A 55216-nucleotide genomic window follows, 5' to 3' on the forward strand; every position below is an offset into this window, starting at 1 on the left:
AGGGAACTCGACTTCAATAATCCTTGACCCCTACGCCGCCGCCTGCCCGGCAAACTCCCGGAACCAGCCCAGCCCGGCCTCCGTCGAAACCCTCGGCTTGTACTCCGCCCCGATCCAGCCGGCATAGCCGATACTGTCGATGTGGCTGTACAGAAAAGGAAAATTGATCTCGCCAGTCCCCGGCTCATGACGGCCGGGATTGTCCGCAAGCTGGATATGCGCGATGCGGCCGAGGTTGGCCTCGATGGTGCGGGCGAGATCGCCCTCCATGATCTGCATATGATAGATGTCGTATTGCAGGAACAGGTTCTTTGAGCCGACGCGGTCGATGAGCGCCAGGGCCTGGTCCGAATAGTTCAGGAAGAAGCCGGGAATGTCGCGCGTGTTGATCGGTTCGATCAATAGCCTGATGCCGGCCTGCTCCAGCTTCTCCGCGGCGAAAGCCAGGTTCTCGGTGAAGACATCTTCCAGCACTGAACGCTCGACGCCTCGCGGCGCGATGCCGGCGAGGCAGTTGACCTGTTCGCAACCCAGCGCATGCGCATAGGTGATCGCCTTGGCGACTCCTTGCCGGAACTCCGGAATACGATCCGGCAACACGGCGATGCCGCGCTCGCCCTTGCCCCAGTCGCCGGCCGGCAGGTTGAACAGCACCTGCGTCAGGCCGTTTTTCTTCAGCCTCGCCGCAACGACATCGGGCGCATGGTCATAAGGCCCGATATATTCGACACCCCTAAAACCGGCGCGGGCGGCGGCATCGACGCGATCGAGGAAATCATGCTCGGGAAAGAGCATCGAAAGGTTGGCCGAAAACCGTGGCATGGCAGCAGGTCCTTATGATCTAATCGAGCATCACGATCGCCGTCGGCGCGTCTTCATCGCTCTCGGCAAGCTCCTCGAATTCAGTAATCTTGTCGATCTCGGTGCCCATCGAAATGTTGGTGACGCGCTCGAGGATGAATTCAAGCACGACGGGAACCTGGTGCTCCTCCATCAGGCGCTGCGCCTGTTTGAAGGCGCCGGCAAACTCCTCTGGCCTGCGCACCCGGACCGCCTTGCAGCCCATGGCCTCGGCGACGGCGACATGGTCGACGCCATAGCCAGCCTCGGGATCGTCTTTCCGGTTGACGTTCTCGAAGGCGAGGCTGACCTCGAAATCCATCGAAAAGCCGCGCTGCGCCTGGCGGATGAGGCCGAGATAGGCATTGTTCACGACGACGTGGATATAGGGCAATTTGTGCTGCGCGCCGGCCGCCAGCTCCTCGATCATGAACTGGAAATCATAGTCGCCGGACAGCGCCACGATGTTGCGGTGCGGGTCGGCGGCTCGAACGCCAAGTGCTGCCGGCAGCGTCCAGCCGAGCGGGCCGGCCTGGCCGCAATTGATCCAGTTGCGCGGCTTGTAGACATGCAGGAATTGCGCGCCGGCGATCTGCGAAAGGCCGATCGTGGTGACATAGGTGGTGTCGCGGCCGAACGCCTTGTTCATCTCCTCATAGACGCGCTGCGGCTTCAGCGGCACCTGGTCGAAATGCGTCTTGCGCTTCATCGTCTTCTTGCGGCCCTGGCATTCCTTGGCCCAGCCCGACCAGTCGCGCAGTTTCCGCGCCGTCTTCCATTCGGTGGCGACGTCGAGCAGCATTTTCAGCGCCGCACCGGCATCCGAGACGACGCCGAGATCCGGCGCGAAGACGCGGCCTATTTGAGTAGGCTCGATGTCGACATGGATGAATTTCTTGCCCCTGGTGTAGACGTCGACGGAGCCGGTGTGGCGGTTGGCCCAGCGGTTGCCGATGCCAAACACGAAATCGGCCTCGAGCATGGTTGCGTTGCCGTAGCGATGCGATGTCTGCAGCCCGCACATGCCGGCCATTAGCCGGTGGTCGTCGGGGATCGCGCCCCAGCCCATCAGCGTCGGGATCACCGGCACCCCGGTGACTTCGGCGAACTCGATCAGCAGATCCGAGGCATCCGCATTAATGATGCCGCCGCCGGCAACGATGACAGGCTTTTCCGCCGCGTTGAGCATTTTCAGCGCTTTCTCGGCCTGGCCGCGCGACATTGCCGGCTTGAACGGCACCAGCGGCTCATAGGCGTCGATGTCGAACTCGATCTCGGCCAGTTGCACGTCGACCGGCAGATCGATGAGAACCGGCCCCGGCCGCGACGAGCGCATCAGGTGGAACGCGTTCTGCAGCGCCATCGGCACGAGATAGGGTTCCATGACGGTGACCGCCCATTTGGCGACCGGCGCGGCGATGGCGGCGATGTCGACGGCCTGGAAATCCTCCTTGTTGAGACGCGCCCGCGGCGCCTGGCCGGTGATGCAGAGGATCGGGATGGAATCGGCCGCGGCCGAATAGAGGCCGGTGATCATGTCGGTGCCGGCCGGACCCGAAGTGCCGACGCACAGGCCGATATTGCCTGATCTGGCGCGGGTATAACCTTCGGCCATGTGGGAGGCCGCCTCGACATGGCGCGCCAGGATATGGCGGATGGTACCCCTCGCCTTCAGCGCCGAATAGAACGGGTTGATCGCCGCACCCGGCACGCCAAAGGCGCAGGAGATGCCTTCCTTTTCGAGAACGAGAACCGCTGCGTCGACTGCGCGCATCCTGGCCATGTCAGCCTCCGGAATTGTTGATGGCCGAGAATGGCAGCGCGCCTATTATTTTTCAATTTTTCAAAATATTTTTTCATTTCTAGGAAACAGCGACTACATTTTGATTTAATTGTGTTTTCCGTTTTCCATAGAACTGGCGTGGCAAATTTGTGAAAAACTTTTTCATTGCGCATTTGGCGAAATCGGCAAGAATGCCACTATGAAAACCGCCGAAAAACGCCAGCGCGGACGGCCGCGCGCCTTCCACGGTCCGGCCGAGGCGGCTTCGGTGCAGTCGCTCGACCGGGCGCTGCGCATCCTGGCCATCGTCGCCGACGGCAGCGGGCTGTCGCTGAGCGAGATCGCCACCACGTCCGGCTTGCCGGCTTCCACCGCCTACCGCATGCTGTCGACGCTGGAAAACCATGGCATGGTCGAGTTCGATAGCACCGACCAGCTGTGGTCGATCGGCGTCGAGACCTATCGCATGGGCGCGGCGTTCCTGCGCCGGCGCAAGCTGGTCGACCGCGCCCGCATCGTCATGCAGGAACTGATGGAGAAGACCGGCGAGACCGCCAATCTCGGCGTCGCCGAGGACGATTGCGTCGTCTTCGTCAGCCAGGTCGAGACCCATCAGGCGATCCGCGCCTTCTTCCGGCCGGGCACGCGCAGTTCCTTCCATGCGTCGGGCATCGGCAAGGCGGTGCTGGCGCATCTCGAGCCGCAGCGCGTCGGCGCCGTCTTGCGCCGGACCGGGCTGGAGCGCTTCACCGAGAAGACGCTTTCCGACGTCTCGGCGCTGGCCCGTGATCTGGTGACGATCAAGCTGCGCGGCTGGTCGGTCGACGACGAGGAGCGGCACCCCGGCATGCGCTGCGTCGCCGCCGCCATCTTCAACGAGTTCGGCGAGCCGATTGGCGGCGTTTCGGTTTCGGGACCGACGGTGCGGGTCACGCCGGAGCGGCTGGCCGAGATCGGCCCGCTGGTGCACGATGCGGCAGCGGCGGTGACGAAGATGATCGGCGGCAGGACCCCCTGATCCAGACCTAATTCAGGGCAGCATGCCCATTCCGGCGTTGGTAATTGGCGAAAGCCGAAGCGACGTCGAATCTCCCCCTTGCGGCCCCTTGCGGGGGATATGCCAAATTTTGGCAAAAGAGAGGGCAGGACAGAGGGGGTGCGAAGGATCGCCAACCCTCGATTAAACCATTCCCAACCGAAAACAGCCTGACGGCGTGGCTGTAATTCGCTGACAGGCCGGCGGGACAGCACCCCCTCTGCCCTGCCGGGCATCTCCCCCGCAAGGGGGGAGATCGGCAGTTTCGCCGACGGCGCCTCCGGAATGTCTGAGGTGGGGTAACCCCCAGAAACGGCTCCTCTCAAAGCCGGCAGCGGTGACGATAGCCGTCATGGCCGACATAGGTGTCGGAGTACGGATCGTAGCTCTGATAGCGGTTAAGGCAGAGCCGGACGTGCCATGAGCCGCCATTTTCCTCGATGTAGACGGTGCGCGGCTGGGCGAGCGCGGTGCCGAGCAGGAAGCCACCGACGCCGGCGGCGATGCCGATGCCAAGGTGCTTGTTGTGATGGTGCTTGTGATGGGCGGCCGAAGGCTGAACGGTGCCGGCCAGCATGGCGGCGGCGACAGTGGTGGCGATGAGGCCGGAACCGATGGTGCGCTTGAACATGACGATCTCCTTGCTGCGTTGTGAAAGGCGATCCATCCGCCTCTTGACCATCTGTGGTGGCAGCAAGGAAAAAGGTTCGACGGTTTTTTGGATTTTTTGAAAGTGCAAAGCTGCGTCTGAACTGAGCTTGCAGTCAGGCGCGCAAATGCGACCGCGAGGAACGCCGGTCGACAGTTCAGCGGCGGGAGGCCTCAGCCCATGCCGGTGATATGACGCAGCCAGAAGGCGAGCGCGATGAAGCTGATGATGGTGGCGATACCGGTCCAGTCGATGTTGGCGCTCTTCACTTGCCTGATGAGCTTCACCAGGAGAAACCAGGCCACGACGACGATCAGGGCAATGACGACAAGTCTGATCATGCGACACCCTCGCCCATGCGATTGCACCTTCGAACGATATAGGAAGCCAATTGGCCGTTTTCAGGATACCCGCGCCGGCAGCTCCGGCGCGCTCAAAACAGAGTTTTGTCTTTACTGGCGCAACAAATATGCTAACCGGAGCGCCGTGCCCTTGTAGCTCAGCTGGTAGAGCAGCGGTTTTGTAAACCGAAGGTCGGCGGTTCGATTCCGTCCGGGGGCACCATTTATGCAGCATAAGACCATGAAATCCAAGGAAATCAAGGCGTTGAGCGTCCTCAGAGGTTCACCGAAAGGTCCCCTTGGAGGTTCACCCATGGACATCACGCTACCCTACGTTCACCAGCCCGCAGGCAAGACCCACTACCGCTATCGGCGCAAGGTGCCGGACTTCCTGAGGCAGGCGCTTGGCAAAACTACAATAATTCTGCCACTGGGCAGGACGCCAGCCGAGGTGCTGCGGCATTACGACAAGGCGCACAAGCAGGCCGAGGCGATGCTGAAGGCAGCGACCAAGGGGCAGGTCAAGCCCACCGAGCCCAAGACAGAGCTTGAGCGTTACCGCTGGGCCACCCGACAAGTCGCTGAATGGGGGCCGATGGATGACGCTCAGGTCGACGCCATGGCTGCTCATCTGGAGGAAACCGGACAGGCCGACCTCTACCGCGCCTTGGTGGTGCCTGACAGGAAGCCCGAGCCGACGCTTACGGATGCCGTGCGGCTGTACCTCAAAGAGAAAGTCGAGGGAACGCCCGACGAGACCAAGAAGCGGCAACGTGTCGAGCGCGTCAGGGGTCACGTCGAGAAGGCGCTGGGCCGAGACCCCGACATCCGGTCTTTGACGCGGACAGACGCCCGAGAGGTCAGAGATCACATGCAGGCCGATGGCGACATGAGCGCCGCGACGGTCCACCGCTACCTCAACGACCTCAGAGCCGTTATCACCCATGCCATCAAGGAGATGGACATTCGGGACGCGGTGAACCCGTTCAACAAGCTGGAGGTGAAGCAGGACGGGCCGGCGACACAAGCCAAGGACGCCCGCAAGCCGTTCACCGAAGGCCAACTGAAGGCAGCCCGAGCGCGGATCGTGGGACATGCTTCGGTCGACCTTCAGCGGGTGTGGCGGATGCTGGCGGGGACCGGGTGTCGACTGGCCGAGGTCACCGGGCTCATGGTGGAAGACGTCCACCTTGACGGGACGCTGCCATACCTCGACCTTCGCTTCCACCCGCACAGACGCTTGAAGAACGCCGGCAGTGTGCGCAGGGTGCCACTCGTCGGGGACGCGCTCAAGGCCGCTCAGGAAGCTCGCTCCGCTGCGCAGGAGGCCAGGGAGGCTCGCCTCGATGGCTCGCGCAAAGCCGATGGGGGTAATTTCTATCCCCTGTTCGAGACCTACGCCAAGGAAGGCGGGGCGAACGTGGCATCGGCTGCGCTCATGAAGCACGTCAGGAAGGTGATCACCGATCCCAAGGTCACGGTCCATTCGCTGCGGCATCGGATCAAGGATAAGCTGATAGCGGCTGACGTGCCGGCGAATGTCCATGACATGATCCTGGGCCATTCGAGCGGGAACGTGAGTGAAGCCTACGGGGGACCTGAGGCGCGGCTGGAGGTGGCGACGCGAGCCCTTCAGCGGGCTTTATGAGGGGCGATGCTACTTACTAGATCAGCGACACGCCCGTCAGGCTGCTGGTTTGACCTCGCCGTTGATTGAGACCTGGAAACTCGGGAAGTAGACGGACACCGGAGTGTCTACTTCTTTGTCCGCAGCCAACGCGCTTCGCACTTGATTACCTATCTCCGAGCGGTACGTCTCGATCTTTGGCACGAGGGAGTAGATGTCCGTATTGTCAATCGGAATGGTCCGCATTTGATGAATATCGAACGGTATGCGGTCACTTGAACGTATGATTTGAACAATCGGAAGCCGCGCCGCATGGCGCAGTGCCAATTCATAGAAGACGTTGGGATTGTGAAACGAAAGGTCAGCCACCACGAGGCGAGACCGAAGTAGGTATTCGATGATCTGCCGCGTGATCATACCTGGCTTCTCAATCGCGTCGGCGCGCACCACCTTCAGTCCGAATGGCTGCAGAGCAGGCTCCACGAACGTGCTGAGAAACAAGTCGGAGTGTCGGCGCTGCTCAGAACCCGCTTCGCCGATGGGGGTACAGTAGAAGCATGTTGTGTCAAACTCAGCATGTTCCTGCGTTACAAGGCTCCGCTGTTCGATAGGTGCTGCATACGGCAATTCGGACATGGTGGACGCTGGAAGCTCATCCAACATGTGATCGACGGGCACGATACGATCTGCCCCGGACAGGGTCTGCAGCAGCCCAACAAATCGCAGGTTGACCACAAAGGTGTCGACCCCTTCTTCGGCAGCGTCTGCCGCCACGCCGGTCTCTTTAAGAGCATCGATCAGCACCGCGCGGGTCGGAAGCCTCGCATTCACAAAACGCTCGTAGAGTGTGCGAAATGGCTCAATGTCCTGAATGGCCAACTTGCCCCACGCCCGTCGCTGCTCCCGCACTGGCACCTGTTCGTCGACAGCCTTCAATCCATCGGCAGTCAGTTCCAGATGCTCGGAGGCATAGCTACCCTTGGTGAGACCGTAGCGGTTCGAGTTCGTAATAAGCATCCGGCTCGGCCCACTATCGGGAGCCTTTCCGAGATCGTTGAACAAGGTAAGCCGCCGAACGGGTTGGCCACTTCCCACCCGATACAGTTCTCGTGCGAATGTGAGGGCCTCTTCAAAAGAGGATGCAGGAAATGGGCGCGGTGTACGCACCCTCTTGGGCTCCGACTTTCCCGCCTCTTCTGCCCCAGCCTTGCTAGGTGTACGTGTTCGTTTGGTCGCCGTCTTCTTGGTGACTTCGGTAGTTGGAGTAGAAACACTCCCGTCCCCGACTTCGTCGATGGTCATGTAGGATTTCCCCCAAGTTGCATAGTAGCGTAGGTGGTCGATGCTGTTGCGTCAAACTATCTCTCAGGCAATCTGCCCCCGGGCTGATACTTCGCTTAATCTGGGCCAAGAGGAGGGGGCGGAATTTTTTGTAGAAAAATGTGAGCGGGTGATCGGATAACAGGCACGCGCGACCCCCCCCGTGCCCTTCATTTCCACCACGGAGCAGGCCCGAGCAAGTGTGGTCAGATCGTATTAGGCCGCAAGGCACCCGGGCCGAGCCCTCGACCATGCCCGGGGGCGCTCAGTTCGCCGCAGGGAGCCTTACAGCAAGGTTACCCCCTCAGTTACCCCAGCAGTTCTCCACTGGTGTAGCCGAGGGGGCACAGGGACCTAGGAGACCACCTACCTACTCCGGGAGTGGTCCCCATTCAGGGTTCCAGTCGACGCCCTCCAGCTTGATGTACACCACGTCCAGGCCCATCTTGGTCGCTATCGAGCTTGCCTCATCGAGCATTCTGGTGGGCTCGCCGAACGGGTACCAAGAGTAATCTTCACCCTCTCGGACCGGACCCGTCCGCTCGACCATGGCGGTGACCTCGCCGTCATCGTCGTCGAGATAGAACGTGACGCGGATCGCCTGTTCGCTGGAGTTCGACTGCCAGAGTTTGTAGCGCATGTTTATCCCACCCTATCACTGGGGTTTCTCACTCTTTGAGTTCCCTCAGGACCCTGTGTGCCCACCAATGGAACCAGACGGCTATCGCGGCCCCAATCCCGAACGGAATGTAGACGGCAAGATCAGACTTGCCCACGACGCTGAGGCTAACCATCGGGACAATGGCCCCGGTCGCAAGGGATGCGACGGCCAGATTGTTGAGGAACACTGCGAAGAGCTTGACCTGCTCATTGTGCACAAGGTTGCTCACCGGTTTCTTCTCGGGCTTATCCATCGGAAACCACCTTACGCTGCGCCCTAACCATGAGGAAGGAGCATCTTGGCCTCCTTAGCGGCAGCCTCGAATGCCTTCCGTATCTCCTTGGGGTCCACCTCCTCGCCACCTAAGGCTTGAAGGCATAGGGCCGACGCTTGGTGCCACTTGGGTCCCTTCTTGGGCCACTTGAGGAGCTGCTCGGCGGCACCCCTGGCATTGTTGCAGGCGTAGCTGACACCGACCAGCTCGGTCTTCACGAACACCGGAGGGGAGAACCAGTAGGTTGCCATAGGGAGAACCTAGAGCGGCAAGAGGCCGTCGATAAGGGAACGATCTAGGCCCGCGCGGGTTTACAATCGCGGCGATCGCTCCTCCGTGGAATACAGCCGCCGTGGGGTCCGTCGCCCCTCCCTCTCAACGGCGGCGGGCTCCTCCCTTAGCAGAGCCAATGAACGGAGCCTTACTCGGCCCGTCTGGCGCGATCAATCGCCTCAAGCAATGAAGCTAGCGTTGGCGGCAGCTCTGGTTCGACCTCCAGCCCAAGCAGCTTGTGTACGTGATGACGATTGTCTTCAGCACTGATGAACTGCCGAATGGCCTCGGCAAGTGGGGGCTTTTGCCCGGCGTTATCACGCTTTGACATGTCTGCATGTCCCAACCCCGCCCAGGCCGCAACTCCCGGAATACGCAATGGTTCCATTAGGGGTCACGAATGTTTGGCAGCTAGTGCAGCCAGGGGTCTCGTCAGCCAATTCTATCCCTCGCCGCTCAATTGTCACGAGGGCGTTACCCCACGCGGTCTTGCGCTTGCCCTGTCTCGGTGCTTGGATGGGGGTCTGGTGACGACGCGCCAGCCACGGTCTTGCAGAGGTGACCGGCGCGCCGCCTTTATGGGGTTAGATCAGGTTTGGACCCAGATCAGGGGCTGGCTTTGGACGCCGGTCCCCGTTTCCCATTGCTCGACCTTATCGCCTGGAATGTAGCTGACAAGCGGAACAACAGTGACTATTTCGTGACCATACCAGAACGGCTGATGGTCGGAAATTGGCTCGCCAAGACCACCAGGCCGACCATCAATCTTAATCAGATTGTTGGGTCCGCTCCGCCAATGCAAAAGCCTGCAAATTTCCTGGACTTGCCGATGTCTTGATCAGCGTTGGAAATACGATGGTCTGGGAAGGCTGCTGGCTGATAGGCTTATCCGGCGCAAGCCTGCTGGGCTGTCTGATTGACGGACCATTATCCCCCTCAGTACAAGAGAGAACGCTCGATCACGTCAGATCGCTTGTCGGATGGCTGGGACATTATCCCCCTCAGGACAAGAGAGAACGCTCGACGTGCTGATGAGTGTCCCTTGTCTACCCGGTTCACCTGAGCATCATACCTAAGGTTCACCTATAAGGGTCACATAGAGGTTCACTATAAGGTTCACCTATAGGGAGGGGTTAGGGGAGGAACCTGAGGTGCTACCTGATGTGGAACAGGGACAGAGTAGTCCCTTGATCAATCCATCTCTAAGGTGCCCCTGAAGTGACACCTGATCAACTTCCTCGGAGGGCACCCTCGGTGACGTGAAGCTGCACAGGCTCCGTAGTCACCCTCTCTGACCATCTTCTAATGAACATCTATCAAAGCTGGCCCCCTGTGTGGTGGGTTGACGATGTCGAGACTTGCAAAGGTCTCCTCCGGTAGCTGAGCCAAGGGTTTCTCCTTCCCCTGTGGTTCCGCATGGGGCCAGTTTTGATAGCTGCTCATTCGCAAGAAGACGTTCTCGGCTGACAGCCTGCGAGCGCACTCCCAGATCACTCCTGACCTGATCCAGTCCTCACCTGCTGTTCTCCCAGACTTCGAGGTTGGTCAGGTCGGGAGTGACCTCCCGCAAGCCATCGGCTGAGGACAGCCTCCCTTCCCCACCAAAAGGACCATGTTATCTGAACGACCGAAACGAAAGTACACGATGCCGAGGCGCACGTTTGCCTCGAAGGAAGACGCTGCAGCGGCCCGCAAGGCTTACCTGAAGGCGTACAACAAGTCCTATCAGCGGCCCGATGAGGATGCCTATAGGGCTCAGAGCAGAGCCGCCTACTTCGACAACCCGGAGCCGGCCCGAGAGCGCGAGAACAGCCGGTATCGCACCGACCCTGACTTCAGGGCGAGGAAGCTCGAAGCGGCTCGCCAATGGCGTGAGGCCAACCCTGAGCGGGTGCTGGCGTATCGCGAAGAGGCCCGGATCAACCGCCTCAAAGGCAGGGTCGTAAAGGCCAAAGCTGCCTCGAAGGATACCTGAACGATGGCCTGAGGGGGTCGGAATGTTACTCGATAAAATGTGAGCGGGGGATCAGATAACAAGCACGCGCGCCGACCCCCCGGTGCCCCCTCGGTTCCAGCCATGATGCCGGCAAAGTGCCTGTCACAGATCACCCTGGGCGAAACGCGACACGATGCGCGCGCGGTGCAACGCTTGGTGCCTGTCGGTGCAACGCTTGGTGCCTGCATGGTGCCTGTCATGTGACCATGAGGCGGTCTGAATTGATCCTGCCATTGTAGACCGGATCATGCATGATGGTTTCATGTGGTCTGCATCCGTTGTTCTGGGCTTCATGCAGACCGGCATCATGCAGACCAGTTCATGCAGACCGATAGGACGCCTCTCGACCATGGCGCTGTCGATTGTTCAAGATTGAACAGACTGGTCTGGCGCTCGATCTCGCTTGTTACGTTATTACGTGACGTCAAGGCTGGGAATGTTGATGCGCCTCCGTTGCTATCGGTGTCAGTGTCGTTCAAGCGCCCGCAGTGACGCAAGCGGTGCCGCCTTCAGTGCCCGTTCAGGGCCCATGCAGTGACGCATGAGGTGACCGAGAGGTGACCTATCGGCTTCACCATGGATTTTCTTTTGCCGTAAATTCAATGCCTTAGCTTGGAAATGACGCCATCTGTGCATTTTTTCAATTCAGTCCTCTTGCGTACCAGTCCGATATCGTACACATTACAGCCATCGACGCGGTGACGAGCCGCTGGGAACCGGATGGAACCGGGTCGGGGCAAGGCCAACGTCCTTGTCGATACGCAACGGGACACACGGCATCCGTTAGGCAGACGGCGCGGGAGCGCAACAAGCCGCATCAACAATGGAAGCCTTGGCGAATGGTCTGCGAGGCTCTGTCAGACAGTCGACCGATTAAGCGACTGCCTTGCCGAACCCCACAAAATCACCACCACGCAGGAACGACCACCATGTTCTCAGGAACTCTCATCCGCTCTGGTAACAACGCGAAGACCGTCAAGGGCGATGACGTCTACGAAACCGCCATCATGTACCTTGCGCCTCATACGCTGGCCGCGAAGATACTGGTCGACAGCAAGGCTAATCTTCTGGGCAATGTCTGCCCGCTCGCCGACTTGGCAGCCTGCAGCGAACCGTGCCTGAACACCGCCGGTCGTGGCCGCTTCACCAACGTCCAGATTGCCCGGGCTCAGAAGACCCATCGCTACTGGTCAGACCGCGCCGCATTCATGGCCGATCTGGTCGACGATCTCGAACGCTTTGTCCGCTACTGCAGCAAGGCCGGTCGCAAGCCAGCCTGCCGCCTTAACGGCACCTCTGACATTCAATGGGAAGTGGCGCATCCATGCCACCGCGACGGGAACCGCTTCGGGTCCATCTTCGAGGCTTTCCCTGAGGTGCAATTCTACGACTACACGAAGGTTTACAAGCGGGCTTACCGCTCGCTGCCGGCTAACTACACGCTGACCTTGTCCTACTCGGCAGCCAACCCGGTTTATGCCGACGCCATCGTCAAGGCGCATGTCGAGACCGGCGCGAACGTCGCCGTGGTCTTCCGCACCAAGGAAATGCGCGACAGCCTCATCGGCCTCCGCAGCTACTTCAACGGCACTCCAAGCCGCGTCATCGACGGCGACGAAACCGACATGCGCTTCCTTGACCCTAAGGGCGTGGTCGTCGGGCTCTTCGCCAAGGGCAGCGCCAAAGACGACACCTCGGGCTTCGTGGTCGGTTAAGTCCGACCACCCATCAACAGCACATTGAAGGAACCGACACATGGCATTTCCGCAGCACATGAACCGCACCGAACAGCGCATCGTCGGTGCCATCATCCGCAAGGCCCTCAAGGTTGGCTATCTCGTCTCGGTCTATGACGGCGAGGAGTGGGCGCTGGTCAAGTCCACCAACTACGAAGCTATCACTGCTGAGGTCGCTGCCACGGACGCAACCACACTCCGCTTCCGGCTCTCCGGTGGAGATAGCGTCGGCACGGTCTTCCTCGTTCACGGCAACGACGAGGATGTAGTCTGTGACCATTCGGACAATGAGGCGATGACGTTCCTCGTCGGGGGGATCGCTTAATGGCCATGACAATCGAAGAACTCGAAGACGCCCTTATCGGTCGCGCCTTCAAGGTCGGTGACAAGGTCAAGCTGAATGCCAGCGCCCTGTCCCGCACCTATGTGGCTGAACCCGGCACAAGGGCAGTCATCACCGGGGAAGCCTTCTTCCTACCGTCCGGTCGACTGGTCCAGCCTCTGGTCTGGCAGTTCACCGGCAAGAGCCAACCCTACCACCAGAAGGACGGTGCCTACAGCGTCGTCGACTTCGAGCTGGTCTCACGAGGAGCGGTGATCAATGCCTGAAACCATCTTCACCGCTTCCATGTTCTACCGCAACGGGACCCTGGCTCCATCGCCAATGGGGCGGAGCGCCCAGGAGTACGCCATGTGCCTGTTGAACCATACCCGTAACACCGCCCGTAGCGTGCTGGTCGAAGGGGAGGAGTACATTGCTGCGCTCGACCTGCTCCACCCCAACGAAATGAAGGCGCTGGTGGACAACGTCTACCGCTTCGCTAAGCGGAACTGCAGAGCATGCCGCACAAATGTTTATGGAGAGGACCTATTGGTCATCCCAGTACGCCGAGTACACATACTGGCCACCTACATCTACCACAAGGCACATGGAGAAGACTTTCGGGCCTGCTTTGATGAACTACCAGTAGCCATCCCCGAACTCTCTTGGGGAAGATGGGTGATCTACCTATGACGGAACGAGATTTCTCCTCATGATCACCGTAACACCGCCCTCCATCAACCGAAGGAACCCCGAACCAATGATCCAGACCAACGCGAACGCTCCGACCATCCGGGCCGAGCTGCAAGAACTCATCGACCGCCTTCGAGCCTGCCAGAAGGTGCCAGACCCCATTGCTGTCGTTCTGATCGATCATGCCGAGAGCGAGGTCGAGGGCCTCAGCGACGACAACGCGGTGATCGACGACACCGACCCCGTCTTCACCACCATGGATGCTCTCATGACGGCCATCGAAGAGCGCACCGAAGCCGACCTCGACGACGACGAGGGGATCGCCTGATCTATGCCCAAGACGTAGGACGATCTCACCACAATGAAGGGAGGATTTATCGATGCAGCTACCGTCAAAGCCCCGGCTCACCGACCGGGACCGCTACACGGCAATAGTTAGGGCCATCATGGTCGTTGACGAGTTCAATAAGATCGCACCGGACATGCCCGTCCGTCAGATACGCCTGTTCCTCCAAATCGCTCGCGAACCCGACCAGCCCTTGGCCAAATACGCCCGTCTAATCGACCTCCCCGCCGGTGGCACCGCAGCCCGCCACTTCGCTGCCCTGAGGCCCGCCGAGGAGACCGAGGGGTACGGCACCCGGAAGATGCGCCACTCCGGCCTTGGGTTGATCGAGACCTACCCCGACCCTAACGACAAGCGCAACCAGTTAGCCCGCCTGACTAGAAAGGGCGAGGAGGTCCTCAACTCAATCGTCCACTTCATTGAGGAGGATCACTCGATAGGACAGCAGTACCGCGTGCGCGAGTAGCCCCACCACCACCCAAGAAGGAAATTAACCACCATGAGCTTCATCCGCGCCTATCTCCGCGCGTCAACCAAGGAGCAGGACGCCACCCGCGCCCGTCAAGACCTCGTCCGCTTTGCCGAGGAACGCGGGCTCAGGATCGCATCTTACCACATTGAAAATGAGAGCGGAGCCACGCTGCACCGCCCGGAGCTGCAGAAGCTGATCGCCGATGCCTACGAGGGCGACGTGATCCTACTCGAACAGGTCGACCGCCTGAGCCGCCTCAACTCCGACGACTGGAACAAGCTCAGGGCCGACCTCAAGGCCAAGCGTCTCCGCATCGTCGCGCTCGACTTGCCGACCTCGTGGACAATGGCCGGGGGCGATGCAGACGCCTTCACCAGCCGCATGTTCGAGGCCATCAACGACATGCTTCTGGACATGCTCGCCGCCATCGCTCGTAAGGACTACGAAGATCGCCGCAGAAGGTCCGCTCAGGGCATCGAGAGGGCCAAGCTGGCGGGGCTCTACAAGGGCCGTTCTGAGGACGCCGAGTTGCTCTTCCGGGTCGAGGAAGCTCTGCGGGCGGGCCTCTCGTGGGGCAAGACCATAAAGACTGTCGGTTGCAGCCGAGCTACGGTAGCCAAGGTCGCCCAGCGGGTCCGTACCGCCGACCCTACCGCCAACTGAACGTCAAGCAATGCCTTCCGGTGGCAACAGCAGCCGGAACTTCTGCAGGAGCCTGAGGTCGCCGCAGCGCACCTCGGCAAGCCGCTCAAGCACACTGGCCTCAGCCTTATCGAGGCCCTCCCCGATCCGAACCGCCAACGCCGATCCCGCCTGTTCCTCACACCTAAGGGACAGCGGGTCCTCAACACCATCGCCCATCTACTCGAAGGATAGAATGAACCAACACGTCGCATTTAACCCCGCGTGGACCTCCCTCGTCCCGCAGCGCCAGATCGAACTTGAAGCCGACATGGCCGGGCTGGGCGCAGAACGCTTCCGCCACAAGCTCGAACGGGACAACGGCAATGGCCGTGGCGCTGCCAACGGAGGTGGACGTTTCCTCGTCCGCAAGGCCATAGGCCCTCTCGCCGAGGGCGTCACGAAGACCGTTGACGAGGGCCTCGCAGGACGCCCAGGTCGACCAGCCGTTGCCGTCAAACTGCTCCGTGACATGGACCCTGACGCGGTCGCCTACATCGCCGCTCGAACCATCCTCAACATCCTGATTGGCGAAGCCAGGACGCCCTTATACCGCCTTGCGCTGCGGGTTGCCGATGCCGTGGAACAGGAAGCTCGGTTCGAGGCATTCGCCAAGGCCGACAGCGAGGAGTACCGCAAGGTCAAACGCTGGCTGACGACCAAGGGCTCGACGGCAGAGCATCAGAAGCTGGTCCTGACGTTCGTCATGAACAAGAACTCGATCCCGTGGGATGGCTGGGCCAAGTCCGACTGCACGCACCTCGGCATCAAGCTCGTCGAGCTGTTTCGGGAGTACACCGGCCTCATCGAGATCGGCCAGGTCAGCGAGCAATACCAAGTCTGGCTGACCGACAAGACTGCTGAGTGGCTCGACAGTTCCGCAGAGCGTGGTGCGGCCATGTCCGTCGCCTTCATGCCGACCATCGTCCCACCGAAGGACTGGTCGAGCCTGACCGAGGGCGGCTACCACACCGATGCCCTGCAGACCTCGCTGGTCAAGGCGGGTCACGGAGGCTGGAGGTCCTCGACAGAGCATCTGATGAAGGCCGACCTCACCAAGGTCTACGCCGGCATCAACGCCATCCAGCGGACACCGTGGCAGATCAACAGGGCCGTGCTGGCCGTGGTCGAGGCGCTCGTGGAGGTCAAGTCGGAAGTGGCCGGGCTGGTGATCGACGACAACCTCGTCCCACCGCCGAAGCCTGCTGGCATTGATGACGATCCAGAAGCTCTCAAGACGTGGAAGCGTGAAGCATTTGAAGTCCACACGCGCAACGCCACGAAGCACCGCAGCAAGCGCGGCATCCAGCGGACCCTGATCAACCTCGCAAGTCGCTTCAGGGACGAGCCGGCGATCTACTTCCCGCACAGCCTCGACTTCCGTGGTCGAGCTTACGCCATCCCGGCGTACCTCCAGCCGCAGGGCTCCAAGCTCTCCAAGGGCCTCCTGCGGTTCGCTGAAGGCAAGCCGCTGGGTCCTGATGGGGCTCGCTGGCTGGCCATCCACGGGGCCAACTGCTTCGGCGTCGACAAGGTGGCGTTCGAGGAGCGGGTCCGCTGGGTCGGGGAGAACCGGGAACGCATCGTGGCCACCGCCAATGATCCGCTGGGGTACTTCTGGTGGACCGAGGCCGACAGCCCATGGTGCTTCCTCGCGTTCTGCTTCGAGTGGGCGTCAATGCTCGCCAATCCGAAAGCGTTCCGGTCACACCTGCCGGTGGCTCTGGACGGCTCCTGCAACGGGCTGCAGCACTTCTCGGCCATGCTCCTCGATCCCATCGGCGGGGCTGCCGTGAACCTGTTGCCGTCACTGAAGCCCAGCGACGTCTACCGCGACGTGGCTGAGTTGACGATGAAGAAGCTCAAGGTCCTGGCCTCGCCCGGTGGAGCCGGGGAACCCGAGCAACGCTGGGCTCACGAGTGGCTGCACTTTGGGATCGACCGGAAGGTCACCAAGGGGCCGGTCATGGCCCTACCCTACGGCATTACGAAGCAGTCTGCGGCTGAACACGTCCGCGAGGCTGTCTCGGATCGCCTGAAGGCTACCGGCCAGAAGCTGAACCTCTCCAGCGATGACTGGTCGCCAGCGACGTGGTTCCTGACCAAGGTCATCTGGTCAGCGATGTCCGAGACCGTGGTTGCCGCCATGGTCGCCATGAACTGGCTTCAGGATGTCGCGCGGGTCGCCTCGAACCAAGGCGTCTCGGTGCAGTGGGAAACGCCCTCGGGCTTCATCGCCAAGCAGGACTACCGCAAGCAGAAGCAGGGCCGCGTCGAGACCAAGCTACTCGGCAAGGTTCTCAAGTTCACGGACTGGACCGACACCGACCAGCCGGACACGCGGAGGCACGGTAGCAGCATCAGCGCGAACTACGTCCATTCGATGGATGCGGCCGCAATGATCCTGACGGCGCAGCGACTGGCGAACCGAGGGGTTACCTCCTTCGCCATGATCCACGACAGCTACGGCACCCACGCCTGCGACACCTCGGTGCTCGCGAAGGTGCTGCGGGAGGTCTTCATCGAGATGTACCAGCCGGATCAACTGCGCCGGCTCCGTGGTGACTTCGTCAACCGCATGACTGGTCTGAAGAAGCAGCTCGAACCGTCACCTGAGCGCGGTGATCTGGACCTGTCGCGGGTCATCGACGCGGACTTCTTCTTCGCCTGATCACTCCACAGCATCAAAGCAATCGAGCGGGGGCCCACGGGTCCCCGTTCCTGCACACACCTTGGGATCTTCCAAGGGCGTCGGTGAATAACCGCATTTATCCACCCCATTAACAAGGAGAACGAAGGACACCACACATTGAATTTCGATAGACCGCTGTTCGATCACGAACGGCAAACAGAAGACCATCAGCAGGACACCGATGGGCTCATCCTCGGTGCCACCAGCAAAGCAGCCAGCAAGTCCACCACCAAGGAGAAGGTCGTCGACCAGACCGACTGGCGTCGATACCTGAGGCTGGACGCCAATGGTGACTTCCTGCCGCTTCCCAAGGGTTACCGTCTGGTCCCCGAGGAGACGCTGAGCAAGAGCCAGAAGGCAGCCCGCACTCACTCGATCAAGAAGGCCATAGCGAAGCGAGGGAAGCGCCAGCCGGTGAAGGTCCCGGTCTACCAGAAGGGCGAACGCCGGGCCGTCTATGCCGATCTCGTGAAGCGCACGGACGACAGCAGGATCAGCTACGGCGACCCCTACGCCCTCTTGCCACCGTATGAGACCCGGGCATGGGAGATCGAGCTTCGGAAGGCACTGGACTGGTTTGTCGACGCATTCGCTGGTGAGCCAGAGCGCCCTGACGAGAAGCTGTGGAGGGAACGGGCCGAGCGCCATAAGTCCTTCGCAGACGCCCACTTCGGCAACGACCCTGCAGACGGCTGGGACTGGACCTTCGAGGTTCCCGAGCGTGGCGACCTTGGCTTCCACGAAAGGAGCAACTGGAACTCTCCGCACATGCCCCCGAGGTACGCAAAGGCGTTCCTGGAGGCGAAGTTAGCAGCACAAGCCAAGGAGGCTCCCTTTGAACTATGACGAGATCAGGCGGCGCGACTGGGTCTGGACCTACATCGAGAAAGAGCAGGCCCTCACCTTGGTCGAGTGGCTCAAGGGCGACGATTGGTCGTCCACCTACGAGCTGGACAAGCGGCTACCGAGCGTCGGGATCACATGGTCGAGCAGCTTCTCAACGGCTGCCGCGAGGGCCTACGAAATCCACGGCTTCACAGAGCTGGAAAGCACGAACGTTGCAAGGCGCACTGCCGAGGCGTTCATGAGGCCCAGTAAGGCCAGCAGTACGCCCATCACGGCACCGGCAGACGCGCCAGCACCACAGGACGCCTACGGGTTCACGCCACGGCGCTAACACCTCGTCCAACCACAACATCACCAACCAGCGCAGAACCTCGACCAATGGTGGTCGGGGAGCGCACATCCAATGAAGGAACGAACGAAATGAGCGACTATCAAGACGGCCCGAACTACGCCTATCAGGACGACCAGACCGCACTCGGTCAGGCCATGATGAAGGCCCGGATGGCAGAGCAAGCCGCCAACCAAGCCAAGGCCGAAGCCCTCGCTGTTGAGGCGATAGAGCGCGCCAAGCAGGAAGAGATCGAACGGGCAACAGAATTGTCCGTCCAGAACAACCAGCAACTGTGGGCTCAGAGGAACGGCTTCAGCAACAACCGTAAGGTCTTATCGAAGGACGTGGGCATAGTCGCGCCACGGGAAGTCATCGAAAGCACCCCCGTGCGCTTCAACGGCTGGGAGATCAGCGGCCAGCAAGCCCGCGACATGGTCGAGTTTGGCCAATGGTCGAAGGCTGACTATGACAAGGCTCTATCCGAAGCCCTCGCCCAGCGCGGTTATCCCGGGTCTTTTCAGAAAGCTCGCTAAGCCTTGACAATCCGGCCCCTCATAACGCCGAGGGGTCGGACGCTGGCGAGCAGAACGACGAAGGCGACGAGAAGGACGACAGCAAGAAGATCGGCGATGGTCTGGATGATCTCGACCTCGACAAGCTCGGTGAACTGGACGTGGACACCCTGCAGGCCAAGACCAACGAGACCCTCGACAACTTCCGCGAAACGCATTCGGAAGCCCAGCAGCAGTTCCTAGTGGACAGATTTGTCGAAAGCGGCTCCATCGTAACAGGCGAAGCCTTCGGGGTGACCGAAGCTCAGGCCCGGGTGGTCGAGGCGGGCTTCGTCAAGACGATGGAGAGGGACGTCTTCTCGCACTACGGGCTCACACATTCGGACTGGATGGATCACGTCGATCCAGCTGACCTCCCGACCTTCCGTAGGGCCGCGATCAAGGGTGACTTCTCGATCTTCCATCAGCACGCCGCTCAGGTCGCCAAGGCCCGCAAGGACGGCTCAGCTTTCGAAGATTGATCGACTGAACCGCAAACCCCGGAGAGGGCTTAGGTCACCGTAACGGTAACCCTTTGCCCCAAGCTCACAGGCCCTCTCCGGGGCTCCTCAGAAACAGCCCTAGAACGCGCGTTAGTGTCGGCGCGGGTAATCGGTCGTCCGATCCCCTCCATCGCGCTGAAACCGCCATACCACACCGGAAAGAAGAGCAATCTAACAACATGCATACCACCACACCGCTCACGGTCGAGCTTACCGGCTCCTCCACGGCGCGCCATGGCCAATACGAAGTCAACACTGCCAAGGGCAAAACCTACAAGGACCCGGTCTGCCCGCTGGCGAGGCTCCTGATCGCTGAGGGCTTCGACCCTGACACCCTCGTCCATGTCGTTCGTGACTGGGACGGCAAGGGACCCAAGGCTGTCTTCAAGCGCGACCTCAGGCTGTCCTACTGGGCCGACCACGACTACGTCGACACGAACGATAAGTCGGCGCACCGCAGGAAGTACGTCCCATTCGTTGCTGGTATGGGGGTTTCACGCGCTTCGGCAGGGTCCGAGGCACCAGCACACCCGGCAGACCTCGAACACGCTTAAATCGCCCACACCGCATCAGCGAACTCACCAAAAAAGGAACCGACAACAGTGAACATTCTCGATCAACTCAAGCTCTTCGACTGGCTCCAAAAGCACGACCTCCTCGAAAGGGGAATGGACCTTCTGGATCAGCAAGCCGCATTCAGCATCTACACCGAGCTTGCAGACCCGGAAGACGGCGACCCGCAGGCGGCGGCTGCCTACATCAAGCGGCTGCAGCAACGGCCCAAGGCCATCGGGGCCCTTTGACCGATTGCTCGGGCAAGCCTCGCGAGGACGGTCTTTCCTGAGGGGGTAGGAAGTTCTTGCCACGCTTCTCGACGAAACACGCATTCAACAACAGGAGAACGACTGAAATGGAAATCAACTACAGCACCCTTGAGGCCGACGTGGCAGCATGGCTCAAGGGTCATCTTGAACACATCGGCGAAGTCTACGGGGAAGGCGAGGCTTACGCGGCGGCGGTTGAATTGGCGGACGATCCATGGACTGCCCTGCAGTGGTACACCGAAGACATGCGCCGACTGCTGCGCCCCAAGCAGGGGGGATTGAACCTATGCCCATGATGACAGCCGAGGAACGCAAGGCTGCACGATTGGAAACCCAGCGCCGCTACCGTGAGAAGAACCGGGAGAGAATACGGGAGGCGGGTCGGGAGTGGGCGCGCTCCTATCGCGAGGCCAACCCAGGAAGAGGATTGGAAGCCGCGAGGGAGCGCAGCCGCCACTACCGGGCTGCCGTTGCGTATCCCTTTGATGAACTTCCTCGCCGACACCATCTGCCACGACTTCGAGACGTTGGCGACCGACGCAGACCGGAAAGCCTACGCCTTAGACATCCTTGACAGGGTGCAGTTCGAGGAGGGGGTTGTATCCGACATTGTCGCCATGAACAGCCGCGTTGACGACTGGCTGGCCAGCTATTCGGGCATCTGAGCCTTGACCTGAGGTCCTCTCTCGGGTCATGTTAGAGGTCCACCGCAACCGGATCGCTGGAGACGCTCAATTCGCCCCAACTCTTTGGCACGTAAGGCTTTTAGCCTGATCGTCTGATGGTTCGATACTGCTCCATTGACCCCGTCCGGGGGCACCAGCACACTTCTCATGAGAATCTTCCGGGTTTGGTCGATATGTGCTCATCCCCGATTTCCACAGGCCGGGGCCATAGCACGTCAGCTTCAACGCATATATTCGCTAGGGACCACAGGTATTCCCCTTGTGGAAAACCATAGGAGTCGCCGTTGGAGCAGAAGCGCACGATCGCCCCCTTTATTGGTGGCATCTATGGCAGCCTTGCTGCCCTCGCGTTGGCGTTCGGTTTCCGCTTCCTGATGGTTCCCGATCCTGATCCGACCTCGCAAGCAACGATAGCCCTTTCGGGAGTGGCCTTTTCGATCTGTTTCAGCCTGAGCTTCCTTCGCGAGCATCGACGCCAAATCGCTGCCGCCAGAGAATTTCTAAGCCGCCCAAGATCGTATCAGGACTAATCCCCCGCGTTTCGCAAAGCAAAGCTCCCATGCCTCCGGTCCGGGGCATCAGAACCAATGGATGCATCAGGGATGCGGACCGGCCGGCATCTCCCGGCCATTTAATGCCATTCGATTAAAATGCCCCTGTGTATATTAGCAATCGCTCAATTTAGCGCGCTGACAATGTCCGGGCGGTGGGCTGAACAACGGGTGGTGTCATGCGAAGCGACTTCGCTGCAGCGCGCGAGCTCTTGGAGTGCGCCCAAAACCGGCTCTGCGGCATGGACGAAACGAGCCAACGCGTCAGCGAGGCACTCGACTTCCTGATTGAGGAAATAGCCATCGCGGAATTCCGCAAGGCGCCCTTGACCGTCGTGCCGTTTCCACGTGCGCGGCCACCCAGGCATGCTCGGTAGTGCACCAGCGGAATTGACCTGCGCGATTGCGGCTTAGCGGCGTCCGGGCCACCAGAAATCCCATCGGGAGATCCCGCCCCTCATACCGCGATCGCCGCCACCAAAATCCGGTTCTGCCTTCGTATCGCCGTCCGCAGCTCCGCGATCCTCGCCCCGTCGCGCTTCACGAACTCGATGAACATCATGTTCATGTTGTTGAACACCAGTTCGCCGAGCGCCTGCCCGTCGATATCCCGGCGCACCAGGCCGATCGTCTGCAGCCGGGCGATCAGCGCGCGGATCTGTTCGGTCAGCGCCCGGTCGAGCGCCGTGTAAGCCTGGCCGAACGGGCTGTCGGGCAGTTGCGTCGAGATCGCCATCGCCTGCCGCCACATCTCCTTGCTGAGATAATGCAGCGAATGCTCGATATAGATGCCGAGCAGCGTGTCGAGCGCGTCGCCGACATTGGCCGGCGGGTTGGCGACCACGCCGCGCCCGGCATTGAGCACCTCGTTGACCTCCATCGAGACGATGGCGCCGAGGATGTCGCCCTTGTTCTGGTAATAGTTGTAGATCGTGCCGACCGAGACCTCGGCCTGAGCCGCGATCGTCTCGATCTTGGCGCCTTCATAGCCGGTGTCGCGAAAAAGCGCCGCCGCCGCCTCGATGATGCGGCGATGCCGATCCGCCTTTTGCCTTGCCCGCAATCCGCTCATGTCGGCTATCTGCCATAAAAACAGAATTGACTCAATTTTAGAATTGGTTCAATTTTTTGCCAGAAGCCAGAAAGGCAAGGGAGAACGCTCGATGACCATCAATCCAAACACCCCGAAACCAACGACCAAGATGCCGCTTTCCGTTCTGAAGAGGTATCTTCACGCCGCGTGTGCCGCGACAGCATTGTTGCTGGCGACGGGCAGCCCCGCTCGGGCCGCTGACCTCAACGCCTTGATCTGGTGCGATCACGCCGATCCGGCGCCATTCACCCGGCGGCATCGCGCTCTACGAGAGGAAGACCGGCATCCTGCTTTCTGGCGACATCGTCTATGACGGCCCGCTGATCGACGATGTCTATCATTCCGCTGTCGACGACTATGTCGAGACGCTGCTGCGGATGCGCGAGCTCGATGTTGCGGTCGTGCATGGCGGCCACTTCCCGTGCTTCGGCAAGGTGCGCTACCGCCAGCTTATCGACGAGTATCTCGCACAAAAGCGGCAGGCCGGCTGCCATCTGCTGCAGGCGCGCTAAGCACGGTCTTTAATCGGTGGAAGTACCCGGCCAATTCACAACGCCCTTTGCGGGCACGGCGTGCCGGCGGCATCGCCGCAGCGTGAAGCCGCTGGTTGGGGTCTCAAACTCGTCTCTTCCGACTGGCGCACCAGTTGGGCAAAGGCAAGAGCAAAACTTCCCAGCATCAAGACGATGACAATCAGGCGTGTTACCGGCAATAAATCGGTCCGACTAGCTGGCCCCACGCCGCCCATCCACTGCCGGCTAACATGGTCGATCCGGCTTTACGAGAGTTTAATACTCGTCTTAACCATCACATTCGCTTGTCACTCGACACGATGCGCGAGCAGCAGAGCGGCGGCTCTTGCCGGCGCTGTGTGGAGGGGCGCCACCAGGGGCGCCACTGGGGGCGCCACATGTCTCGCTTTGCAGATTTGCCCACCCATGCTAACCCGGCGCTGGCGCGGCCCAAGCAACCGGTCGCCACCAACCGGTCGCCATCAAACATCTTCATTGGGAGCCATGAACAAAGCCGCCAGCCGCTTCGCCTTCGTCTCGTCCGATACCGCCGACGCCAAGGCGGCGCTGGAGAGCCTTTCGGCGCGCTATGGCCAGGCACCCATCGAGGATGCAGAGATCGTCGTGGCGCTGGGCGGCGACGGCTTCCTGTTGCAGACCTTGCGCGACACGATGAGCACAGGAAAAAAAGTCTACGGCATGAACCGTGGCACCATCGGTTTCCTGATGAACGAATATCGCGCCAGCGGTTTGACCGGGCGCATCGCTGCGGCTGTTGCCGAAACGATCCGTCCGCTGGAGATGCAGGCGGTCACCGCAGAGGGTGAAACGATTTCAGCGTTGGCGATCAATGAGGTTGCGCTGTGGCGCCAGTCCTACCAGACGGCCAAGATTCGTATCACGGTGGACGAGCAAGTGCGGCTGGAGGAATTGAATTGCGACGGCGTGATGATCGCGACACCGGCCGGCTCGACCGCCTACAACCTCTCCGCGCATGGGCCGATCCTGCCGCTCGACGCACCGCTGCTGGCGCTGACCCCGGTCAGTCCGTTCCGCCCGCGCCGCTGGCGCGGCGCGCTGCTTTCCAACAAGGCGACCGTTCGCTTCGACATCCTGGAGCCGGAAAAGCGGCCGGTGAACGCCGCAGCTGACCATACAGAGGTGAAGGCCGCAACCTCGGTTACGGTGCGAGAATCGCCAACTGTGACCGCGACGCTGCTGTTTGATCCGAGCCACTCGTGGAACGAGCGCATTCTCGCCGAACAGTTCCGCTATTGAGCCGGCGCAGCGATAGGCAGCTCGATTAAGCATCGCGATTAAGGTTACGACTTCACAATCGTGCCGTCCCCGCCTGTTTGTGTTGACAAATCGCGGGCTTGCGCCTACCTGCAATACCAATCTTGCAGGCGCGCGGCGCTTGCCGCGACCGCTTGCGTTGCGCCCCCGAACCAGCCAAAGACAGCCAAACTTGTCCTCAGACACCCAGATCGCTCAAGAAGTGTTGACCTTCGCAGACCTCGGCCTGTCGCCAAAGGTCCTTTCCGCAGTTACCGACGCCGGTTACACCGAACCGACACCGATCCAGGCCGGCGCCATTCCGCACGCTTTGCTCGGCAAGGATATTTTGGGCATCGCCCAGACCGGCACCGGCAAGACGGCCTCGTTCGTGCTGCCGATGCTGACCCGCCTCGAAAAAGGCCGGGCACGCGCCCGCATGCCACGCACACTGATCCTCGAGCCAACGCGCGAGCTTGCCGCGCAGGTCGAAGAGAACTTCATCAGATACGGCAAGAACCACAAGCTCAACATCGCGCTGCTGATCGGTGGCGTGTCCTTCGACGAGCAGGACAAGAAGCTGGAGCGCGGCGCCGACGTGCTGATCGCGACGCCAGGCCGCCTGCTCGATCACCGCGAGCGCGGAAAACTTCTGCTCAACGGCGTCGAGATCCTGGTCATCGATGAGGCCGACCGCATGCTCGACATGGGCTTCATTCCCGACATCGAGCGCATCTGCGAGATGATCCCGTTCACCAGGCAGACGCTGTTCTTCTCGGCGACGATGCCGCCTGAGATCACCAAGCTCACCGAGAAATTCCTGCACGCGCCGGTGCGCGTCGAGGTTTCGAAAGCCGCGTCCGCCGCGACCAACATCATCCAGCGGCTGGTGAAATCCGGCTCGAAACCCTGGGACAAGCGCGAGACGCTGCGCAATCTGATAAAGGCCGAGGATGCGGAACTGAAGAACGCCATCATCTTCTGCAACCGCAAGATCGAGGTCTCGGAGCTTTTCCGCTCGCTGCTGAAATATGATTTCGACGCCGGCGCGCTGCATGGCGACATGGACCAGCGCGCGCGCATGCAGATGCTGGCCAATTTCCGTGACGGCAAACTGCGCTACCTCGTTGCGTCGGACGTCGCGGCCCGCGGCCTCGACATCCCCGACGTCAGCCACGTCTTCAATTACGACGTGCCGATCCATGCCGAGGACTATGTCCACCGCATCGGCCGCACCGGCCGCGCCGGCCGTTCGGGCAAATCCTTCACCATCGCCACCAAGTCCGACACCAAATACATCGACGCGATCGAACGGCTGATCGGCAACAAGATCGAGTGGCATGACGGCGATCTGTCGACGGTCGTCGCCAGCGAGGGCGGAGAGGACGATGCTCCCCGCCGTGGCCGCGGCGCCCCCCGCCGCGCCGGCCGCAAGGACGATGGCAAGGAGAGGGGCGAACGCAGACCACGCGAACGCCACGCCAAGCAAAGCGAAGCTGCAGCACCGGATGTGGTGCGCGAGGAACAGGCAGTGGCGGCCGAAACCGCGGTCGCCGATGCCGGTGAGCGGCGCGCGCGCAAGGAAGCGATCCGCTCGGAAAATAGCGAGCGCCAAGCTTCACCCGAACGCAAGGCTTCGCCCGATCGCCACCGCAACGAACAGCGCGCGCCAGAACGTGGCGACACCAGGCCGCAGCGCGACGGCAATCGCCCGGCCCGCCATCGCCAGGAAGACAACGACGCGACCGTCGGATTCGGTGACGACATGCCGGCGTTCATGCGCATCGTCGCCAAGGGCTAACAGCAGAAATTGGGCTGATCACAGTAGAAATTCTCAAATACCAGCAAAACGGCCCCTTGCGGGGCCGTTTTCATGTGCAATGCGGTCTTCTGCTTGCCTTGCTCAGGTGAGCGGCGAGAGCTGGATTTCGACGCGGCGGTTCTGGGCGCGGCCGGCGGCCGACGCATTGGAAGCGATTGGACGCGTCTCGCCGAAGCCGGTGACGGCGAAGCGGCGGGTATCGACGCCCTGCCCTGACAGATAGTTGGCGACCGCCAGCGCGCGGCGCTGCGACAGGTCGAAATTGTGTTCGTCGCCACCGCTCGAGTCGGTGTGGCCGAACACGTCGACCGTGGTCTGCCGGAACTTGTTCAGCACAAGCGCGACCGAATTCAGCACTGGATAGAAGCCGGGCTTCACCGCGTCCTGGTCGACGTTGAAGGTGATGTCGGACGGCATGTTGAGGATGATCTGGTCGCCGCTGCGGGTGACGCTGACGCCGGAACCCTGAAGCTGCCGGCGCAATTCGGCCTCGTTCTGGTCCATCGTGGCGCCGATGGCGCCGCCAGCGAGAGCGCCGACGCCAGCGCCGATCAGCGCATTGCGGCGATCGTTGCCACCGGCAAGCAGGCCGAGCCCCGCACCCGCCAGCGCGCCGATCCCGGCGCCGGCCGCAGTGTTGGACACTTTCTGCTCTCCGGTATACGGATCGGTGGTGGTGCAGGCGCTCACGAGCACAGCCGTCGCCACGGCGACGAGCACAGTCTTTTTCATTAGGTAGTCCCTCTCCAGTCCGCGGTCCCACCAGTGGCGCGCCGCATCAGCCCTTCCGTTGCATCGGCCCGAAAATCATCGATTTTCGGAAGCACGATGCATAGATTCAAAGTCTTAGAGCGTACTTTGTGCGTCCGAGTGGACGCACGTCGCTCTATGTCTTGTTAACATGAAATGCGGCGAAAAATGGAAGGGGAAAAGCGGCTGGCTATGGCTTTTCCCGTCAAATCAACGGCCGCTATATTGCGCAATCCTGATCGGTAAGCAGCGACTGACGGCTACCAGAGATTCTTGCCGTCAATGACGACGACCTCGACCTGATCGAGGTCGAAATCGTCGAACAGGCGCGAGTTCACACTGATTTTCGGATTTTCGAAGTTCGGCTTGCCGGTCGACCAGTCCGGCGTTTGGGTGAAGGTGCCGCAGCCGCAGGTGGCGCAGAAACCATGTTTTACCGTTTTCGAGCCCCATTGATAGAAAGAGACATTCTTGAGCGGGCTGGTGAGCTTGAATTGCGACGGAATGTAGTAGGCCCACAACGAGCCGCGTTTCGAGCAGAAGGAGCATGTGCATCGCGTCACGGTCAGCGGCGCTTCCGAAACCTCGAACGTCGTCGACCTGCAGTGGCAGCTTGCCTTTATGGTCATAACGCCTCCCCTCACGATTGCTTCCCGCCCGCGCGGTAAGGCAACATGCGGTAAGGCAACATAAAGAGGCGCTGTTGACAACTGTCTGTCAGCAGACTCGCTTGCCTGCATCGGACGCGTGGGCGCGCTTCAATCTCTTTGAGGCATGTCGCTATCCCAAAACCGCTGCACACCCTCGAGTCAGGCCATGCCCCCATTGGAGCAAGCTTTCGGGAGCAAGCCTATGGGTGACATGCATTAAAACGACGACGGTGGGACGAACAGGCAGATGGTCTTTCCGTCATTGGCGCCGGCGACCGAACACCAGTGATATTCGCCGTCGGGCGAATTCTTGATCCGTGCATCGCTGTAGCCTACGACCTCGCCTGTCCCCTTGATGACATAACCCTCCGGACGCTCGCTGATCGACGTCTGCGAGACCGCGCGGCAATCGTAACCAGAACAACAGGAGAATGGATAACTCCAGCCTTGCGGCCTCGCCGCAGTCGGCGTTGCGTCGTGCGCCAAAGCGGGCGCTGCAAATAGAATGGTGGCGGCCGTCAGAGCCACCACCGCAATGATTGAATTCAGGAGGCGGCGCGCCGTCTGGACGGCTGAGGCCGATCGGGCTGTGAAAGCAGGCATGGGCGCAATTCCTATCACCGAGTTATCAAGCGTTTCGCTTGCCCGTTCTTGGAACGTATCTTCCCAGTGGCCGGCTCGTCAGGTCGCAGATACGCCGCGTCCGGCCATAAATGCTTTTTCCCCCAGCCTTCGGATGCTGGCCTGATTCCTTTGTTGGCGCAAGAAATTGCTGTGCAACCGAGCGCCGACATCTGCAACCGGAACCAGCCTGCCGGGGCTGGCGAGAGTGACTTCATCAACCCGGCAGATGGGCTCGCGGATAACGAGAATCAGCTCGCAGTGGTTCCGGGCCAGGCCCAGGCAGGCCTGCAACAATGAACCCGAAGGTGGAAGTCGATATGGAAAATTCGATGAAAAAACAAAGCCATCAAGCGACCGCTCAATTAGCGTGAGAGCCTGTTACTGTAGCGTGATGTTTCCGGCTGCTTAAGTGGTAGGAGCTTCAGTCGATATCGGCCACCACTTCGCCGGCGCCGCCCTCGATGCGCTGCGACAGCGACGCCTCCATGAAGTCGTCGAGGTCGCCGTCCAGCACGCTCGACGGGCTTGTGCTCTCGACACCCGTGCGCAGATCCTTCACCAGCTGATAGGGCTGCAGAACGTAGGAGCGGATCTGATGGCCCCAGCCGATATCGCTCTTCGACGCTTCGGTGGCGTTCGCCACCGCCTCGCGCTTCTTCAGTTCTTCCTCGTAGAGCCGCGAACGCAGCATCTCCCAAGCCTTCGCCTTGTTCTTGTGCTGGGAGCGCTCGGCCTGGCAGGCGACCGCGATGCCGGTGGCGAGATGGGTGATGCGGACCGCTGAATCGGTGGTGTTGACGTGCTGGCCGCCCGAACCGGACGAACGATAGGTGTCGATGCGGACATCCGATTCGGAAACGTCGATCTCGATCGTGTCGTCGATCACCGGATAGACCCAGACGCTGGCGAAGGACGTGTGGCGGCGCGCATTGCTGTCATAGGGCGAAATACGCACGAGACGGTGAACGCCGGATTCCGTCTTCAGCCAACCATAGGCATTGTGGCCCTTGATCAGCAGCGTGGCGGACTTGATGCCGGCCTCTTCGCCGTCATGCACTTCCAGCACTTCGACCTTGAAGCGGCGGCGCTCGGCCCAACGCGTGTACATGCGCAGAAGCATCGAGGCCCAGTCCTGGCTTTCGGTGCCGCCGGCGCCGGCGTGGATTTCGAGATAGCTGTCGTTGGCGTCCGCCTCGCGCGAAAGCAGCGTCTCGATCTGGCGGGCCTTTGCTTCGCCGCGCATCGAGCGGATCGCCGCTTCCGCCTCGGCGACGACGCTCTCATCGCCCTCTTCCTCGCCAAGCTCGATCAAGCCGATATTGTCTTCCAGCGCCTGGGTGAGGCCTTTGACCGCGGCGATGCCTTCCTCGAGGCCCTGGCGCTCACGCATCAGCTTCTGCGCCTCCAGCGGCTCGTTCCAGAGGCTCGAATCCTCGGCCCGCACATTCAGGTATTCAAGCCGCTTTATGGCTTGATCCCAGTCAAAGATGCCTCCTCAGCAGGGTTATCGCCTGCCTGATTTCGTCGACAATATTCTGCGTTTCCGCGCGCATGGCTGGCCGTTCTGTCCTGTGCTGAAATGGTGCCCTGTTGCTAAAGCAGAGCTTGGGTTGGCGCGATACATAGGGACGGCACCGCCGCCTGTAAAGCGAAATGGGCCGGCTCGAAAGCCGGGCCAAATACCCTGAACCTATGTCAGTAGAGCCCGCCGCCGCCGGACTGGATGGCTTGGTTGGCCTGTGGCGACAGCGCGCCGCCGGAGGCGTTGGAGCCGTCCGCACCCATGCCGATCACCCAATAGCTGTCGGCGGGGCCGGTGCCCGGCTTGAAGGCCTCGATAAAGGCGCCGGCGTCGTCCGGGTTGGCCCGCATGCCGGTTTTGCGATTGATGGCGATCAGCTTCATGCCTTCGGGAACCTGGAAATCGACATTGGGCGTGCCGTCCAGCGCCACGCGCATGAAGTCCTTGAAGATCGGAGCGGCGAGGCCGCCGCCGGTCGCGCCCTTGCCAAGACCCTTCGGCTGATCATAGCCCATATAAAGGCCGACAACGAGGTTGGGCGTATAGCCGATGAACCAGGTATCCTTCTCGTCGTTTGTCGTTCCGGTCTTGCCGGCGATGTGGCGGCCGAGTTCGGCGACGGTAGCGCCGGTACCGCGCTCGACGACGCCCTCCATCATCGAGGTGATCTGATAGGCGGTCATCGGATCGAGCACCTGCTCGGAATTGTCGACCAGTTCCGGCTCAGGCTGGTTCTGCCATTCGGCCGCATTGCAATTTTCGCAGCCGCGTTCGTCCTGCCTGTATACCGTCTTGCCGTAGCGATCCTGGATCCGGTCGATCAGCGTCGGCTTGATCGACTTGCCGCCGTTGGCCATGATCGAATAGGCCGATACCATGCGCATCACGGTCGTCTCGCCCGACCCCAGTGCCATCGGCAGATACGGCGCCAGTCGATCATAGACGCCGAAGCGCTCGGCATATTCGGCGACCAGCTTCATGCCCATGTCGTTGGCCAGGCGCACAGTCATCAGATTGCGCGACCTCTCGATGCCGGACCGCAAGGTCGCCGGGCCGGCTGTCCTTCCATCGTAGTTTTTCGGCGTCCAGGTCGTGTTGCCGCTCTTGATGGTGATCGGGCCGTCCATGATCACCGAAGCCGGCGTATAGCCATTGTCGAGGGCGGCCGCATAGACGATCGGCTTGAACGACGAACCCGGCTGTCGCATGGCCTGCGTCGCACGGTTGAATTCGGATTGCGAATAGGAGAACCCGCCGACCATGGCCAGAACGCGGCCGGTATGCGGATCCATGGCGATCATGCCGCCTTCCACTTCGGGGGCCTGGCGCAAGATATAGGCCCCATCCGTGCCTTCTTTCTTCTGCACGAAGATGACGTCGCCAGGCTTCAGCACGTCCGCCGGCGATTTGGCCTTGACGGTCCTGCCGCCGACCACGTGACGCATGGCGAAGCTCATGTCCTCGCGGCTGACGGTGCCTTCGATGCGATCCTTGACGAGTTGGCCCGAGACCTGCCGGGTCGGCCGAAGGCCGATGGACAGGCCGCTCTCCGAACTGTCGAGCACAACGGCGAGCGACCATTCGGGCACGTCGTCCAGTCCCTTGACTTCGCTCAAAGGCACGCCCCAGTCGCCGGATACGCTGATGGTCTTCAGCGGCCCGCGATAGCCGCGCAGCGTATCGAACTTCATCAGGCCGTTCTGCATGGCTTTGCGGGCGATGAGCTGCATCTTGGGATCAAGCGTCGTACGGACGGACAGGCCGCCTTCGTAGAGCGCATTCTCGCCGTAGCGTGCGCTGATCTGGCGACGCACTTCCTCGGTGAAATATTCGCCCGCGAACAGATAGGTGCCTGAGCGGCGTGGCTTGACGCCGAGCGGCTCGGCCTTGGCCTTGGCGCCTTCCTCTTGCGTGACGTAGCCGTTGCCGACCATTTGGTCGATGACCCAGTTGCGGCGCTCGATGGCGCGGTCGGCATATTTGAAGGGATGATAGTTGGTGGGGCCTTTCGGCAAAGCCGCCAGATAGGCCGCCTCCGCCACAGTGAGTTCATTCACCGCCTTGTCGAAATAGGTAAGCGCTGCGCCGGCGACGCCATAGGCGCCAAGCCCGAAGAAAATCTCGTTAAGATAGAGCTCGAGGATGCGGTCCTTCGAATAGGCCTGCTCGATGCGGAAGGCGAGGATCATCTCCTTGATCTTGCGCTCGTAGGTCTGGTCCGAGGACAACAGGAAGTTTTTCGCCACCTGCTGGGTGATCGTCGAGGCGCCGACCTGGCGCTTGCCCGAGCCAAAATTCTGCAGATTGACCATGACTGCGCGGCCAAGGCCGGTCATATCGATGCCTGGGTGATTGTAGAAGTTTTTGTCCTCGGCAGACAGGAAGGCCGCCTTGACACGATCCGGCACCGCCTGGATCGGCAAATACAGGCGCCGCTCGCGCGCATATTCGGCCATCAGCGCACCGTCGGACGCATGGATGCGGGTCGTCACCGGCGGTTCATACTTGGCCAGGACCTCGTAGTCGGGCAAATCCTTCGACAAATGGCTGATATAGATCGCCACGCCCGCCGCGACCAAAAGGGCCAGCGCCGTGCCGATGCCGAAGAAATAGCCAATAAGACGAATCATGCCCGCTCCAGTCCTTGGTTCGGGAATTGCCTAAGCGAAGCCGCCTTTCGCGCAAGCTTTCGAGACGATCCCGACCGGTAATCGAAAATCCATGTCGCCACCATGTGGGCAAAATGCGGCAGCATGGAATTTCGGCTTCGAAATGGCGGAAATATAAGTACGGGGTGTTGTTGTCATGCAACGCTGCCACTGGCTGTGGGCGGGCGGCGGGCCATCTCAGCCTCCGGTTCCGGCTCCAGCCTTGGCTGAAGCGAACAGGGCGATGGCATTGGTTATGCTCTGGGCCGCCTTGCTGCGCCAATCGGCACTGAGCAGTTGCGCCTCGTCCTTGGCATTCGACAGATAGCCGAGTTCGACCAGCACGGAGGGAACATCCGGCGCCTTCAACACCTTGAAGCTGGCCGAACGCTGCGGATTGTTGATCAGGCCGACACTGGTGGAAAGCTGGCCGACCAGCGTTTGGGCAAAACTCATCGAGAAACTGTGCGTCTCGCGGCGAATCAGGTCGATCAGGATGTCGGTTACTTCCTTGTTGTCGTCCTTGATTTCCATGCCGGCGAATTGGTCGGAAAGGTTTTCACGGTCGGCGAGCGCCTGCGCTTCGGGATCAGAAGCCTTGTCGGAGACGGTGTAGACGGTTGCGCCGCGAAGGCCCTTGACCCTGATCGTGTCGGCGTGGATCGAAATGAGCAGATCGGCCTCGTGCTGGCGGGCAATGCGCACGCGGTCGTCCAGCCGCAGGAATTGGTCCGTCTCGCGCGTCATGAACACGTCGTATTTGCCGACTGCGGCAAGTTTGTCCCGCAATTCGGTGGCGAAAGCGAGCGTGACGTTCTTCTCGCGCGTGCCGTTCAGGCCCTCGGCGCCACCGTCGATGCCGCCATGGCCTGGATCGATGACGACGGTGAAGCGATGGCCTGGATTGGAGACCGGGCCGGTGCCGACTCTGCCGCCCTTGTCGGAGGAAACCGTCGAGCCGGTGGTCAACGCCTGATTGGCAAGAGCGATGTCGAACTCCCGCACCGACGCCGCCGACATCTCGATAGCGATGCGGTAGCCGTTGCCGTCATCATTCTTGAGCACGTCGAGCCTGTCGATGGCGAACGGGCCCTTGCCGGTGAGAATCAGCCGCGATGCCCCCTCGCCGAGATCGCCGTAACGCACGCTCCTGACCAGGCCGCGCGCCTTTACATCCTTGGCATTGATGGCGAATCTCGTGCTTGGCAGGTCGACGACCAGACGGTGGGGGCCGCGCAGCAGGAACCATTTGACGTCGGGCTCGCGATCGAAATTCATGACGATGCGCATCTTGGTGGCGTCACCCGCCATTTTGTAGCTCGTCATGGCGAGCGGCGCGTCGGCGGCAAAGGAAGCTGGCGAAAAGGCCAGGCAAGCGACAACCAGCAACAGCAGACGAGCAGCGTGGAAGAAGTGGGCAGCGCGGAAGCGGGCACCGCGCAAGTGGGCAGCGCGGAAGTAGGCAGCGTGGAAGAAAGTGCCTCCGGCACGACCACTCTTGTGGGTGAAGACTGCCAGTCCCATCTCGTTCCAGTTGCTCCGGTTTGGCGCCAGGCGCCCAATCCTGCGTGTCGGCCAATCTTGTTTGTCGGAGTGTCGTCGTCTTGTCGAAATGCCGGTCAGGCCGCGAACTCGATTAACGGTTGGTATCCAGAGAAGGTTAACCAAGTCTTTTCATGCAACGCTTAAAGCCGTGCTTCCGTTGCGGAACTGCATTTTGCCGGCATCGGAAATCGGGGTTGCCTTCCAACCCGCCAAATCATAAAAGCGATGGTGGATCACTGCAATCCTGGAACCGTCCTTCTCCGCAGCATCCTGCTACAGGTGAGATGAACGACGGCTCCTTTCGCGTCAGGCGAAAAAGGCAACAGGTGATCGCGACGAATTTCGCAGGTGTGAGCCCGTGGCGGGGGAAGCGCCTGCGTGAGGAAAACGGCCGGGATTGTCCCGCGCCGGCTCTGTACGAGCAAACAAGCTGGTCCGGTTTTTCCGGGCTTTGGTTCAAAAAGGTTCTGCTGGTTACGATGGCTTCAAGCGCAATCATGGAAAGGTCCGCAGCAAACCGCGCCATTATGGCTGCGGGCGGCACCGCCATGGCGCTCAGGCAGCGGCCGGCGGACATTCAATTGCCCGGCACCCATGTTCATCCACACTCACAGCGGCGGGCTTTGCCCCGCAAGCTGCGGCTGACGGCTGCCGGGGGGAAACGAAATAATGCCCAACAAAATGCTGATAGACGCCTCCCACCCGGAGGAAACACGAGTTGTCGTCGTTCGCGGTAACCGTATTGAAGAATTCGACTTTGAATCTCAGGACAAGAAGCAACTCAAAGGAAACATCTACCTCGCCCGCGTAACCCGCGTCGAACCCTCGCTTCAGGCAGCCTTTGTCGAATATGGCGGCAACCGTCACGGTTTCCTAGCCTTTAGTGAGATTCATCCCGACTACTATCAGATTCCGGTCGCCGACCGTCAGGCGCTGCTGCGCGCGGAAGCGCAGGAGGCTGAAGACGAGGACGATGAGGACGGCGAAGGCGACGATCGCCAGAACCGTGATCGCGGCCGGCGCGGACGCCGCCGCGGCGGCAAGAGCCGCGACCGAGGCGAGCACAAGCGTGATGCAGGTGCGGCCGATTCGGACGATTCTGTCGATTCCAACGACAGCGGGTCCAACGACAGCGGGTCCAATGACAGCCGTTCCAACGAGGGCGGCGAACACGACGAGGATGCGGTCGCGCAGAACGTCGATGCCGTTTCCGAAAAAGTCGACGCGCCGTCCGCTACTTCGGAAACTGGCGAGGATGTCGCCAGTCATAGCGAAGCAAGTCGTGACGAGACGAGCCGTAACGAAACGAGCCATGACGAGACTGGCCATGACGAGACTGGCCATGACGAGATTGGCCATGACGAGACTGGCCATGACGAGACTGGCCATGACGGGACTGGCCATGACGGGACTGGCCATGCCGAGGCTGGGCCTTCCGAAGGCGGTCCGAATTCCATCGCCGCCAGCATCGAATCGGATGTGATTTCCGAAGCCGTGCCGCAGGCTGAGGCGGCCGGCGAAGCCACGTCCACCGACAATGATCGCGGCATGCTGGAAGAGGTGCAGTCATCGCATCCGGATGACCATGAGGTCGAATCGGTCGGCGCCGAGGATGCGCTGGAAGAAGCGCGCAACCGCCGCAAGCCGGTGCGCCGCCAGTACAAGATCCAGGAAGTGATCAAGCGCCGGCAGATCCTTCTGGTGCAGGTCGTGAAGGAAGAGCGCGGCAACAAGGGCGCGGCGCTCACCACCTACCTGTCGCTTGCCGGCCGCTATTCGGTGCTGATGCCGAACACGGCGCGCGGCGGCGGCATCTCGCGCAAGATCACCAACGCACAGGACCGCAAGCGGCTGAAGGAGGTCGTCGCCGATCTCGAAGTGCCGCAGGGCATGGGCGTCATCCTGCGCACCGCCGGCGAAAGCCGCACCAAGGCCGAGATCAAGCGCGACTACGAATATCTGATGCGGCTTTGGGAAAACGTCCGCAACCTGACGCTGCAGTCCACGGCTCCTGCCCTGGTCTACGAAGAAGGCAGCCTGATCAAGCGCTCGGTGCGCGACCTCTACAACAAGGACATCGACGAGATCCTGGTCTCCGGCGAAGAGGGCTATCGCGAGGCCAAGGACTTCATGCGCATGCTGATGCCGAGCCACGCCAAGGTCGTGCAGCCGTTCCGCGACGCGACGCCGATCTTCGTGCGCAACGGCATCGAGGCGCAGCTCGACCGCATGCTGCAGCCGCAGGTGACGCTGAAGAGCGGCGGCTACATCATCATCAACCAGACCGAAGCGCTGGTCGCCATCGACGTCAATTCGGGCCGCTCCACCAAAGAGCACTCGATCGAGGACACAGCGCTTCACACCAATCTGGAGGCGGCCGAGGAGGTCGCACGGCAGCTGAGGCTGCGCGATCTCGCCGGCCTGATCGTCATCGACTTCATCGACATGGAGGAGAACCGCAACAATCGCTCCGTCGAGAAGCGGCTGAAGGACCACCTCAAGAACGATCGCGCCCGCATCCAGGTCGGCCGCATCTCGCATTTCGGCCTGATGGAGATGTCGCGCCAGCGCATCCGTGCCAGCGTGCTGGAATCGACGATGAAGCCTTGCCCACATTGCGGCGGCACCGGCCATGTGCGGTCCGATTCGTCCGTCGCGCTGATGGTGGTGCGGGCGATCGAGGAATTCCTGCTCAAGGATTCGCGCAGCCACATCACGGTGCGGACGCCGGCGGCGACCGCGCTCTATGTGCTCAACCACAAGCGCGGCACGCTGGTGGAGCTCGAAAACCGCTTCGGCCTGACCATCACCGTCGAGGCCGACGACACGGTCGGCGCCCAGCATTATGCGATCTTCCGCGGCGCGTTGGCTGAAAAGCCCGAAGGCTTCGTCGAGGTGCGGACCTTGCCCGCCTATGTCGAGCCGGAAGAGCCCGCCGACGAAATCGTCATCGAGGAGGAGGAAGACGAGGTCGTTGCACCGGCGGAGCAACCGCGCCAGGCTCAGCAGCCGCAGCAGCCAAGGCCCAGCGAGGATGGCGAAGGCCGCGACCGCAAGCGCCGCAAGCGCCGCAGACGGCGCGGCGGCAAGGATCGCGACCGCGAGCATGGCGCCCCAATGGAAGGGGCATCCCTCTCCACCGCTGCCGATGGCGTCTCCGAAGCCTCAAGCGATGAAGGCGCCGAAGCAAACCACGAGGACCAGGTCGGCGTCGCTGAGGCGGTGAAAGCTTCGGATGACGGGCAAGAGCCTGGTGAAGATCGGGAGCCTGATGAAGCTCGGGGGCCGGATGAAGGTCAGGGGCCGGATGAAGGTCTGGGCAAGAAGCGCCGGCGCGGCAAGCGCGGCGGCAAGCGCAATCGCCGTGAAGACGGCGAAGGCGAGGTCGATGCAGGCACTGCCGAATCGGCTGACCGTCCCGAGGTCTTGGAGGGCGTAGCCGTCTCCGGCGAACCGGCAGCAGCAACGCCGGTCGAAGCAATGCCGGTCGAAGAGCCTGTGGATCTTGCTCCGGCCAATGACGACGTGCCAAGCGCTGAAAAGCCGAAGAAGCCGCGCCGCGCCGCCAAGCCGAAGAAGGCTGCAGCGAACGTCGTTGCCGAGACGCCGGCAGCCGAGCCGGAAATTTCTGCCGAGCCTCCCGCACCTGTTTCGGAGGAAACAGCCGCCGTCGACGAACAACCGAAGGTCCGCCCATCGCGACGCAAGCCCGTACCGGTGGATGCTCCGGTTGAGCCGATCGTGTCCTCGACTGTTGCCGAAGAGGAAAAGATCGAAGAGAAGCCGAAGCGTGCCGGCTGGTGGCAGCGGAAAGGCTTTTTCTAAGCTTTTCGGTAGTTTAGCCTAATCTTTTGACCAAAAGAATCCCGCGCTGTCCTGTCGACAGCGCGGGATTTTTCTTGTCTGAAGCGCCACAATCTCTATGGCGCCCAAATCTTTATGGCGCCCCCAACTCTTTATGGCGCCCCGAACTCTTTATGGCGCGAACACCGACCAGTTCATCATCTTCGCCAGCCTTTCCAGCGCAATCGACCCCAGCCTGGAATTGCCGTTGGCGTTGAGGCCGGGCGACCAGACGGCAAGCGAAGCCACGCCCGGCACGATCGCTAAAATGCCGCCGCCGACGCCGCTCTTGCCGGGGATGCCGACGCGAAAGGCGAAATCGCCTGAGCCGTCATAGTGGCCGCAGGTCAGCATCATCGCGCCGATGCGGCGCGCGCGCTCGGCCGACACCACGGAATGGCCAGTCGCCGGGTTCTTGCCGCCATTGGCGAGGAAGCGGCCGGCCAGAGCCAGCTGCCGGCAGCTCATTGCGATGGCGCAATGGTGGAAATAGACGCCCAGCGCCAGGTCCGGCGCGTGGTTGAGATTGCCGAAGGATTTCATATAGTTGGCGAGCGCCAAGTTGCGAAAACCGGTAGCACGTTCCGAAGCCGCGACCTCGCGGTCGATGATGATGGTTTCGTCGTCGGCCAGGAACTGGATGAAGCGCAGGATCTCGCCGATCGCCTCGCGCGGCTGGTGGCCGGCGAGCAGAATGTCGGAAATGACGATGGCGCCGGCATTGATGAACGGATTGCGCGGAATGCCGTTCTCGTGCTCGAGCTGGACGATCGAGTTGAACGGGTTGCCCGAAGGCTCGCGCCCGACACGCTGCCACAGCGCGTCGCCGACATTGCCGAGCGCCAGTGTCAGCGTGAACACCTTCGAAATGCTCTGGATCGAAAATGGCTCATCGGCGTCGCCCGCCATCAGCACGCGACCGTCATTGGTCACCGCGGCAATGCCGAACTTTTTCGGATCGACCTTGCCGAGCTGGGGAATGTAGGTCGCGACGTCGCCGCGATCCGTGCGCTCGGCCATCTCGGCTGCAATCTCGGTCAAAGCCTGCTCGAGGTCCGGCATCGCGCTACTTCAGCCAGCGTTCGATGCGCATCATCGCCTCGACCATCTCGTCGTGGCTGCCAGCGTAGGAAAAGCGCATGGCTCGATGGCCTTGAAGCGGATCGAAATCGCGGCCGGGCGTCGCCGCCACATGCGCCTCGGCCAGCATCTTGCGCGCGAAGGCCATGCTGTCGTTGGTGTGCCTGGTGACATCGCAGAAGGCGTAGAACGCCCCGTCCATCGGTGCCGCCAGGGTAAAGCCGAGTTCGGGCAGGCGTTTCATCAAAAGCTCGCGATTGCCCGCGTAGCGCGCCTTGACCGCCTCCAATTCCGCGGTTGCCTTGAACGCCTCGATCGCGGCGATCTGGGACAGTTCCGGCGGTGAGATGTAGAGACTCTGGGCGATACGTTCGACCGGCCGCACCAATGCTTCCGGCAGCACCATCCAGCCGATGCGCCAACCGGTCATGCAGTAGTATTTAGAGAAGGAATTGATCACCGTCACGTCAGGGCCGTAGGCAAGTGCTGTGGTGTCCGGCGCAGCGTAAGCCAGCCGGTGGTAGATCTCGTCGGAGATCACGGCGATGCCGAGCTCTTGCGCCGTCGTCACCAGCGCCGACAGCTCGTCGGCGGGGATAATCGCCCCGGTCGGATTGGCGGGGCTGGCAAACAAGACGCCCTTCAGCTTCTTTTCGCGATGCGCAGCCTTCAGAAGTTCGGCGTGGAGATAGGCATCACCGTCGAGCTCGATCTCGACGATCTCGATGCCGAGCGCGGCCATGATGTTGCGATAGGCCGGATAACCGGGGGCGGCGATGGCGACACGATCGCCCGGATCGAACATCGCCAGAAATGCCAGGTTGAAGGCGGCCGACGATCCGGTGGTGACGGCGATCCGGCCGGGTGAAACGGCCAGCCCGTAGTGGTCGGCATAGTGCTGCGCGATTGCCTCGCGCAGGCCCGCAAGACCCAATGCGTCGGTGTAGCCGATGCGCCCCATCTTCAATGCGTTCGTCGCCGCTTGCCTGACCCGGGCCGGCGCCGGATCGGACGGCTGGCCAACGGCCATGGAAACGACCGGCACGCCCTTGGCCTTCAGCCGATTCGCTTCCGCCAGAACGTCCATGGCGTGGAACGGCTCGACGTCGCCGCGACGCGAAAGCGATACAACCATTTGACCTCATTCCTTGTCGCCGCTTGGGTCGGCCCTTTGGGTCGGTCGGCCCTCGGGCCGGCGCTTGCCGGCTGCCGGCGCCGAGCTTTGGCGTCCCGCGCCGCACAAATGCCCGATTGATATGAGGATCACAAGTTCGGTAAAGTTTCAGTGCCGACTTTTCATCCTCCACCCGCTCGTCTACCAGTGGACCTGCCATGTTGAGCCGACCCAGATCGACGATAGCCCGGGCAGCGCGCGCCTTCGCGACGCTTTCGCTTGCCGCGACACTCGCTGTGACCAGCACGGTCAGCGCCTTCGCGCAAAACGTGCCGGTGGTGCGCGATGCCGAGATCGAGGCGCTGGTGCGCGACTATGCGCGACCGATCTTCAGGGCCGCGGGCCTGCCGGAAGACGGCGTCGACATCGTGCTGGTCAACGACCAGAGTTTCAACGCCTTCGTTGCCGGGTCCCGCCTGTTCATCAACACCGGCGCCCTGATGTCGGCGGAAACGCCCAACGAGATCATCGGCGTCATCGCCCATGAAGCCGGCCACATCGCCGGCGGCCACCAGCAAAAATTGCGCAACCAACTCGAACGCGCCAAGACGATGGCCATCATCGCGACGCTGCTTGGCGCCGGTGCCATCGTCGCCGGCGCCACCAGCAAAAGCCGGGGCCTGGCCGGCGCCGGCATGGGGGTTGCGGCCGGCGGCGGCGAGATGGCGCAGCGCAGTATCCTCGCCTATCAGCGCACCGAAGAGATGACCGCCGACCGCTCGGCGATAACCTATCTCAATGCCACCGGTCAGTCCGGCCTGGGCATGCTGAAGACCTTCGGCCGCTTTCAGAGCGCGCTCTCGCTGTCGGGGGCGCAGGTCGACCCCTACCGGATCAGCCATCCGCTGCCGCGCGAACGCATCGCCAACCTCGAAGTCCTGGTCAAGAAGAGCCCCCATGTCGACAAGGTCGATGCGCCGGCGCTGCAGCAGCGGCATGACATGATGCGCGTCAAGATCGCCGCCTATATGGGAGGCCAGGCCGCCGCATCGCGGCTGATGCGCAAGATGCCGGGTAGCCTCGCCTCGCGATATGGCGACGCGCAGACGAGCTATCTTTTCGGCGATCTGGCCGGGGCGCTCGCCAAGACCAACGCGCTGATCAAGGCACAGCCGAAGAACGCCTATTTCCAGGAGTTGCGCGGCGACATCCTGATGAAGGCGAACAGACCGAAGGCTGCCGCGGAAGCCTATGCCAAGGCGGTCAGCCTCGACCCGGCGCGATCCGGGCTGCTGCCGGTTTCCTACGGCCAGGCGCTGATGGCCGTCGGCACGCCCGATTCCCTGGAGAAAGCGGTGGTGCAGATAAACAAGGGTCTCGGGCGCGACCGAGAAAACGCCGTCGGTTACCGCCATCTTGCGCAGGCCTATGGCGAGCTTGGCAACATTCCGGCCGCCGACCTTGCGACCGCCGAAGGCCATTTCTATTCCGGCGCCTACAAGGATGCCAAGATCTTCGCAATGCGCGCGCAGATGAAAATGAAGCGCGGCGAGCCGGGCTGGATCCGCGCGCAGGACATCATAAACTACGCACCATCAGGCAAGAAAAAGTGAACCGTCCGGCCGTGCGCGGCGACAAGTAGTCGGACCAATCGGGTAGTCGGACCAATCGGGTCGGACAACCGGGCCGGACCAGGCAAGAGGATTTAGCGATGATGAAGAAGGCAATTCTGCTGGGCACCACGGGCGTGGCGGTCGCTCTCGCCATGCTGGGTTTCGGGTTCGTGACCGGAAGTCCGCAGGCGGCAAAGGCCGATGCCACGCAGATCGCCCAGGCAGCCTCCGCCGACACCAGGTTCGACCGGGCTGAAGTCGAAGGCATCATCCGCGACTATCTCCTGAAGAACCCGGAAGTGCTGCTGGAAGCTCAGGAAGCGCTCGAGGCCAAGCAGAAGGAGGCGCAGCGGGTCGCCAGTCTCGGCGTCATCAAAGATGCCAAGGACCAGATCTTCAACTCGGCCTTCGACGGCGTCGTCGGCAATCCGAACGGCAGGGTCACCATCGTCGAATTCTACGATTACAATTGCGGCTACTGCAAACGCGCCATGGAGGACATGCAGACGCTGACGACAGCCGATCCGGAGCTGCGCTTCGTGCTCAAGGAGTTCCCGATCCTCGGCCCGGATTCGCAGAAGGCGAGCGTCGTCTCGATGGCCTTCCACCTGATGATGCCGGAGAAATACGGCGAGTTCCACAACGCGCTGCTCGGCGCCCAGGGACGCGCCACCGAAGCGGCGGCCATCAAGGTAGCGCTTTCGCTCGGCGCCAACGAAGCGACGCTGCGCGAGAAGATGAAGGATCCGTCGATCGCCGAGGCGCTCTCCAAGACCTACGATCTTGCCAACAAGCTGGCCATCACCGGAACGCCCTCCTATGTGGTCGGCAATGAGGTGGTGTTCGGTGCGCTCGGCCAGGACGTGCTGGCGGAGAAGATAGAGGCGGCCAAGGCCGCACTCTGATCGGCTTCGGCGAAAGCCATTTTTCGGCTGTTGTGGACAGCGAAAGAACCCACTTGCGCTCTTTTCGCAGGCGTTTAAGCCCATTATAGAGGTCCGGCGCGCCGACTGGTGCCGGCGTGGGGAAAGGTCGGCATTTTGAAAACGGTTTTCGTTCTGAACGGTCCCAACCTCAACGCGCTCGGCAAGCGCGAGCCGGGCATCTATGGCGGCAAGACGCTGGCCGCGATCGCCGACGATTGCAAGCAGGCAGGTGCGGCGCTTGGGCTCGAGATCGATTTCCGTCAGTCGAACCATGAGGGCGACCTCGTCGACTGGATACAGGAGGCCGCCGACAAGGCGGTCGGCATCGTCATCAATCCGGGCGCCTACAGCCACACCTCGATCGCCATCCACGACGCCATCCGCTCCGTCGCGCCATTGCCCGTCGCCGAAGTTCATCTTTCCAACATCCATGCGCGGGAATCATTCCGCCACGTTTCCATGGTCTCGCCTGTCGCCGTCGGCGTGATCTGCGGATTCGGGCCGATCGGCTACACACTGGCGCTGCAGGCGCTGGCCGCACGCCTCTGACCGGCCAACAAACAGAAGGCTCGAAAATGTCGATAAAGAAGAATGGTGTTGACCAGCAGCTTATCCGCGATCTGGCGGGCATACTGAACGACACCAACCTCACCGAGATCGAGGTCGAGCTGGGCGACTTGAAGGTGCGCGTGTCGCGACAGGCGCCGGCCGTCCATGCGGTCGCCGCACCGCAGCCCGCCTATGCGCCGCCGGCAGCGCAGCCGGCCGGCGCAGCCGCACCGGCAGCGGCCGACATGTCCAAGAATGCAGTGACCTCGCCCATGGTCGGCACCGCCTACCTGGCGCCATCGCCCGACGCCAAGGCGTTCATCGAGGTCGGCCAGCAGGTCAAGGAAGGCCAGACGCTGCTGATCATCGAGGCGATGAAGACGATGAACCAGATCCCCTCGCCCCGTGCCGGCACGGTGACGGCGATCCTGTTCGAGGATGCGCAGCCGGTCGAATATGGCATGCCGCTCGTCGTGATCGAGTAGAGCCGGGAACAGCCGAAAAATGTTCCAGAAGATCCTCATCGCCAATCGCGGCGAAATCGCTCTGAGGGTGCTGCGCGCCTGCAAGGAGCTCGGCATTCAGACAGTGGTGGTGCATTCCACCGCCGACGCCGACGCCATGCATGTGCGGCTCGCCGACGAGAGCGTCTGCATCGGCCCGCCGCCGTCGCGCGACAGCTATCTCAACATCCACCAGATCGTCGCGGCGTGCGAGATCACCGGCGCCGACGCGGTGCATCCGGGCTACGGATTCCTGTCGGAGAATGCCAAATTCGCCGATATCCTCGCCGCTCACAACATCACCTTCATCGGCCCATCCGGCGATCACATCCGCATCATGGGCGACAAGATCGAGGCCAAGCGCACCGCAAAGCGCCTTGGCATTCCGGTGGTGCCCGGCTCCGACGGGGCGGTCACCGAGGAAAAGGAAGCCAGACGCATCGCCGCCGACATCGGCTATCCCGTGATCATCAAGGCGTCGGCTGGCGGCGGCGGACGCGGCATGAAAGTGGCGCGCAGCGAAGCCGATCTTGTCGTCGCGCTGCAGACGGCGCGCTCGGAAGCCGGTGCCGCTTTTGGCGACGACGCCGTCTACATCGAAAAATATCTCGAAAAGCCGCGCCACATCGAGGTCCAGGTGTTCGGCGACGGTGCCGGCCGCGGCGTGCACTTCGGCGAACGCGACTGCTCACTGCAGCGCCGCCACCAGAAAGTCTGGGAAGAGGCGCCCTCGCCGGCGCTCAATGCCGAGGAGCGCGCGCATATCGGCGGCGTCTGCGCCAGGGCGATCGCCGATCTCGGCTACTCCGGCGCCGGCACCATCGAATTCCTCTACGAGAACGGCGAGTTCTACTTCATCGAGATGAACACGCGCCTGCAGGTCGAGCATCCGGTGACGGAGGCAATCACCGGCATCGACCTCGTGCACGAGCAGATCCGCGTCGCCTCGGGCGGCGGGCTTTCGATGCGCCAGGAAGAGATCCGCTTTCAGGGCCACGCCATCGAATGCCGCATCAATGCAGAGGATCCGCGCACCTTCACCCCCTCGCCGGGCACGATCACCCACTTCCACACGCCGGGCGGCCTCGGCATCCGTGTCGATTCCGGCGTCTATTCCGGCTATAAGATACCGCCTTACTACGACAGTTTGATCGGCAAGCTGATCGTGCACGGCCGCAATCGCGTCGAATGCATGATGCGGCTGCGGCGGGCGCTCGACGAATTCGTCGTCGACGGCATCAAGACGACACTGCCGCTGTTTCGCGATCTCGTCGGCAATCCGGATATCGCCAATGGCGAATATGACATCCACTGGCTGGAAAATTATCTGGCCGATGAGGATTAGGACGTGAACTTATAGAATATAGTGTCGCGATGACCCGTCCCTACGCGCCAGGCTATCGCATCCCGACCGACCTGTTGCTCAAGGCCTACGCCTCGGGCGTCTTTCCGATGGCCGAAAGCGCCACCGATCCCGAAGTGTTCTGGGTGCGGCCGGAGACGCGCGGCATCATCCCGCTGGATGGTTTTCACACGCCCAAAAGCCTGAGGAAGGCGATCCGGAAAGACCTGTTCGATATCCGTTTCGATTTTGATTTCGAGGCGACCATCGACGGCTGCGCCGAGAGGCGCGAGGAACGCCGGTCGACCTGGATCAATGCGCCGATCCGCGAGGCCTATGTCGAACTCCATCGGGTGGGTCATTGCCATTCGGTCGAAGCCTGGCGCGAGGGTCGGCTGGTTGGCGGCCTCTACGGCGTGTCTCTCGGCCGTGTGTTCTTCGGCGAAAGCATGTTCGCCAGGGAAACGGACGCGTCGAAGGTCTGCCTGGTGCACCTTGTCGAGCGCCTGAAGCAACGACACTTCGCGTTGCTCGACACGCAGTTCACCACCGAGCACCTCAAACGCTTCGGCGCGGTCGACGTGCCAAGGGGCAAATACGAAAAGATGCTGGCCGACGCGCTGAAGGGCGAGGCGGTCTTTTTCCCATGATCTGCGCCAAAGGTCGGGTTCTTGGTCAGGTTTTTGTGGCAGGTTCAAGAGGCGTCTGCGCGTGGAACATCATCTTCCAGCCATTGACGCGATGGACATAGCCGGTGCTGACCAGCGCCGCATAAGGCTCGCCATTCTCGCGAGTGGCATGGGCCTCATAGGTCAGCATGACAATGTCGCTGCCCGGCTCGATGATGCCCTTGAGGTCGATGTCGAGATCGCGCCAGCGATTTGCGTCCGTCGCGGTTTCGGCCAGATCGGCATTGCTCATCGTTTGCGCCATCTGTGGGAAAGCCACCAGGCATTCGGTGTCGGCATTGGCTTTGAAATAGGCAGCGTCGCCGGTCCAGAACCCTTTTTCGAGTTCGAGAAGCTCGCTTTTATTAGCCATCATGGGGGACATCCTCCGAACCGCCAGCCATGACCAACGCACGGCCGACAGTGCGGTTCCGGAATACTCAGCAGGTGATTCCGAACAGGCGATCCCGCACCCCAGCATTCTAATTGGTTTTGGCCGCGTCGGGTGCCGGCACCTCCGACTTCTGCTTGCAGCCCTTCAGCCAGACGTCGTAGACCGCGTGCTCGACGGCGTTGAGGCCGGGGCTTTCGGCAAACATCCAGCCGGTGAAGATGCGGCGGATCTTGCGATCCAGCGTGATCTCGTCGACCTCGACGAAGGAATCGGTCTTCGGCTCTTCGGTCTGCGGCCGCGAATAGCAGATGCGCGGCGTCACCTGCAAAGCGCCGAACTGCACCGTCTCGTCGATATAAACATCGAAGGTGATGATGCGGCCGGTGATCTTGTCGATGCCGGCGAATTCGGCGACAGGATTGGTGATGCGTTGCGGCGCCGCCGGTGCCACTGGCGCGACTGTCGCATCCGGTTCCACTGTCGCATCCGGTTCCCCTGGCGCGCCCGGCTCCGTCGGCGCCCCCGGTTCCATTGGCGCCTCAAACTCCGTCGGCGCCCCCGGCTCCATTGGCGCCTCAAACTCCGTCGGCGCCCCCGGGTCCACTGGCGCCTCCAGCGTCTGTGCGGCTGCGATGCTAAAAGCCGCAAAAGCGGCGGCCACCGTCAGTCCGCCCATCGAAATTCGGCTGAAAATGCTCATGCAAGGATCCGGTGGTTTGCGCCCGAGGTGATTCTGTCGCGCCCAAGGCTAGTCGCTGCTGTCAGTTCGACAAGCAGCTAAACGCCAATTGTGGCGATAAAGGACCGATCCGCCCTGGCGATCTCTTACGACCCCGGCGTCCAGGCGTCGTAATCGCCGGTCACCTGCGGGCGGTGCTGATTGCTGAGTATGGAGCCCTTGGGGCGATAGGCGGCGGCACTTCCGGTGAGGTTCGGCTGATGCGGCTTCTGCCAGTCGCGTGGCTTGTAGGTGTCGCTCGGCGGCGCGACATCGACCCGGTGATGCATCCAGCCATGCCAGCCGGGCGGAATCATCGAGGCTTCCGAATAGTCGCGATAGATGACCCAGCGGCGGGTGCGGCCTTCCGAATCGACACCACCCTCGTAATAGACGTTGCCAGCCTCGTCCTGCCCGACTTCCTTGCCATGCCGCCAGGTGTGGAAGCGCGTGCCCAGCGTCTGGCTGTTCCACCAGGTGAAAAACTGCAGAAGGAAAGTCTTCATCCAAATCCTCGTGGCCCAAATCCTCGCGGCGACAGCGGCAGCGCCCCGTTTCCTGCTTATGGCGTCGGGCCATCGCTAAGGCAAGGGTTTTGCCGCATGAGCCGCGCAAATGGCCGTCGGAAAACCGATCCACCGTGGGGCAAGCCTTTCGCGTCCTGTCGAGGCATGTCTTGCCAAGGCTGCCCCGTCTTTCTAAAGCTCTGCGCGCCGCATGCAGGTACCCAGCCTGGTTGACGGTTGAGGAGGTAAAGATGGCCCCGGACGCATCCGACCCTGAGCTGCGGATCAGTGCCAGCTCCATTCGCCTGCGCAAGGGCGGCGTGCCGGTCGTCTGCCTCACCGCCTATACCTATCCCGTCGCTCGCCTGCTCGACGAGCATGTCGACCTGCTTCTGGTCGGCGACAGCGTCGCCATGGTTCTCCATGGCCACAAGACCACGCTGGGCGCCTCGCTGGAGATGATGATCGCCCATGGACAAGCGGTGATGCGAGGGTCAGCCAGGGCCTGTGTGGTGGTCGACATGCCGGCCGGAAGCTATGAGGCAACGCCGCGCCAAGCCGTCGCCTCGGCGCTGCGGGTCGTCGGCGAAACCGGTTGTCAGGCCGTCAAGCTGGAGGGTGGCGTCACGGTTGCCCGACAGATTGCGGCGATTGTCGCTGCCGGCATTCCGGTCATGGGGCATATCGGCTTGCAGCCGCAATCGGTGGAAAGCGACGGCGGCTACAGGATCAAGGGCCGGACCGAGGAGAATGTGGCTGCGCTTTATCGCGACGCCGAAGCGGTCGAAAAGGCCGGCGCGTTTTCGGTGGTCATAGAAGGCACCGTCGAGACCGTCGCCGCCGATCTCACCCGGCACATTTCCATCCCAACCATCGGCATCGGCGCCAGCGGCGACTGCGACGGCCAGATCCTGGTCATCGACGACATGGTCGGCCTGACCGTCGACCGGGTGCCGAAATTCGTCAAGCAATATGCCGACCTTCGCAGCGTCATATCGCAGGCGGCGGCCAGCTTTGCAGCGGAGGTGCGCAGCCGGACATTCCCCGGCCCGAGCCACGTTTTTTCCGCCGCAGCCGACAAGAGCGAAGCATGAACCGGCCTCTCGTCGTCGACAGCGTCGCCGCCCTTCGCGCGCAAATCCGCGATTGGCGTCGCGATGGCGTTAGCCTTGCCATGGTGCCGACCATGGGTGCGCTGCATGACGGCCATATCTCGCTGATCAGGATCGCGCTGGAAAAGGCCGATCGCTGCGTTGTCTCGATCTTCGTCAACCCAACCCAGTTCGCGCCGAGCGAAGACCTCGACAAATATCCGCGCCAGCTCGGCCGCGACCTCGATCGGCTGGCCGAGGCCGGCGCACAACTCGCCTTCGCCCCTGGTGTGGCGCAGATGTACCCGGCCAGCTTCGCCACCAGGATCACGGTCGGCGGGCCAGCCGCCGGGCTGGAATCGGATTTCCGGCCGACCTTCTTCGACGGCGTCGCGACGGTCGTGGCAAAGCTTTTCCTGCAGGCATCGCCCGACTGCGCGGTCTTCGGCGAGAAAGACTACCAGCAGCTTTGCGTCGTCAGGCAACTCTGCCGCGATCTTGATCTGCCGGTGGACATCATCGGCGCGCCAACAATACGCGATGCGCATGGCCTCGCCATGTCGTCACGCAACGCCTATCTCGGCGATGCCGAGCTTGCGGTGGCGCGCCAGCTCAACGCCATCTTGCGCCGGGCGGCGGCGGCACTTGCGGCAGGCGCGGATGAAGGCAGCGCGACCGCCGAGGCCAGCCGCGCGCTCATCGAGGCTGGCTTCGACAAAGTCGACTATGTCGCGGCGCGCGAGAGCCTGACGCTCGCCCCGTGGCGGCGAAACCGCGACGGGCGCCTGCTCGCAGCCGCCTGGCTGGGCAAGACCAGGCTGATCGACAACGTTGAAGTTCTCTCCGCCTAAAGCGCGTGCCGTTTGGATGGATTCATACGAGGCGCTTCAAGCTGTTGTTTTGATGCATGTCATTATCGCAAAACCGCTTCGCGCGGTCGGTTCAAGCCCGAGGACGTGCTTTTGGGCGACGGTGCATAGGGGCAATCAGGCGACCTTGAGATCCTTGACCGCCTTCTCATAGACATCCTTGATCGGCTTGGATACGTCTTCTGCGGCTTTCGTCGCCGCTGCCTGAAACTCCTTGCCCTGTTCGACCGTCTTTTCCACCTGCTTGCGCAAGAAGGCAGTCTGCAGTTCGATGAACTCGGAGGGCGATTTCACGGCAACCAGGGCTTCGAGGTGAGAAAAGCTGGCCTCAAGATTCGAGCGCAAAGCGGCGATCGTCTTCAGCGACAGTTCATCGCTGGCGCTCTTGGCTGTTTCAAAGGATGACTTGAAAGCCTTCTGGGTCGCCTCGGCGCCGGTCGCCAATTTAGATAAGGCTTCTTTCGACTGCTCGACGCCCTTTTCGGCGACGGCACGGAACTGATCGGTTACCTCGGTCGGGACTTCCACGTTCTCGATGATTTCAGCAGTTTTATCAGCGGTCTTGGTCATAGTTTCCATCCTTTGCGGCGGGCGACCTTTGTAGAAAAGCCGTCTCGTTCATCTAGGACCCTGACGTTACGGCATCCGCATTGCATTGCAACATTTTTGTGCGTCGCACCATGCTTTTTTTGCCTCAGCGTTAGCCACTGGTGAATTCTTACCGGGCGTGTTTTTGCGGACGACAGCTGAGAAAGTATTCAGGCAAGAATTGCAGAACAGTGGCCCCGCCTCAAACACCCCTGGTTCGGCCCTGCGATGTGGAGGACTTGGCCCCTGCCACGGTGGAATATCGGGTGTGACACCGTGCCTCGCATTTCTGGCACGAGATGCATGGCTGATCGCCAAAATCCGGAGAACCAGGCCGGCTCGGCTACAATTCGGCCAAAATCATGGTGCGGTCCTGCGCGCTCCAGGAGCGCAGCATCGGTGCTCGGCTGGAAGGAAAACAATTCCTGGCGCGGATCCCAATCTTGAACCCGGCACATGTCGAGAGGCTGCTCCCCTATCTGTTCCTGCTTGCGTTGATCTGCATCGCGCTCGGCTTCCGGCCGCTCCTGCCTGTCGATGAAACCCGATATCTCAGCGTCACCTGGGAGATGTATCTGAGCGGACAGATCTTCGTTCCGACGATGAATTTCGCGCCCTATCTGCAAAAACCGCCGCTGCTGTTCTGGCTTATCGACCTGGCCTGGGGCATTTTCGGCGCAAGCCGGGTTGCCGCGATGCTCGTCATCTTCGTCGCCTCGTCGCTCGTCATCGGGCTGACGACGCGTCTGGCAAAAACCCTTTTTCCCGGGCGCGACGACATCGCAAGCCGTATCCCCTGGCTCGTCGCCGGCAGCACCGTCTTCGTGATTTATTCGACGCTGATCCTGTTCGACATGCTGCTGACGGTCTTCGCGCTCGCCGCGCTTTTGTCGTTGCTTGCCTTTGCCAGGAGCGGCAACCGTTGGCACGCCGTGCTGGCGGGCCTGTTCATCGGACTGGGTGTCTTGACGAAAGGTCCGGTGGTGCTGATCCATGTCGGCGCGCCAATCCTGCTCTATCCGTTCTGGCGCGATCGGCAGGCCGGGCTGACGACCCCGAAATTCTTCGCCGGGGCAGGTCTGGCAATTCTCGCTGCATTGATCCCGGTGGCGATCTGGCTGGTGCCGGCGACCATCCAGACGGAAGGCAACTTCGTCTATGACCTTGTCTGGAACCAGTCGGCAGGGCGTGTCACCGGCAACCTGCACAACTCGCATGGCCGGCCGTTCTATTTCTATATCGTGCTGATGCCGATCATGCTCATGCCGTGGATCTTCATACCCGAAGTGCGGCGGCTGAAGCTGGGCGCCCGGATACGTGGCCTGATCGACACGCGATCGCCGGACCTGCACGCACTGCGCCTGCTGTCGTTCTCGTTCGTCGCGGTTTTATTGGTTTTCAGCGCGATATCCGGCAAGCAGCCTCACTATGTGGTGCCGATGTTGCCGTTTGCGACCATCCTGTTTGGGTATTTCATGGCGGAGATTCCCCTCGCTAAGCTCAGAAACGCGGCCTTCGTCCTGCTCGCCATTTTCGGCATCGGTCATGCCGCGGCATCAGTGACCGCTTTCAAACGCGAAGATCTCATGCCGCTGGCCAACTTCATCGACGAGCGAAAGAATGCGGACTGGGCTATCGCCTTCGACTATCAGGACGAGGTCGGCTTCCTTGCCCGGCTGCAGAAGCCGCTCGAAAGAACAGACAATCCCGAGGAATGGCTTCGCTCACATCCTGGCGGCTATGTCATCGACAAATCGAAGGACCCTGGGACGTCGAAGCAGATCGCTTTCCGCCTTCACGTCGAGCGCGGATATCTTGTCGTCCTCAAAAACCAACATTGACGTCATGGCTACTGGCAACCGACCGGCGCAGTCCGCAAACGCAACTGACCGCGACGTGGCCGGGCAGTCAGTTCTATCCGATCGCCTTTTCCAAAATCAGCGCCGGCAGCCCTGAGCCACCGCCACGGTCGGCGGTGTTCCCGGCGGGCAAAAACCCTTTCGAGCGGTAGAACGCGACGCTTGGAGCGTTTGCCTCCTCCACTTCGACACGCAGCGTCCGCGCCTCCGGAAAGCTGGCCTCGACCTCTTCCAGCAGCGCCTGGCCGATCCCTTGCCTCTGGTAGGCCGGATGCACGTAGAGCTGGTTCAGCATAACGATCTTCGCATCCGTGGTGGCTGCGGCGAAAGCCATGCCGCCGATGCGCTTGCCGTCGTCTGCGACCAGGAATTCGGAGTTCGGCCGTGTCAGCCGCGCCTTGAGCGGGGCGATCGAATGCCATTCATCAGAGATCTCGGTTACTTTGGCAGCACCATAGATGGCGTCGTAGGTGGCATGCCACGTTTCGACCAGCAGCGCCCGGATGGCAACCAGATCGCGTTCGCTGGCAGTGCGGACGAACATCGGTTTTCTCGCTGACGGCTCGCCTATGCTTCGACAGGTTTGCGTTTGAGTTCGATCAAGGCAAGCAGCACGACCCAGATGAGGAGCACCAGGCTGCCCGGCATGTTGGCCGCCATGGCGACATCGGAGAAACCTGTTGCCGCCGTGGCGACGCCGCCAATCAAGACGCCAACAGCCCCTGCGCTGCCGAGCAACGACATCCAGACTGGACAGTGCTTCGCCTGCTGGAACGCGATGTTGGCGAGCAGGACGGTCAGGCCGAGCAGCACGGCGCTCACCGCGGCAAAGCCGATTTCGATCTGCCGCACCGCAAAGGTAGCGTTGAACAGCGATGCCTTTGCGGCATCGTCGGCGACGGCCCATGCGTCGACCATGGCCTTCAGGGCGATGCCGTCGACTGCCTGCAAAGCCGCCGCAGCCGCAAGCGACGCCGCGCCAAATGCGATGGTGAGCAGAGCAAAATCCCGCGCCGGACCGTCGAACAGACGGCCAATGATCAAAAGCATGCCGGCGACCATCGCCACGACACCGGCAAGTTGGGCCATGTGACTAAAAAGCCAATTGTGATCGGCGGAATACTCGCCGAAGGCGCGAAGCGCATCATTCGGGTCCTCATGCATCGGATGCAGCAGCGTGCCGACGAAAAGCAGTACGGCACCTGCGATCAGCAGCGCCGACGAGACACCTGCCTGATTGCGCGGCCGTGGTCTTGCGTTCATTGCGCTATTCGATCCCGAGCTTGGCCTTGACGAGGTCGTTGACGGCCTGCGGGTTGGCCTTGCCACCGGTCGCCTTCATCACCTGGCCGACGAACCAGCCGGCCATGCTGGGCTTGGCGCGCGCCTGATCGACCTTGTCCGGATTGGCTGATATCACCTCGTCGACCGCCTTTTCGATGGCGCCGGTGTCGGTGACCTGTTTCATGCCGCGGCTTTCGACCAGCTGGCGCGGATCGCCGCCTTCGTTCCAGACGATCTCGAACAGATCCTTGGCGATCTTGCCGGAGATGGTGCCCTGCTTGATCAGGTCGATGACCGTGCCGAGCTGATCGGGCGAAACCGGAGCATTTTCAATACCCTTGCCGGCTCTGTTCAACGCACCCAGCAGATCGTTGATGACCCAGTTGGCGGCGAGCTTGCCGTCGCGGCCAGCAGCCACCTTCTCGAAATAGTCGGCGACCGCCTTTTCCGACACCAGGATCGAGGCGTCGTAGGTGGACAGGCCGAGAGAGGAGATCAGCCGCGCCTTCTTGGCGTCGGGCAGTTCAGGCAGATCCTTTGCCAGCGCATCGACATAGGCCTGGTCGAATTCCAGCGGCAGAAGATCGGGATCCGGGAAATAGCGGTAGTCGTGCGCTTCTTCCTTGGAACGCATCGAGCGTGTCTCGCCCTTGTTGGGGTCGAACAGTCGCGTTTCCTGGTCGATCTTGCCGCCGTCCTCGAGGATGGCGATCTGGCGGCGCGCCTCGTAGTCGATGGCCTGGCCGATGAAGCGGATCGAGTTGACGTTCTTGATTTCGCAGCGCGTGCCGAATTCACCGCCGGGCCGGCGCACCGAGACGTTGACGTCGGCGCGGAGCGAGCCTTCGTCCATATTGCCGTCGCAAGTGCCGAGATAACGCACGATGGTTCGCAGCTTGGTGACATAGGCCTTGGCCTCGTCGGCGGAGCGCATGTCGGGTTTGGAGACGATCTCCATCAGCGCCACACCCGAGCGGTTGAGGTCGACATAGGACATCGTCGCATGCTGGTCGTGCATCGACTTGCCGGCATCCTGCTCCAGATGCAGGCGCTCGATGCCGACCTCGATGTCCTCGAACTCGCCTTGCCGGTCCGGGCCGACGGAGACGATCACCTTGCCCTCGCCGACGATCGGCTGCTTGAACTGCGAGATCTGATAGCCCTGCGGCAAATCGGGATAAAAATAATTTTTCCGGTCGAAGACCGACTTGTGGTTGATCTCGGCCTTCAGCCCGAGCCCGGTGCGGATCGCCTGCTTGACACATTCCTCGTTGATGACCGGCAGCATGCCCGGCATCGCCGCATCGACGAGGCTGACATTGGCGTTTGGCGGCGCACCGAAAGCCGTCGAGGCGCCGGAGAACAGCTTAGCTTGCGAGGTCACCTGCGCGTGCACCTCGAGGCCGATGATGATCTCCCAGTCGCCGGTGGCGCCTGATATCAGGCGCTTGGCGTCGGGCGTGCGGGTGTCGATGAGGGTCATAATAGCCTGCGAGATATCGGTGACGGAATTCACGTCAAAGCGTGAGTTCCGCGTTTGAAGTGAAAGTCATCCGCTAATGCAAACCGCAAAAGGAGACAAGCGTAAAGCCGCCGGCTGGCAGGGGCAACCGCTATCGGAAAGGTTTGCGCTGCCCCTCACCTGCCTGCCGGCATCCTCTCGCCGTATAGTGACGGGGAGAGGGACGCTCTCATCGATGGTTTCGCCAATCACCCGCGTTGCAGAATGTCCGCCAAGGCTGCCGATAGCCCCTTCTCCCCGTCCCTATACGCTCCCTATACGGGGAGAAGTGC

At 61.6% G+C, this 55216-nt stretch carries 59 protein-coding genes, 1 tRNA gene and 1 pseudogene; 34 read left to right on the forward strand and 27 right to left on the reverse strand.

Features of this window, described 5'->3' with window-relative positions:
- Nucleotides 1–30: 30 nt before the first annotated feature.
- On the reverse strand, nt 31–822 hold the full coding sequence (otnI, locus tag NMG80_RS09935; protein ID WP_254017923.1) for a 2-oxo-tetronate isomerase: 792 nt from the start codon (nt 820–822) through the stop codon (nt 31–33).
- 19 nt (nt 823–841) lie between these two features.
- Nucleotides 842–2623 carry a glyoxylate carboligase gene (gcl, locus tag NMG80_RS09940; protein WP_254017924.1) on the reverse strand — a complete coding sequence of 594 codons (1782 nt, stop codon included), beginning with the start codon at nt 2621–2623 and terminating at the stop codon, nt 842–844.
- A gap of 199 nt (nt 2624–2822) precedes the next feature.
- Here gcl and bhcR point away from each other — a divergent pair, with 199 nt between their 5' ends.
- Nucleotides 2823–3641 (forward strand): HTH-type transcriptional regulator BhcR, encoded by an 819-nt coding sequence (bhcR, locus tag NMG80_RS09945; protein WP_254017925.1) that lies wholly within the window; start codon nt 2823–2825, stop codon nt 3639–3641.
- Nucleotides 3642–3981: 340 nt separating this feature from the next.
- On the opposite strand, the gene NMG80_RS09950 is transcribed toward bhcR, so the two are convergent.
- On the reverse strand, nt 3982–4290 hold the full coding sequence (locus NMG80_RS09950; protein ID WP_254017926.1) for a BA14K family protein: 309 nt from the start codon (nt 4288–4290) through the stop codon (nt 3982–3984).
- A gap of 191 nt (nt 4291–4481) precedes the next feature.
- Entirely contained in the window at nt 4482–4649 is a 168-nt protein-coding gene (locus NMG80_RS09955; protein WP_254017927.1) for a hypothetical protein, read from the reverse strand.
- A 147-nt stretch (nt 4650–4796) separates the two neighbouring features.
- Between NMG80_RS09955 and NMG80_RS09960 the strand changes: the two genes are divergently transcribed.
- Both NMG80_RS09960 and NMG80_RS09965 read left to right on the forward strand, forming a co-directional pair.
- Nucleotides 4797–4872, forward strand: a tRNA-Thr gene (locus NMG80_RS09960).
- Between the two features lie 90 nt (nt 4873–4962).
- Complete coding sequence (locus NMG80_RS09965; RefSeq protein WP_254017928.1) at nt 4963–6297, forward strand: tyrosine-type recombinase/integrase; 1335 nt, start codon at nt 4963–4965, stop codon at nt 6295–6297.
- A gap of 36 nt (nt 6298–6333) precedes the next feature.
- Here the strand turns inward: NMG80_RS09965 and NMG80_RS09970 are convergent, their stop codons facing one another.
- From NMG80_RS09970 to NMG80_RS09990, 5 genes are all read right to left on the reverse strand, one after another.
- Nucleotides 6334–7578: a hypothetical protein gene (locus NMG80_RS09970; RefSeq protein WP_254017929.1), complete on the reverse strand. Its 1245-nt coding sequence runs from the start codon at nt 7576–7578 to the stop codon at nt 6334–6336.
- A gap of 388 nt (nt 7579–7966) precedes the next feature.
- A complete protein-coding gene (locus NMG80_RS09975) occupies nt 7967–8236 on the reverse strand; it encodes a hypothetical protein (protein WP_254017930.1) in 270 nt (89 codons plus the stop codon).
- A 28-nt stretch (nt 8237–8264) separates the two neighbouring features.
- Nucleotides 8265–8510 (reverse strand): hypothetical protein, encoded by a 246-nt coding sequence (locus tag NMG80_RS09980; protein WP_254017931.1) that lies wholly within the window; start codon nt 8508–8510, stop codon nt 8265–8267.
- A gap of 23 nt (nt 8511–8533) precedes the next feature.
- On the reverse strand, nt 8534–8782 hold the full coding sequence (locus NMG80_RS09985; RefSeq protein WP_254017932.1) for a DUF982 domain-containing protein: 249 nt from the start codon (nt 8780–8782) through the stop codon (nt 8534–8536).
- A gap of 170 nt (nt 8783–8952) precedes the next feature.
- A complete protein-coding gene (locus NMG80_RS09990) occupies nt 8953–9135 on the reverse strand; it encodes a hypothetical protein (protein ID WP_254017933.1) in 183 nt (60 codons plus the stop codon).
- Nucleotides 9136–10449: 1314 nt separating this feature from the next.
- Here NMG80_RS09990 and NMG80_RS09995 point away from each other — a divergent pair.
- From NMG80_RS09995 to NMG80_RS10030, 8 genes are all read left to right on the forward strand, one after another.
- Nucleotides 10450–10779, forward strand: a complete 330-nt coding sequence (locus NMG80_RS09995) for a hypothetical protein (RefSeq protein ID WP_254017934.1) — start codon at nt 10450–10452, stop codon at nt 10777–10779.
- 950 nt (nt 10780–11729) lie between these two features.
- Nucleotides 11730–12515 carry a GP88 family protein gene (locus NMG80_RS10000; protein WP_254017935.1) on the forward strand — a complete coding sequence of 262 codons (786 nt, stop codon included), beginning with the start codon at nt 11730–11732 and terminating at the stop codon, nt 12513–12515.
- Between the two features lie 40 nt (nt 12516–12555).
- Nucleotides 12556–12861, forward strand: coding sequence for a hypothetical protein (locus tag NMG80_RS10005; RefSeq protein WP_254017936.1), 306 nt, complete (start codon nt 12556–12558; stop codon nt 12859–12861).
- Nucleotides 12861–13145 carry a hypothetical protein gene (locus NMG80_RS10010; RefSeq protein ID WP_254017937.1) on the forward strand — a complete coding sequence of 95 codons (285 nt, stop codon included), beginning with the start codon at nt 12861–12863 and terminating at the stop codon, nt 13143–13145. Before NMG80_RS10005 ends, NMG80_RS10010 begins: the two co-directional genes overlap by 1 nt.
- Entirely contained in the window at nt 13138–13551 is a 414-nt protein-coding gene (locus NMG80_RS10015; protein WP_254017938.1) for a hypothetical protein, read from the forward strand. Before NMG80_RS10010 ends, NMG80_RS10015 begins: the two co-directional genes overlap by 8 nt.
- A gap of 67 nt (nt 13552–13618) precedes the next feature.
- Entirely contained in the window at nt 13619–13879 is a 261-nt protein-coding gene (locus NMG80_RS10020; protein ID WP_254017939.1) for a hypothetical protein, read from the forward strand.
- Between the two features lie 52 nt (nt 13880–13931).
- Nucleotides 13932–14363 (forward strand): helix-turn-helix domain-containing protein, encoded by a 432-nt coding sequence (locus NMG80_RS10025; RefSeq protein WP_254017940.1) that lies wholly within the window; start codon nt 13932–13934, stop codon nt 14361–14363.
- 33 nt (nt 14364–14396) lie between these two features.
- A complete protein-coding gene (locus tag NMG80_RS10030; protein WP_254017941.1) occupies nt 14397–15032 on the forward strand; it encodes a recombinase family protein in 636 nt (211 codons plus the stop codon).
- A gap of 3 nt (nt 15033–15035) precedes the next feature.
- On the opposite strand, the gene NMG80_RS37035 is transcribed toward NMG80_RS10030, so the two are convergent.
- A complete protein-coding gene (locus NMG80_RS37035) occupies nt 15036–15230 on the reverse strand; it encodes a hypothetical protein (protein WP_436798579.1) in 195 nt (64 codons plus the stop codon).
- A 16-nt stretch (nt 15231–15246) separates the two neighbouring features.
- Between NMG80_RS37035 and NMG80_RS10035 the strand changes: the two genes are divergently transcribed.
- The 4 genes from NMG80_RS10035 (at nt 15247) to NMG80_RS10050 (ending at nt 19452) form a co-directional block, all read left to right on the forward strand.
- Nucleotides 15247–17721, forward strand: coding sequence for a DNA-directed RNA polymerase (locus NMG80_RS10035; RefSeq protein ID WP_254017942.1), 2475 nt, complete (start codon nt 15247–15249; stop codon nt 17719–17721).
- 138 nt (nt 17722–17859) lie between these two features.
- Nucleotides 17860–18588: a hypothetical protein gene (locus tag NMG80_RS10040; RefSeq protein WP_254017943.1), complete on the forward strand. Its 729-nt coding sequence runs from the start codon at nt 17860–17862 to the stop codon at nt 18586–18588.
- Entirely contained in the window at nt 18578–18919 is a 342-nt protein-coding gene (locus tag NMG80_RS10045) for a hypothetical protein (protein WP_254017944.1), read from the forward strand. Before NMG80_RS10040 ends, NMG80_RS10045 begins: the two co-directional genes overlap by 11 nt.
- A gap of 89 nt (nt 18920–19008) precedes the next feature.
- A complete protein-coding gene (locus NMG80_RS10050) occupies nt 19009–19452 on the forward strand; it encodes a hypothetical protein (RefSeq protein WP_254017945.1) in 444 nt (147 codons plus the stop codon).
- Here NMG80_RS10050 and NMG80_RS10055 read toward each other — a convergent pair.
- Nucleotides 19449–19649, reverse strand: coding sequence for a hypothetical protein (locus NMG80_RS10055; RefSeq protein ID WP_254017946.1), 201 nt, complete (start codon nt 19647–19649; stop codon nt 19449–19451). The two genes, NMG80_RS10050 and NMG80_RS10055, sit on opposite strands and share 4 nt — an antisense overlap.
- Nucleotides 19650–19673: 24 nt before the next feature.
- Between NMG80_RS10055 and NMG80_RS10060 the strand changes: the two genes are divergently transcribed.
- The 6 genes from NMG80_RS10060 to NMG80_RS10085 all read left to right on the forward strand — a co-directional run bounded on the left by NMG80_RS10060 (nt 19674) and on the right by NMG80_RS10085 (nt 22013).
- Entirely contained in the window at nt 19674–19952 is a 279-nt protein-coding gene (locus NMG80_RS10060; protein WP_254017947.1) for a hypothetical protein, read from the forward strand.
- Between the two features lie 200 nt (nt 19953–20152).
- Nucleotides 20153–20527 (forward strand): hypothetical protein, encoded by a 375-nt coding sequence (locus NMG80_RS10065; RefSeq protein ID WP_254017948.1) that lies wholly within the window; start codon nt 20153–20155, stop codon nt 20525–20527.
- A 48-nt stretch (nt 20528–20575) separates the two neighbouring features.
- A complete protein-coding gene (locus NMG80_RS10070; RefSeq protein ID WP_254017949.1) occupies nt 20576–20776 on the forward strand; it encodes a hypothetical protein in 201 nt (66 codons plus the stop codon).
- Between the two features lie 107 nt (nt 20777–20883).
- A complete protein-coding gene (locus NMG80_RS10075) occupies nt 20884–21093 on the forward strand; it encodes a hypothetical protein (protein WP_254017950.1) in 210 nt (69 codons plus the stop codon).
- A 189-nt stretch (nt 21094–21282) separates the two neighbouring features.
- On the forward strand, nt 21283–21462 hold the full coding sequence (locus NMG80_RS10080) for a hypothetical protein (protein ID WP_254017951.1): 180 nt from the start codon (nt 21283–21285) through the stop codon (nt 21460–21462).
- A gap of 305 nt (nt 21463–21767) precedes the next feature.
- On the forward strand, nt 21768–22013 hold the full coding sequence (locus NMG80_RS10085) for a hypothetical protein (protein ID WP_254017952.1): 246 nt from the start codon (nt 21768–21770) through the stop codon (nt 22011–22013).
- A 478-nt stretch (nt 22014–22491) separates the two neighbouring features.
- Here NMG80_RS10085 and NMG80_RS10095 read toward each other — a convergent pair whose 3' ends face one another.
- Complete coding sequence (locus NMG80_RS10095) at nt 22492–23106, reverse strand: TetR/AcrR family transcriptional regulator (RefSeq protein WP_254017954.1); 615 nt, start codon at nt 23104–23106, stop codon at nt 22492–22494.
- A 263-nt stretch (nt 23107–23369) separates the two neighbouring features.
- Here NMG80_RS10095 and NMG80_RS10100 point away from each other — a divergent pair.
- The 3 genes and pseudogenes from NMG80_RS10100 to NMG80_RS10110 all read left to right on the forward strand — a co-directional run.
- Nucleotides 23370–23639: pseudogene (locus tag NMG80_RS10100) on the forward strand (MBL fold metallo-hydrolase); the annotation flags it as partial.
- 504 nt (nt 23640–24143) lie between these two features.
- The gene (locus tag NMG80_RS10105) at nt 24144–24917 is read left to right on the forward strand and encodes an NAD kinase (RefSeq protein WP_254017955.1); all 774 of its coding nucleotides are present in this window, start codon (nt 24144–24146) and stop codon (nt 24915–24917) included.
- A 190-nt stretch (nt 24918–25107) separates the two neighbouring features.
- The gene (locus tag NMG80_RS10110; protein WP_254017956.1) at nt 25108–26715 is read left to right on the forward strand and encodes a DEAD/DEAH box helicase; all 1608 of its coding nucleotides are present in this window, start codon (nt 25108–25110) and stop codon (nt 26713–26715) included.
- A 102-nt stretch (nt 26716–26817) separates the two neighbouring features.
- Here NMG80_RS10110 and NMG80_RS10115 read toward each other — a convergent pair whose 3' ends face one another.
- The 6 genes from NMG80_RS10115 to NMG80_RS10140 all read right to left on the reverse strand — a co-directional run bounded on the left by NMG80_RS10115 (nt 26818) and on the right by NMG80_RS10140 (nt 34454).
- The gene (locus NMG80_RS10115) at nt 26818–27468 is read right to left on the reverse strand and encodes a YiaD family glycine zipper/OmpA-like lipoprotein (protein ID WP_254017957.1); all 651 of its coding nucleotides are present in this window, start codon (nt 27466–27468) and stop codon (nt 26818–26820) included.
- A gap of 278 nt (nt 27469–27746) precedes the next feature.
- Nucleotides 27747–28115, reverse strand: coding sequence for a GFA family protein (locus tag NMG80_RS10120; RefSeq protein ID WP_254017958.1), 369 nt, complete (start codon nt 28113–28115; stop codon nt 27747–27749).
- 237 nt (nt 28116–28352) lie between these two features.
- Nucleotides 28353–28739, reverse strand: coding sequence for a hypothetical protein (locus tag NMG80_RS10125; RefSeq protein ID WP_254017959.1), 387 nt, complete (start codon nt 28737–28739; stop codon nt 28353–28355).
- Between the two features lie 442 nt (nt 28740–29181).
- Nucleotides 29182–30313, reverse strand: a protein-coding gene (gene prfB / locus NMG80_RS10130; RefSeq protein ID WP_254017960.1) for a peptide chain release factor 2 whose coding sequence is annotated in 2 segments (ribosomal slippage) — nt 29182–30246 and nt 30248–30313 — 1131 coding nt in all. Because the reading frame shifts where the segments join, the coding sequence is not laid out codon by codon here.
- Between the two features lie 142 nt (nt 30314–30455).
- Nucleotides 30456–32912, reverse strand: coding sequence for a penicillin-binding protein 1A (locus tag NMG80_RS10135; protein ID WP_254017961.1), 2457 nt, complete (start codon nt 32910–32912; stop codon nt 30456–30458).
- Nucleotides 32913–33128: 216 nt separating this feature from the next.
- Nucleotides 33129–34454 (reverse strand): N-acetylmuramoyl-L-alanine amidase, encoded by a 1326-nt coding sequence (locus tag NMG80_RS10140; protein ID WP_254017962.1) that lies wholly within the window; start codon nt 34452–34454, stop codon nt 33129–33131.
- 690 nt (nt 34455–35144) lie between these two features.
- Between NMG80_RS10140 and NMG80_RS10145 the strand changes: the two genes are divergently transcribed.
- Nucleotides 35145–38300, forward strand: coding sequence for an Rne/Rng family ribonuclease (locus NMG80_RS10145; protein WP_254017963.1), 3156 nt, complete (start codon nt 35145–35147; stop codon nt 38298–38300).
- 150 nt (nt 38301–38450) lie between these two features.
- Here NMG80_RS10145 and NMG80_RS10150 read toward each other — a convergent pair whose 3' ends face one another.
- Nucleotides 38451–39380 carry a glutaminase gene (locus NMG80_RS10150; protein ID WP_254017964.1) on the reverse strand — a complete coding sequence of 310 codons (930 nt, stop codon included), beginning with the start codon at nt 39378–39380 and terminating at the stop codon, nt 38451–38453.
- A 4-nt stretch (nt 39381–39384) separates the two neighbouring features.
- A complete protein-coding gene (locus tag NMG80_RS10155) occupies nt 39385–40533 on the reverse strand; it encodes a pyridoxal phosphate-dependent aminotransferase (protein WP_254017965.1) in 1149 nt (382 codons plus the stop codon).
- A 197-nt stretch (nt 40534–40730) separates the two neighbouring features.
- Here NMG80_RS10155 and NMG80_RS10160 point away from each other — a divergent pair, with 197 nt between their 5' ends.
- The 6 genes from NMG80_RS10160 to aat all read left to right on the forward strand — a co-directional run bounded on the left by NMG80_RS10160 (nt 40731) and on the right by aat (nt 46095).
- Nucleotides 40731–42125, forward strand: a complete 1395-nt coding sequence (locus NMG80_RS10160; RefSeq protein WP_254017966.1) for a M48 family metalloprotease — start codon at nt 40731–40733, stop codon at nt 42123–42125.
- A gap of 101 nt (nt 42126–42226) precedes the next feature.
- Nucleotides 42227–43030 (forward strand): DsbA family protein, encoded by an 804-nt coding sequence (locus NMG80_RS10165; protein WP_254018111.1) that lies wholly within the window; start codon nt 42227–42229, stop codon nt 43028–43030.
- 135 nt (nt 43031–43165) lie between these two features.
- The gene (gene aroQ, locus NMG80_RS10170; protein WP_254017967.1) at nt 43166–43600 is read left to right on the forward strand and encodes a type II 3-dehydroquinate dehydratase; all 435 of its coding nucleotides are present in this window, start codon (nt 43166–43168) and stop codon (nt 43598–43600) included.
- Nucleotides 43601–43626: 26 nt separating this feature from the next.
- Nucleotides 43627–44085 (forward strand): acetyl-CoA carboxylase biotin carboxyl carrier protein, encoded by a 459-nt coding sequence (gene accB / locus NMG80_RS10175; RefSeq protein WP_254017968.1) that lies wholly within the window; start codon nt 43627–43629, stop codon nt 44083–44085.
- Nucleotides 44086–44104: 19 nt separating this feature from the next.
- Nucleotides 44105–45448 carry an acetyl-CoA carboxylase biotin carboxylase subunit gene (accC, locus tag NMG80_RS10180; RefSeq protein WP_254017969.1) on the forward strand — a complete coding sequence of 448 codons (1344 nt, stop codon included), beginning with the start codon at nt 44105–44107 and terminating at the stop codon, nt 45446–45448.
- A gap of 29 nt (nt 45449–45477) precedes the next feature.
- Nucleotides 45478–46095 (forward strand): leucyl/phenylalanyl-tRNA--protein transferase, encoded by a 618-nt coding sequence (gene aat / locus NMG80_RS10185; protein WP_254017970.1) that lies wholly within the window; start codon nt 45478–45480, stop codon nt 46093–46095.
- Between the two features lie 25 nt (nt 46096–46120).
- Here the strand turns inward: aat and NMG80_RS10190 are convergent, their stop codons facing one another.
- The 3 genes from NMG80_RS10190 to NMG80_RS10200 form a co-directional block, all read right to left on the reverse strand.
- The gene (locus NMG80_RS10190; RefSeq protein ID WP_254017971.1) at nt 46121–46489 is read right to left on the reverse strand and encodes a hypothetical protein; all 369 of its coding nucleotides are present in this window, start codon (nt 46487–46489) and stop codon (nt 46121–46123) included.
- A 106-nt stretch (nt 46490–46595) separates the two neighbouring features.
- Complete coding sequence (locus NMG80_RS10195) at nt 46596–47207, reverse strand: DUF2155 domain-containing protein (RefSeq protein WP_254017972.1); 612 nt, start codon at nt 47205–47207, stop codon at nt 46596–46598.
- Between the two features lie 125 nt (nt 47208–47332).
- Nucleotides 47333–47731 (reverse strand): NADH:ubiquinone oxidoreductase subunit NDUFA12, encoded by a 399-nt coding sequence (locus NMG80_RS10200; RefSeq protein ID WP_254017973.1) that lies wholly within the window; start codon nt 47729–47731, stop codon nt 47333–47335.
- Nucleotides 47732–47982: 251 nt separating this feature from the next.
- Here NMG80_RS10200 and panB point away from each other — a divergent pair, with 251 nt between their 5' ends.
- Both panB and panC read left to right on the forward strand, forming a co-directional pair.
- A complete protein-coding gene (gene panB, locus NMG80_RS10205; protein WP_254017974.1) occupies nt 47983–48825 on the forward strand; it encodes a 3-methyl-2-oxobutanoate hydroxymethyltransferase in 843 nt (280 codons plus the stop codon).
- Nucleotides 48822–49673, forward strand: coding sequence for a pantoate--beta-alanine ligase (gene panC, locus NMG80_RS10210; protein ID WP_254017975.1), 852 nt, complete (start codon nt 48822–48824; stop codon nt 49671–49673). Before panB ends, panC begins: the two co-directional genes overlap by 4 nt.
- 135 nt (nt 49674–49808) lie before the next feature.
- Here the strand turns inward: panC and NMG80_RS10215 are convergent, their stop codons facing one another.
- Nucleotides 49809–50261 (reverse strand): phasin, encoded by a 453-nt coding sequence (locus tag NMG80_RS10215; protein ID WP_254017976.1) that lies wholly within the window; start codon nt 50259–50261, stop codon nt 49809–49811.
- A gap of 461 nt (nt 50262–50722) precedes the next feature.
- Between NMG80_RS10215 and NMG80_RS10220 the strand changes: the two genes are divergently transcribed.
- The gene (locus NMG80_RS10220) at nt 50723–52120 is read left to right on the forward strand and encodes an ArnT family glycosyltransferase (protein ID WP_254017977.1); all 1398 of its coding nucleotides are present in this window, start codon (nt 50723–50725) and stop codon (nt 52118–52120) included.
- A gap of 73 nt (nt 52121–52193) precedes the next feature.
- Here NMG80_RS10220 and NMG80_RS10225 read toward each other — a convergent pair whose 3' ends face one another.
- Genes NMG80_RS10225 through gatB form a run of 3 tightly spaced genes read right to left on the reverse strand, consistent with a single transcriptional unit; the run spans nt 52194 to nt 54905 of the window.
- Complete coding sequence (locus NMG80_RS10225; RefSeq protein WP_254017978.1) at nt 52194–52682, reverse strand: GNAT family N-acetyltransferase; 489 nt, start codon at nt 52680–52682, stop codon at nt 52194–52196.
- 23 nt (nt 52683–52705) lie between these two features.
- Complete coding sequence (locus NMG80_RS10230) at nt 52706–53401, reverse strand: hypothetical protein (protein WP_254017979.1); 696 nt, start codon at nt 53399–53401, stop codon at nt 52706–52708.
- Between the two features lie 4 nt (nt 53402–53405).
- Complete coding sequence (gene gatB, locus NMG80_RS10235) at nt 53406–54905, reverse strand: Asp-tRNA(Asn)/Glu-tRNA(Gln) amidotransferase subunit GatB (RefSeq protein ID WP_254017980.1); 1500 nt, start codon at nt 54903–54905, stop codon at nt 53406–53408.
- Between the last annotated feature and the right edge of the window lie 311 nt (nt 54906–55216).

This window comes from Mesorhizobium escarrei (assembly GCF_935825525.1).
Lineage (GTDB): Bacteria > Pseudomonadota > Alphaproteobacteria > Rhizobiales > Rhizobiaceae > Mesorhizobium > Mesorhizobium escarrei.

What these genes read in the sequence shown, in the direction of transcription:
- NMG80_RS10025 (WP_254017940.1), top strand. Translation starts at nt 13,932, where the DNA reads ATGCAGCTACCGTCAAAGCCCCGGCTCACCGACCGGGACCGCTACACG.
- NMG80_RS10165 (WP_254018111.1), top strand. Translation starts at nt 42,227, where the DNA reads ATGAAGAAGGCAATTCTGCTGGGCACCACGGGCGTGGCGGTCGCTCTC.
- NMG80_RS10215 (WP_254017976.1), bottom strand. Translation starts at nt 50,261, where the DNA reads ATGACCAAGACCGCTGATAAAACTGCTGAAATCATCGAGAACGTGGAA.
- NMG80_RS10095 (WP_254017954.1), bottom strand. Translation starts at nt 23,106, where the DNA reads ATGAGCGGATTGCGGGCAAGGCAAAAGGCGGATCGGCATCGCCGCATC.
- NMG80_RS10065 (WP_254017948.1), top strand. Translation starts at nt 20,153, where the DNA reads ATGCATACCACCACACCGCTCACGGTCGAGCTTACCGGCTCCTCCACG.
- NMG80_RS10230 (WP_254017979.1), bottom strand. Translation starts at nt 53,401, where the DNA reads ATGAACGCAAGACCACGGCCGCGCAATCAGGCAGGTGTCTCGTCGGCG.
- NMG80_RS09990 (WP_254017933.1), bottom strand. Translation starts at nt 9,135, where the DNA reads ATGTCAAAGCGTGATAACGCCGGGCAAAAGCCCCCACTTGCCGAGGCC.
- gcl (WP_254017924.1), bottom strand. Translation starts at nt 2,623, where the DNA reads ATGGCCAGGATGCGCGCAGTCGACGCAGCGGTTCTCGTTCTCGAAAAG.
- NMG80_RS10105 (WP_254017955.1), top strand. Translation starts at nt 24,144, where the DNA reads ATGAACAAAGCCGCCAGCCGCTTCGCCTTCGTCTCGTCCGATACCGCC.
- NMG80_RS10015 (WP_254017938.1), top strand. Translation starts at nt 13,138, where the DNA reads ATGCCTGAAACCATCTTCACCGCTTCCATGTTCTACCGCAACGGGACC.
- NMG80_RS09955 (WP_254017927.1), bottom strand. Translation starts at nt 4,649, where the DNA reads ATGATCAGACTTGTCGTCATTGCCCTGATCGTCGTCGTGGCCTGGTTT.
- NMG80_RS10190 (WP_254017971.1), bottom strand. Translation starts at nt 46,489, where the DNA reads ATGATGGCTAATAAAAGCGAGCTTCTCGAACTCGAAAAAGGGTTCTGG.
- NMG80_RS09995 (WP_254017934.1), top strand. Translation starts at nt 10,450, where the DNA reads ATGCCGAGGCGCACGTTTGCCTCGAAGGAAGACGCTGCAGCGGCCCGC.
- NMG80_RS10005 (WP_254017936.1), top strand. Translation starts at nt 12,556, where the DNA reads ATGGCATTTCCGCAGCACATGAACCGCACCGAACAGCGCATCGTCGGT.
- NMG80_RS10140 (WP_254017962.1), bottom strand. Translation starts at nt 34,454, where the DNA reads ATGGGACTGGCAGTCTTCACCCACAAGAGTGGTCGTGCCGGAGGCACT.
- NMG80_RS10115 (WP_254017957.1), bottom strand. Translation starts at nt 27,468, where the DNA reads ATGAAAAAGACTGTGCTCGTCGCCGTGGCGACGGCTGTGCTCGTGAGC.
- NMG80_RS09985 (WP_254017932.1), bottom strand. Translation starts at nt 8,782, where the DNA reads ATGGCAACCTACTGGTTCTCCCCTCCGGTGTTCGTGAAGACCGAGCTG.
- aat (WP_254017970.1), top strand. Translation starts at nt 45,478, where the DNA reads ATGACCCGTCCCTACGCGCCAGGCTATCGCATCCCGACCGACCTGTTG.
- accB (WP_254017968.1), top strand. Translation starts at nt 43,627, where the DNA reads ATGTCGATAAAGAAGAATGGTGTTGACCAGCAGCTTATCCGCGATCTG.
- NMG80_RS10120 (WP_254017958.1), bottom strand. Translation starts at nt 28,115, where the DNA reads ATGACCATAAAGGCAAGCTGCCACTGCAGGTCGACGACGTTCGAGGTT.
- NMG80_RS10135 (WP_254017961.1), bottom strand. Translation starts at nt 32,912, where the DNA reads ATGATTCGTCTTATTGGCTATTTCTTCGGCATCGGCACGGCGCTGGCC.
- panC (WP_254017975.1), top strand. Translation starts at nt 48,822, where the DNA reads ATGAACCGGCCTCTCGTCGTCGACAGCGTCGCCGCCCTTCGCGCGCAA.
- NMG80_RS10160 (WP_254017966.1), top strand. Translation starts at nt 40,731, where the DNA reads ATGTTGAGCCGACCCAGATCGACGATAGCCCGGGCAGCGCGCGCCTTC.
- NMG80_RS09975 (WP_254017930.1), bottom strand. Translation starts at nt 8,236, where the DNA reads ATGCGCTACAAACTCTGGCAGTCGAACTCCAGCGAACAGGCGATCCGC.
- NMG80_RS37035 (WP_436798579.1), bottom strand. Translation starts at nt 15,230, where the DNA reads ATGGGCGATGGTGTTGAGGACCCGCTGTCCCTTAGGTGTGAGGAACAG.
- gatB (WP_254017980.1), bottom strand. Translation starts at nt 54,905, where the DNA reads ATGACCCTCATCGACACCCGCACGCCCGACGCCAAGCGCCTGATATCA.
- NMG80_RS10145 (WP_254017963.1), top strand. Translation starts at nt 35,145, where the DNA reads ATGCCCAACAAAATGCTGATAGACGCCTCCCACCCGGAGGAAACACGA.
- NMG80_RS10125 (WP_254017959.1), bottom strand. Translation starts at nt 28,739, where the DNA reads ATGCCTGCTTTCACAGCCCGATCGGCCTCAGCCGTCCAGACGGCGCGC.
- NMG80_RS10020 (WP_254017939.1), top strand. Translation starts at nt 13,619, where the DNA reads ATGATCCAGACCAACGCGAACGCTCCGACCATCCGGGCCGAGCTGCAA.
- NMG80_RS09950 (WP_254017926.1), bottom strand. Translation starts at nt 4,290, where the DNA reads ATGTTCAAGCGCACCATCGGTTCCGGCCTCATCGCCACCACTGTCGCC.
- NMG80_RS10195 (WP_254017972.1), bottom strand. Translation starts at nt 47,207, where the DNA reads ATGAGCATTTTCAGCCGAATTTCGATGGGCGGACTGACGGTGGCCGCC.
- NMG80_RS09980 (WP_254017931.1), bottom strand. Translation starts at nt 8,510, where the DNA reads ATGGATAAGCCCGAGAAGAAACCGGTGAGCAACCTTGTGCACAATGAG.
- NMG80_RS10225 (WP_254017978.1), bottom strand. Translation starts at nt 52,682, where the DNA reads ATGTTCGTCCGCACTGCCAGCGAACGCGATCTGGTTGCCATCCGGGCG.
- NMG80_RS10010 (WP_254017937.1), top strand. Translation starts at nt 12,861, where the DNA reads ATGGCCATGACAATCGAAGAACTCGAAGACGCCCTTATCGGTCGCGCC.
- NMG80_RS10035 (WP_254017942.1), top strand. Translation starts at nt 15,247, where the DNA reads ATGAACCAACACGTCGCATTTAACCCCGCGTGGACCTCCCTCGTCCCG.
- NMG80_RS10200 (WP_254017973.1), bottom strand. Translation starts at nt 47,731, where the DNA reads ATGAAGACTTTCCTTCTGCAGTTTTTCACCTGGTGGAACAGCCAGACG.
- accC (WP_254017969.1), top strand. Translation starts at nt 44,105, where the DNA reads ATGTTCCAGAAGATCCTCATCGCCAATCGCGGCGAAATCGCTCTGAGG.
- panB (WP_254017974.1), top strand. Translation starts at nt 47,983, where the DNA reads ATGGCCCCGGACGCATCCGACCCTGAGCTGCGGATCAGTGCCAGCTCC.
- NMG80_RS10055 (WP_254017946.1), bottom strand. Translation starts at nt 19,649, where the DNA reads ATGCGTTTCGCGGAAGTTGTCGAGGGTCTCGTTGGTCTTGGCCTGCAG.
- NMG80_RS10030 (WP_254017941.1), top strand. Translation starts at nt 14,397, where the DNA reads ATGAGCTTCATCCGCGCCTATCTCCGCGCGTCAACCAAGGAGCAGGAC.
- NMG80_RS10155 (WP_254017965.1), bottom strand. Translation starts at nt 40,533, where the DNA reads ATGGTTGTATCGCTTTCGCGTCGCGGCGACGTCGAGCCGTTCCACGCC.
- NMG80_RS10150 (WP_254017964.1), bottom strand. Translation starts at nt 39,380, where the DNA reads ATGCCGGACCTCGAGCAGGCTTTGACCGAGATTGCAGCCGAGATGGCC.
- NMG80_RS10080 (WP_254017951.1), top strand. Translation starts at nt 21,283, where the DNA reads ATGAACTTCCTCGCCGACACCATCTGCCACGACTTCGAGACGTTGGCG.
- NMG80_RS10050 (WP_254017945.1), top strand. Translation starts at nt 19,009, where the DNA reads ATGAGCGACTATCAAGACGGCCCGAACTACGCCTATCAGGACGACCAG.
- NMG80_RS10075 (WP_254017950.1), top strand. Translation starts at nt 20,884, where the DNA reads ATGGAAATCAACTACAGCACCCTTGAGGCCGACGTGGCAGCATGGCTC.
- NMG80_RS09965 (WP_254017928.1), top strand. Translation starts at nt 4,963, where the DNA reads ATGGACATCACGCTACCCTACGTTCACCAGCCCGCAGGCAAGACCCAC.
- NMG80_RS10000 (WP_254017935.1), top strand. Translation starts at nt 11,730, where the DNA reads ATGTTCTCAGGAACTCTCATCCGCTCTGGTAACAACGCGAAGACCGTC.
- NMG80_RS09970 (WP_254017929.1), bottom strand. Translation starts at nt 7,578, where the DNA reads ATGACCATCGACGAAGTCGGGGACGGGAGTGTTTCTACTCCAACTACC.
- bhcR (WP_254017925.1), top strand. Translation starts at nt 2,823, where the DNA reads ATGAAAACCGCCGAAAAACGCCAGCGCGGACGGCCGCGCGCCTTCCAC.
- otnI (WP_254017923.1), bottom strand. Translation starts at nt 822, where the DNA reads ATGCCACGGTTTTCGGCCAACCTTTCGATGCTCTTTCCCGAGCATGAT.